Raw genomic sequence first — 57,671 nt, 5'->3', positions numbered from 1 at the left:
GGGCACTTTCTGCAACGAACGGTCGAAAGGCATGACGAGGCCGCCCAGCCCCAGCAGGTTCCAGTCGAAGGCGGCGGTCAGGCCGTCGCCGAGCCAGCGTTCCTGCGCATCGCCCAGCATCGTATCCGGCGCCTCGCGCGTGTCGACGCAATTGCCGTCGCCCGGCTTCTCGCACAGGCGGATGCTGCGATAGCTGCGCTTGTCGAGGACATGAAGGCGCATCAGCCGGCCGAAATCGAGCCGCCGATACGTCTGCGGTGCGCCGTGATAGGGGAATTGGCGCATCCGCACGGGACTATGTTCGTACCATGCCTGCATCGCCGCGGCCCGGCGCAGCAGGAAGATTTCAGGCGGCGTGCTGCTCGCATCCAGTTCGCCCGACCAATCGTTTTCGACCTCGTGATCGTCGAACGACGACACGAACGCCGCGGCGGCATGCGCGGCCCTCAGATCGGGATCGATCTTGTAGAGCGCGTAACGCCGCCGATAATCGTCGAGGCTGTAGATTTCGTCGCTGTCATGGTGGCGGACGACGGGCGCCTTGGTGGCCGCCGCCGCGCTGGCGGGCTTCCCCTCGTAGATATAATCGCCGTAATGATAGACGGCGTCGAGATCGGCTTCGCGGCTGATGTGGCGCCACGCGGTAAAGAGCCCGCGTTCGTAATGCTGGCAGCCCGCGACCGCGATGCGCAGCCGATCGAGTGCTGCGCCGGCGGCGGGCGCGGTGCGCACCGTGCCGGTGTCGCTGCGAATCCCGTCGACGACGAAGCGATACCAATAGCGGCGATGGCTGCTGAGGCCCGCGACCTCGACATGAACCGAATGCGCCAGTTCGGGCCGGGCGAGCGCCTTGCCCGCGCGCACGATTCTGCGGAAGGCGTCGTCCTCGGCCACTTCCCAGTCGACCTGGACCGCGGTGGCAGCCATGCCGCCGTGGGGTTCGAGCGGCTTTGGCGCGAGGCGCGTCCAGATCACGAAGCCGTCGGGCGCGGGATCGCCCGAGGCGACCCCCAGCGCAAAGGGATCATCGAGGAATTTGGGTGCGGCCAGCGCCGGCGTGCGCGCCAGCGCGGCGAACAGCGCCGCGTGCCCCCCGGCGCGAAGGAGAGTACGGCGGTCGAACGCAAATCGGGTCATCCTGCGGTCCTCGCTCTGGTCATGAATGGGGTGCTCGCACGGGCCGGTCTGCGACGTAGCGCGACAGGGCCGCGTCCACCCCCTGGCTCCAGACGAGATCCAGCGCTTCCGCAAAGGCCGCGACGACATCGCGATTGTCCGCGAGATCGCCGTAGATCGCGCGCATGCCGATCCACCGGGCGGGGTTCTGCTTCGCCTCGCGCGCCGTGGCCGTCAGCGCCTCCCAGTTCGGGTCGTTCGGGGCGATCGTCTGCCCGTGCTCATCGACGCCGTAGCAATAGCGGCACCACAATGCGCTGGCGAGGATCAGCCCCCCCGGCATGACGCCGCTGGCGATGTTGTCGCGGATCGAGGGGATGATAAACTTCGGTTGCCGGTTCGATCCGTCGAAGCACAGGCGCTGTGCGGTGTCGGCGATCTCGGGGTTGGCAAAGCGATCGAGGATCAGCCGCTTGTATTCGTCCAGATCCTGACCCGGAACGGGCGGCACGAACGGCAGGATTTCGTCGGTTTCGATCCTGTCGAGGAATGCGGCGATCGTTTCGTCGGCCATCACCTCATGAACATCGCCGATGCCCTTGATCGCGCCTGGGTAGGCGATGATCGCGTGGCCGCCATTGAGGATACGGATCTTCATCGTTTCAAAAGCGTGGACGTGGGCTGTAAAGGTAACGCCCACCTTCTCGAGCGCCGGGCGTCCCGAGGCGAACTTGTCCTCCAACGCCCATTGGCGGAACGGTTCGCACGTTACGGGCACCGGATCGTCGAGGCCGAACCCGGTCGCTATTGTGCGTTCACGCTGGCCCGTCGCTGGCGCGATCCGATCGACCATGCTGTTCGGGAAGGTTGCGTTGGCATCGATCCACTCGGCAAGATCGGGATCCGACAGGCGGGCAAGCCCGATGGTCGCCGCCCGTGCCGCATCGCCGTTGTCGGGCAGGTTGTCGCACGACAGCACCGTGAAGGGGGCAACCTCCGCATCACGGCGGTTCCTCAATGCGGCAATGATCGCGCCGAAAGCCGTCGCCGGACGATCCGGGGCGGCGCCATCGGCAGCGATCTCGGGTACCGACGGATCGAACCGGCCGGTGGCGGGATCGATGAAATAGCCGCCCTCGGTGACGGTCATCGAAACGATGCGGATTTCGGGCCGCGACATCGCGGCAATTAGCGGCCCGTTCGACGGATCGACGGCGATGAAATCGATCATCGCGCCGACCCGCCGGGCGCGTTTCCCCTCGGGATCGAGTTCGATCACTGTCGACAGGCAATCCTGTGCCTTCAGCGCATCGCGCATCGTTGCGTCGGCCGGGCGGACGCCCGCGCCCAGGATCGCCCAATCGTGGCCTTCGCCGCGGGCGAACAGATCGTCGAGATAAACCGCCATATGCGCGCGATGGAAATTGCCGAGACCGATATGGACGATTCCCGGTGTCAATCGGCTGCGATCATATGGGGGCTGGGCGACGCTCATCTCATGCCATCCAATTGCCGCCGTCGACGCCGTAGGTCTGGGCCACGATGTAATCCGCCTCGGCGCTGGCGAGGAAGATCGCCATGCCGGTCAAATCCGCGGCCCGGGCCATGCGGCCGAGCGGCACCGACGCGCCGACGATGCGCTTCTTCTCGCCCAGCGGACGGTTCTCGAGCCTTGCGAAATGCGCGTCCACGCCTTCCCAATGCGCGCCATCGACAACCCCCGGCGCGATCGCATTTACATTGATGCCATAGCGGATGAGATCCAGCCCTGTGGATTGGGTCATGCTGATCACCGCCGCCTTGGTCGCGCAATAGACGCCGACCAGAGGCTCCCCGCGGCGGCCGGCCTGGCTTGCCATGTTGATGATCTTGCCGCCCCGGCCACGCGCGATCATGTGGCGCGCTGCCGCTTGCAGGCAAAAGAAGGTGCCGCCGGCGTTCACGGCGAAGGCCCGGTCATACTCCGCCCGCGTGACCTCGGCGGTTGGCGCTGCCGTGAAGAGCGCGGCGTTGTTGATCACGATGTCGAGATGCCCGAGCTTGCCGATCGCCTCGGCGAAGCCCGCATCAATCTCGTCCTGTCGGCTCACATCCATCCGGATCGCGAGAGCACCGGGGCCAAGCGCCGCCGCGGCGTTGCGCACGCCGTCGCCGTCGACGTCCGCGAGCGCCACGGTCGCGCCCTCCACGATATAGGCACGGGCGAATTCCAGGCCGAGGCCGCGTGCTGCTCCGGTGATCAGAGCGGTCTTGCCCTCAAGCCTCATGTGACGAACCTTTCCTCCCTTCAGCGGGGGATCAGATTGCCGGGTAGACCGACAATTCGATCGGTGCCTCGGGGTTGATGACGTTGTCGAAATCGACGACCGCACCTTGCTCGATCAACGTCTGCCGCAGATGCTCGAAGTTCATGTCGGACATGCTGTACCCGTGTTGGACGCTCAGCGCGGCGGCCGTTCCGGCGCCCTGGCCCATTGCCATGCAGGTCGCCATGACTCGAACCGAGCCGAATCCAGGGCCGTCCGCGCTGAGACAGCGCCCCGCCGTGACGAGGTTGACGCTGCCTTGCGGTACGAGACAGCGGAAGGGGACGTTATACTCCTGCCGCGGAATGACGAGGCCGTTCTGGTCGTTGCTGTCGCTGGCGTGGATGTCGATGACGTGCGCGCCTTTCGCGATCGTGTCGGGAAACGCCTTCGGAAAGAGGATGTCGTCTCTTTGCAGCTCGTAGAGGCCGACGATATGGTACGATTCGCGCACTCCGGTCTGGATGCCCGATTTCGCCAGCCAGCAATCCCGAAATTCCGGAAATTCGCGGCGCAATATCTCGATGATGAGGTGCAGGTTTTCGCGCAGGCTGCATTCGGTCCGGGTGAACCACGCCGGATCGCTCGCATCGGTCGCCTCGCGGAGCACGTTGATGCTCACCATCCCGTCCTGGAAGAATTTGTTGATCCACGGCCCGCCAAAAATCGGAATCTCGCCTTGTTCGTTGAGGTCGAGCAGGCGGCTGCGGATCACGTCGGATACCGGCAGCATCCCATCGACTGCATCGCGGAAAAGATGGCCGAGCGCGTCGGTATCGACGCCACCCAACTGGAACCACAGCGTTGCCGGTTGCAGGACATCGCCCTTCGTCGTGGGGAAACCCGCCGCCCGCACGAGATCTGCATCGCCGGTGCAATCGACGAATATCTCCGCTGCGTAGGCCACGCGGCCCGCCTTGTTCTGCACGATGACATGGCTCACGCGATCGCCCTCCATCACGCAGTCCGAAAACCAGCTATGGTAGAGAAGCGTCACCCCGCTTTCGAGCAGAAGGCGCTGCGCGGCGAGTTTCATGATTTCGTCGTTGACGGGAAAGTTGCCGCTTTCGAGCGTAATGTCGGCACCGCCAAGCTCGGCCGCTTTCTGCAGGAGTTCGAACGGGATTCCGCCGATATGCTGCTTGCCGAAATGACGGAATTCGCTGATCGGCGTTACCAGCGCGCTCGTCGACATGCCGCCGAGAAAGCCATAGCGCTCGATCAGCAACGTCTTCGCGCCGTTGCGCGCCGCGGCCGCCGCCGCGATCAGGCCCGCCGGCCCGCCACCACAGACGATGACGTCGTAACTGCCGACGACGGACACCTCGCTGCTGGGTAGATGGATCGACGCATTCTGTTTGAACATCGCGGACAGGCTTCTTTTTATGAGCGGAGTTGGGAGGTGAGGAGAAACGATGAATTGCCGTGGCCTGACCTACCTCAACCGGCGACGCAAACCGGCTGGCGGTGCCCGGACGGGCGCCAATGGCAGACAGTGCGCGGCGACGGCATGATCGAACCTTGCTCCCTCCATGCGGCTATCTGCCAATCACGGCCAAGTTAGATAGCGTTAATGTGACTTTGCCATACGCACTCGCGACAGTCAATGAAATTGATAATATATTGATATATAATGTATATTTCTACAATAACCGACATTGTAGATCTTAGGTATATCGTCTACAGATTCGGAAATGAGAATAACGATAATGTGAGTTTGGCGCATACCGTGTCGGGCGCTAGACTCCAACCTCGAAATTGGAGGCGCGGGCATGGCGGGTGTGACCAAGGGGCGGCGTCAGCCCACTCTTCAGGATCTGGCGAAAGCGGTCGGGCTGACGGCCAATACGGTGTCGCGCGCGCTCAACGACAAATCGGGTGTCAGCGCGCCCACCCGTGCGTTGATCAAGGCCGAGGCAGAGCGGCTGGGCTACGTCCCGAACGTCCACGCCCGCTCGCTCGTGCTCGGCTCGCGCAAGACGATCGGGGTGATTGTCAGCAACATTTCCAACCCGTTCTTCTCCGATCTGGTCAGCGAGGTCGAATTGCAGGCGCAACACGCAGGCTACACCGTGCTGCTGCTGCTTTCCTACGAATCGGCGGAGCGGGAGCGCGACGCCATCGACCGAGCGTTGCGATCCGGGCTGGATGGCCTGATTGCGGCGCCCGTACAGGAGCGCTCGACTGCGTGGACGCCGGTGATCAAGGCGGGCATTCCGCTGGTCCTCGTCAGCCGCGAACTGCCCGAACTGGGTGTCGATTTCTATTCCACCGACAATGAGGCGGGCATCCAGCTCACCACCGGTGCCGTTCTGGCGCGCGGGGCAAAGGATGTCGTGCTGCTCGATGAGGACATGCCCTTTTCCACCATCCGGCTTCGCACCGAGGGGTTCCGGCGGTCGCTCGAGCGGCACGGGCTGGTGTTCGACCCGCGCAACAACCTCGCGCTCATCCCGCCGGCGCGCTCGTTTCGCGTTTCCCAGTCATGGCATGCCGATGACGCCTATCGCGTCGCCGGCGACCTGCTCGACCGCGGCCGGCGCCCCGATGCCTTCGTCGTCGGGGACGATTATTATGCGCTCGGCCTGTACCGCGCGCTGCGCGAACGCGGCATAAGAATCCCCGACGACGTGCTGGTGATGGGATGGGGCAACCGCCCGTTCACCCGCTTCATGGAACCGCCGCTTTCCACGTTGCTCCTGCCCTTCGAGGAGGTCGCACGACGTGCCACGCGCCGACTCCTCGACCGGATTCAGGGCGTTGCGGACAACCGGATCGTGACCGACCATATCGTCCCCGAACTCGTCATCCGCGCGTCGAGCACGCGCTGACCCTCAGAGTCTGATTCGACATTCGGTGCCGGCCCGCTCCCCCACCCGGCCACCCAACAGGGTATTCCATGGGTGGCCGGGTGGGGGAGCGGGCCGGCACCGAACTATCCGAAAATCCGCCTTCGGCGGAATTTCGGATCAGACACTCAGGCGATCGCGGCCGCGCGCGCCCTGCTCCGCCCGATCACCACGATCAGGATCACCGCCGACAGCGGGTGCAGGATCGCCAGCCCGGCGAAAAGCGCGATATAGTCGAACTGCGCGAGGATCGACCCCGCCAGCAGGTTGAGCACCAGCGACGTACTGGCGCCGACCGCGCCGAGTATTCCCACCGCGGACGCGTTGACCTTGATCGGAAACAGGCCGGCGAGGAGGACATTGTAGCCCACGAACCAGATCTGGCAGATCGAGACGACGACGGTGATGATCGTGATCGCGATGAACACGCTCGAGGTCATGGTGATGAGCGCACCCAGCGGCATCAGCGCGGCGCTGAAGGCGAAAATGCGAAGCTGGACGCGGATCGGGTCGTGGCCGCGCTCGGTATAGCGATCGACGACGCGGCCGAACACCATGCACAGCACCACGGCGACGATGAACGGGATGCCGCCGACCGCCCCCAACTCGGCGAGCGACAGCCCGGCGCGCTCCTGCAAATAGCCGGGGATCCAGAAAAGATAGAAATACCACACCGGATCGCTGATCATGCGGACCGCGACGATCGACCAGAATCGCTTGTCCTTCAGAAGCGTGCCGACGGCGGCCGGCTCCTCGTCGACGGCTTCGGCTTCGGGCAGGGCGGTGTCGGACAAGGGCGATGCGGCACCCGCCACCGCGGCGGCGGGCGGGGTGCGTTTGGCGTCCGCGAACCACCACACAATCGCGATGGCGATCCCGATCAGCCCGGGAATCACGAACGCGGCCCGCCAACTAAAACTCGTCGCGAGCAGGGCGATCAACGGCGGCGCGAGGATGGCGCCGATATTGCCGGCGGGTGTCGCGATGCTGATCGCCAGCGCCCGGCGCTCGACCGGCACCCAGTTCAAAATCGCGCGCTGGACGACAGGGAATGCCCCAGGTTCCGCAGCCCCCATCAACACTCGGGACGCGACCAAATGCCCGAAGGTGTGGGACAGGCCCGACGCGATGTTCGCAACCGACCAGCCGATCGCGAACAATGTCATGCACACTCGCGTCCCGATCCGATCGATCAGCCGCCCACTCACGATGTACATAACGATGTACGGCAGCATGAACGCGAAGGTCAGCAGCGAATAGGCCTCGTCATCGAACGCCAGCTCCACCTTCATGATCGGCTTGAGAATGGATACTGTCTGGCGATCGAAATAGTTGAGCACCAGCAACGCCATCAACAACCCGATGATGAGCCAGGCCTTGCGCGGCATCTTCGCGGCCGGCGCGGCGCCGGTGTCTGCTGGCGGAGCTTGCGTCATCTGACTGATCCAATCGGTTGAGGTTGGCGTACCGGAGCGTCGAACTTCTGCACGGCGCCGTTTTCCACGAATCGATCGATCCGGGAAGCGCGTCGCCCCCCGACGGGGCGCCGCCGCCGGGGATTTGCCACGGGGCCGCTTGCGCCGGTCGTACGACCGTCATCGCGCTGTCTTGCGAGCGCGATAGGCGAGCGCGAGCGCACCAGGCCGGACGGCGATATCGTGAGCCCTTGCGGCCGCGGCCGGACCGGGCGCGCCGCAGCATCCACATCACGCGTGCCAAAGGTCAAGCGCCCAATCCTCCCATGTAACATTATCGTTATCGTAAATTGCGATAGCGAGTCTGTCTATAGAGGCGTGAAAGCCGTAAATTTTCACATAAATGCAATATTTATCAATATATTATGTGCATATTGACGAATATATCGATATATGGCAGACATACATTAACGATATCTATTACGCCTTGAACACGGCGTGACGCGATAAGGGGCTGAGGGCGGATATCGTCGCAGCCAGGGCGTTGTTCGTGAACAGAATCGATAAAATTATACAATAATCACAATAAATTACTGGGAGGCCATAATGGGATTGAAGGCAAACTTGTTCCTCGCGACGTCGACTGCTTCGATATTGATGGCGGCCGCCACGCCCGCACTTGCCCAACAGGCGCCATCGCCATCAGGCGAAGAGAGCGCGCAGGCGGGCCCGGGAGACGCGATTGTCGTCACCGGCTCCCGCATCGCCCGGCCCGAACTCCAATCGCCCATGCCGGTCAGTGTCACGAACATGGAGCAGGCGGTCGAACTCGGCCGGATCAGCGCCATCGAGGCACTCGAACTGGATCCGGCGCTCGGCACCAGCCAGAACCTCAGCAGTAGCGTCAGGGGATGGGATGCCGGCATCTCGGCGGTCAATCTGCGCGATCTCGGCACCAATCGCAGCCTGACGCTGATCGACGGGCAGCGGCGCGTGTCGGGTTCGGCCCGCTCCTCGGCGGTCGACATCGGCATGATCCCGGTGAGCATGATCGATCGGATCGAGGTGGTGACCGGCGGCGCGGCCGCCATTTACGGCGCGGACGCGGTGACGGGCGCGGTCAACGTCATCACCAAGCGCAATATCGAGGGCCTCCACATTTCCGGGATGAGCGGCATTTCGGAGCAGGGCGACGCCGCGAAATATCTGGTGTCGGTGGCCACCGGCGGCAAATTTGCCGACGGCCGGGGCACCTTCTCGATCGGCGGCGCCTATTCGCAATCCAATCCGTTGATCTACACCGATCGCTTCGATTGGCGAGATTGGCCGACCTATCGGGCCAATCCGGCAAATACCGGCATCGGCGACGGGATTCCCGATCGCGTCTATTCGCCGCATACCCGCCAGATCTATTACGATTACGTCCCGACCTATTGGCTGGGCGGCAAGCGCTACATCGTCGAGAACGGCAATGTTCGCGAAGGCAAGTGCGGCATTGAATATAGCCCGGGGCAGTACGCCGTCTGTGATGGCGGGGATGGCCGGAACCTGAGCGATAATGATCAGTTCCAGGGCGGCCTGAAGTCGTTGGCCCTGATGGGGCGGGTCGATTATCAGGTTACCGACGCCATCGAGTTCGGCACGTATTTTTCCTATGCGCGCCAGAAATATGACGGAACCTACCATTATTGGCGCGACGATAGCCGCACGACCTATTTTTCCAGCGCGGTGCCTGGGGGGCGTGGCGCCAGCGCGATGCTGGACAATCCCTATCTGCCCGATTCGGTTCGCCAGGTGATGCTCGATAACAACCTGACGTCGCTGTATATCGACCGCGCCTACGGCATCTTCCCCATCATCGAAGAAGATCATGACCGGGAGAGTTATACCATCGGCTCGTCGCTTGGCGGGAAGCTGGGCTCCAGGTTCAAATGGGAAGCGTTCTGGCAATATGGCCGCGTGACCGACAATGTCACCGAAGGGAACGTCCCGTGGAAGTCGCATTGGATCGCCGCGCGCGACGCCATCGCCGATCCCGTCACCGGCGAGCCCATCTGCCGCGATGCGGCGGCGCGGGCGCAGGGCTGTGTGCCGTTCGATATCTTCAGCACGACGCCCGTGAACGAGGCGCAGATCAAATGGGCGCTGGCTGATCGGAACGAGCGGCGGGTCAACACGCAGCAGATATTCGGCGCGAATATCAACGGCCCTCTGTTCACACTTCCCTATGGCGATGTCTCGGTCGCCGTGGGTGCCGAGCACCGCAAGGAAACGTTGAAGACCAGGGACGATCCGCTCGCGCTGATCGGTGAACTGGTTTACGGCGGCGGCCCGGCTACGCATCCCGACCTCGATGAATCGTTCACCGTGAGCGAAGCCTATGGCGAGCTTGTCGTTCCGCTTCTCAGCGATCTGCCGTTCGCCCGGCGGCTCGAGGTCGAGGGCGCGTATCGCTATTCGGACTACAGCACCGTCGGCAGCACGCATGCCTGGAAGGCGGGGGCGATGTGGTCGCCGGTCGGCGGGATCAGCTTCCGCGGCGTCCGTTCACGCAGCGTGCGCACGCCCAATTTCGGCGAGCTTTACGAAGCGAAGGTCGAGCGGCTGACCGGCGCCTATACCGATGCCTGCTCGCTGGCGCTGTATTACGCCTCCGAAACGCGGGCGGCGAACTGCAAGGCGCTGGGGATCGACACACCGTTCGAAACGCCCCGGATGGGGCCGGTCGTCGTTACCGGCGGCAACCCCGATCTGAAACCGGAGACCTCGAACAGCCTGACGCTCGGCGTCATCCTGCAGCCGAGCTTCGTGCCGGGTCTCGATGTGACGGTGGATTATTGGGATATCGACATCAAGAATGTCATCACCCAATTCTCTTATGATACGCTCATCCGGCTTTGCGTCGACGCGCCGACGATCGATAATCCCTATTGCGCGCGCGTCACCCGGGATCCGGTCACCGGTCATGCGACGCGGGTCGAATCGAACCAGCTCAACGCCGCCCGGCTCTACGCGCGCGGCATCGATATCGGGCTGGCCTATCATCGCCCGCTGGGCCCCGGCACCCTCAACCTGTCGTTCAAGGGCAGCTACCTGCTCGACAAGGTGACGGAAACCACGCCGGGAATCCCGGAAGGCGACATCAAATATGATGGTGCCTGGGGAAATCCACGGTTCCGGGGCAATTTGCTGACATCATACAAGATCGACAATTTCAACGTCGCGCTCAACACGCGCTTCATCAGTGCGGCAACCTACGAACTGAACACCGATTCGGATGAGGCATTCCCGCATCAGCATATTCCGGCCAAGGTCTATAACGATCTGACGCTGCAATATAGGATTGCGGACAAATATCAGCTCGGCGTCGGTGTGAACAACATCTCCAATACGATGCCGAAGTACCTGCCGGGTATTTTCCGCGATACAACGGTCTACGGCGTTGTCGGCCGCTACTTCTTCACGACGATCAAGATGGATTTCTGATCGAGCCTGGAATCGCAAGCGAGGGGGCGATCACCCTCGCTTGCCGTCCAAACGAGGGGAGCAGAAATCATGGTCCGATCCATCATCGTCATCGCGGGGGTGCTGGCGCTTGCTGTCCCCGCCGCCTCGCAAACCCCGCCGCGTAGCGCGAAGGCCGAGGTGGTCCGCGGTGTCGAGGCGCGCGCGAAGCTGTCGCAGGTCATCAACGACGAACTGTTCAGCTTTGCCGAGATCGGCTTTCAGGAACATGAGACCGAACAATATCTGACTGCCTTGCTTGAGAAGGAAGGCTTCACGGTCGAGCGCAACATAGCGGGACTGCCCACCGGCTGGGCCGCGCGGTGGGCGAACGGCACCGGCGGTCCGGTGATCGCACTGGGCAGCGACATCGACGGCATCCCCAAGGCAAGCCAGACGCCCGGCATCCCGTGGCGCCAACCGATGGTCGATGGTGCGCCGGGCCATGGCGAGGGACACAATAGCGGGCAGGCGATGAACATCGTCGCGGCGCTGGCGGTGAAGGACTGGATGGTCCGCACCCGCACGGCAGGGACGCTGGTGATCTGGCCCGGCGTCGCCGAGGAATTGCTGGGCGGCAAGGCCCGTTTCGTCCGGGCCGGCGTGTTCAAGGATGTCGACGCGGCAATCTTCAGCCATGTCAGCAGCCAACTCGCGACTGCCTGGGGCCAACCCAACGGCACCGGCATGGTCAGCGTCGAATATACGTTCGAGGGCGAAAGCGCGCACGCGGCGGCCGCGCCGTGGCGAGGGCGATCGGCGCTCGACGGGGCGATCGCGATGGCCAATGGATGGGAGATGCGGCGCGAGCATCTGCGCCCCGAGCAGCGCTCACACTATGTCATCAGCGAAGGCGGCGACCAGCCCAATGTGGTGCCCTCCGAAGCGAAAATCTGGTTCTATCTGCGCGAGATGGATTTCACCGCGATCGAAAAGATGCTGACGTCCGCCGACACGGTTGCCGACGGTGCGGCGAAGATGACGAGCACGACGGTCAGCCGACGGATTCTGGGCGCGGCAGCGACGCAGAATTTCAACCGGCCGATGGCTGAGGCCGCCCAGGCCAATATCGTTGCGGTCGGTCTGCCCAAGTGGGACGCCGACGATCAGGCATTCGCGCGCGCGGTGCAGGAAAATGTTGGGGCGACGGTGAAGACCGGACTGCCAACGAAACTGGCAGCGTTCGGCCCACCGCCCAAGGAACCGAAATCGGCCGGATCGGACGATATCGGCGACGTGAGCTGGACCGTGCCCACGATCACCCTCCGCTATCCGGCCAATATCCCGGGGCTCCCCGGGCATAATTGGGCAAACGCCATCGCGATGGCGACGCCGATCGCACACAAGGGCGTGCAGGCGGGCGCCAAGGTGATGGCGATGACGGTCGTCGACCTGCTGACCAAGCCGAAGTTGCTCGCGGAGGCGAAGCGCTATTTCCGCGAGGTGCAGACGAAGGATCAGCATTATGTTTCGATGCTGGCGAAGGACGATACGCCGCCGACATGGCTGAATGCCGAGACCATGGCACGGTACAAGCCCGAGCTCGCGAAGCATTATTACGATCCGCAGCAATACGGGTCGTATCTGGAGCAACTCGGGGTCCAATGGCCGACACTGACGGGCGGGCCGGCGAAATAACGCCGCAATGCCACCCGCTCGCAGGTACCGCGCCCCAACGCCGCCTGCGCCCCGGGTCGTTCATACCCCATCCGCGACAGCCCCTCACCTCTCGAACGCGGCCGGGGCCGATCGAAGCGGATCAGCGAAGGACATAGCGCGGATGCCGAAGACACCCCTGTTCACCCGCCGCCGCCTGCTCACGCACGCCGCGCAAGCCGCATCGGTGGCCGCCGCGGCGACGCTGATGCCCCCCAATGTGCAGAAGCTGATGGCGCAATCGCCCCGGCGCCCCGGCACGCTGAAGGACATCAGGCATGTCGTCCTGCTGATGCAGGAGAATCGGTCGTTCGATCATTATTTCGGGATGTTGTCCGGCGTGCGCGGTTTCGGTGATCCCGATGCACAGATACTGTCCACCGGCAGGAATGTCTTTCATCAGCCCGATGCCGCGAACCCGGACGGCTATCTGCTGCCGTTCCACCTCGACACCTTCTCGACCAATGCCCAGAAACTGCCTTCGACCAGCCATGCGTGGGACGTCCAGCATCAGGCGTGGAACGGCGGCAGGATGGATCAGTGGCTGCCGGCGCACCGCGCCGCCGATGGGACGAATGGCCCCTATACGATGGGCTATTTCAAGCGCGAGGATATCCCGTTCCACTATGCGCTGGCTGAGGCGTTCACGATCTGCGACGCCTATCATTGCTCGGTGATGGGACCGACCTGGCCGAACCGGTTCTATTATATGAGCGGCATGCTCGATCCGGAGGCGGCGAACGGCGGGCCGGTGATCGAGAATATCATGCCGCCCGGCGGATTTCGCTGGAAAACCTACCCCGAACGATTGCAGGACGCCGGCATCGACTGGCGCCTCTATCAATATGGCGACATGGGGAAACGCCCCAACAACATATTCAAATATGTCGCACAGTTCCGGAACGCCGCGACCGGTTCGCAACTGGCGATGCGCGGGTTGCCGGATACCGACGAGGACCGCTTCGCCCATGACGTGCGTCACGATCGCCTGCCCACCGTTTCGTGGCTGATGCCTTCCGCCGTGGGGTGCGAGCATCCCGATTACATGCCCGCCGCCGGTGCCGATTTCATCGCGCGCCGGCTCAACGAACTCGCCGCCAACCCGGATGTCTGGGCCAAGACGGTTTTCATCCTCAACTATGACGAGAATGACGGCCTGTTCGATCATGTCGCGCCGCCCGTGCCCCCGGCCGGAACGCCGCATGAATTTGTGGGCGGCCTGCCGATCGGCGGCGGTTTTCGCGTGCCGTGCATCATCGTATCACCCTGGACGGTCGGTGGCTGGGTATCGAGCCAGCCGTTCGACCACACGTCGATCCTGCAATTTCTGGAACGGATCACCGGTGTGCGCGAACCCAATATCAGCGACTGGCGCCGCGAGACCTTCGGTGATCTCACATCGGTTTTCCGCTTCGATCATGCTGTAAGCAGGCCGCCGGTCTTGCCGGGGACAGACGAGATGCTGGCGCTCGCCCGGAATAACGCGGCGATCCTGCCCGACCCCCTCATTCCGGAATCGAATCAACGGGCTCCCGTGCAGGAACGGGGCGCGCGCAAGCGCATTCAATAAACGTTTCAACGGGAAGCCGGCAGGCGCGCTGCGCTCCGAGACGAGGAAGACGACATGAGCGAAAATCCGCCGGGTTCGGACGCCCCTCTTTCACCCGAGCGCCGCCTGCTCCTCGGCGGCCTCGCCGCTACCGCCGGCGCGGCGCTGACTCCTGCGACCGTGAGCGCGGCACCCGCGCGCACGCGCGACAGGCGTACCGTCGATGATGCGACATTGCGCGCCCACATCGACACCGTGGTCGTGATCTATGCGGAGAACCGCAGCTTCAACAATCTGTTCGGCGATTTTCCCGGGGTCGAGCAACCGCTCTCCAGCGTTTCTCCCGAGCGTGCGCTCCAGCGCGACCGCGATGGCAGCGTGCTCGAACGGCTGCCGCCGATCTGGGAAGGGCTGGTGCCGCACCGGCAGGTCGTCGAGCATCGCGACTATCTGATCGACGAGAAGGGGATCGCGCCGCTGGCCAACGCGCCGTTCGCGCTCAGCACGCCGGAAGGCGATCCACTGCCGCACGGCATCATCACTCGTGATCTGATCCACGCTTTCTACAACAACCAGTTGCAGATCAACGGCGGGCGCAACGACGGCTTCGTCGCCTGGGGTGACAGCGGCGCGCTGGTGATGGGGCATTATGGCGACAATGCCGCCAACCTGCGGTTGTGGCAGATCGCCCGTGACTTCACCTTGTGCGACAATTTCTTCATGGGCGCATTCGGTGGCTCGTATCTCAACCACCAATATCTGATCGCCGCACGGCCGCCGTTCTATCCGAACGCGGACACGAGCCCAGCCAAGGGACGCATCACAGTGCTCGAAGGTGACGATCCGCATGGCATCCGCCCAAAACAGACCGCGCAATCGCCGGCCAGCGCACTCGATGGGCCGGTGCGGCTGGTGCCCAATTCGATCACCCCGGATTTCTGGGCGGTCAACACCATGATGCCGCCTTATGCGCCGACCTACGATCTCGATCCTAAAAGACCGGGTTATGCCGACTGGTCGGACTCACGCACGCTGGTGCCGCAGCATCACGCGACGATCGGCGACATGCTGTCGCAGCGCGGGGTGGACTGGGCGTGGTATGCCGGCGGCTGGGACGCGGCGCTGGCTGGCCATGCCAACGATGCCCAATTTCCCTCGCGGCCCAATTTCCAGCCGCACCACCAGCCGTTCAACTATTTTGCCCAATTCGCCCCGGGCACATCAGCGCGCGAACGGCATCTGCGCGACGGCGGCCTGGGAGAAACCGCGCGGACCAACAAGTTTATCGCCGATGTCGAGGCAGGCAAACTGCCCCCGGTTACGTTTTACAAGCCGCAGGGCAACCTCAACATGCACGCCGGCTATTCGGACGTCGATGCCGGCGACCGCCACATCGCCGGCGTGGTCGACGCGCTGAAGAAGAGCCCGCAATGGGGCAAAATGCTGGTGATCGTCACTTTTGACGAGAATGGCGGCTGGTGGGATCATGTCGCGCCGCCTCCAGGCGACCGCTGGGGCCCTGGCACACGCATTCCCGCGATTATCGTCTCTCCGCACGCACGTCACGGCGAGGTCGACCACACGATCTACGACACCGGTTCGATCGCGCGTTTCATCACGCGGCGCTTCGGGCTGAAGAAGCTACCGGGACTGGTCGAACGCGAGCGGGCGATGATCGCGGCCGGCGGCCCATCGCCCGGCGACCTTACAGACGCGCTCGCTTTCAACGGATAATCATCAACGTCCGGGCCCATAGCTGTCTTCACGGCGCTGATCGCGCCATACGGCTGGCGGCGCTTTCCGCATTCACAACTCGCAAACCAAGACACTGCCGGAGAGGGGCGCCTTCTGGAGTTGCCCCAGGCTGAGCCGCACCGCGGCTGAAGTCACAATGAGGCTTTTTCCGTCCGTGGCGAAGCGGAGACCCGAGGGCCGGGGAACCGGAAGCGAGATACGATCAAGGATCTCTCCATGGGGCGTCAGTTCGATGAGTTCCCATCCGTCCCACATCGCTGTCCAGAGATTTCCTGTCGGGGACATCGCGAGCCCCGCCGGACGCGAGCCATCCGAAGGGAATTGGTGCAGCACGTCGAAATCGCCGAATTGCCCGCGATCTTCGTCATAATGATAGACGCGCAACTGCCGCATCGCCGAATCGATGATGTACACATGGCTGCCATCGCCGGACCAGACGACGCCGTTGGGCAGGCCGAGGCCCGAAAGCTCGGCGGCGACCGAACCATCGGGGTTGATATTCAACAGGCGACCGTGGGCGCCATCCAGCGACGGATCGGTATAGCCGAGCCAGAGGCGCCCGCGGCGATCGATCGCACCGTCGTTGAAGCGATAGCCGAAATGTACCCCTTCGACATTGATCCGACTGCCGAGAACATTGGTTGCCGGATCGAAAATGGCGATCGAGTCGGAGAAAGCCGCCACCAACCTCCCGTCCAAATTGGGCACGAGCGCACCGATCACATCGGGCATCGGGAAGGATTCCGTGCTGCCATCGCTTGCGAGCCGCAGGATCGCGGGGGCCAGGATATCGATCCAGTAGAGCGTCCCGGCATCGCCGACCCACAGCGGTGAATCGCCGATCAGATTGGCCTGACGACTGACCGGCCTGATCACCGCGCTGCGGCCCTTGGCCCCGGGTTCGTTCGGCGCAATGGCGAACGGATAGCCGCCGGCGGCGCGCGACGTGTTCCTGGCGGCCTCGAGCACATGCGGCGCAAATGCGTGGAGTTGCTCGTCCGAGAGCAAGTGCATCGGCCCCGTCACCACGATCGCGGCGACAGGCTCGCTTCGCTCATCAAAGACCGGTGCCGCCACCGATCGCTGTCCCGTCGCGGCATCCATGCTGCCAAGCGCATAATAACGTGCCTTGGTCAGCGCCTCCTCGGGATCGGGCTCCCACAGGCCGTCATGCAGGAAAGCGGTAACCGCCCGCCCCGGGGCCGAATTGCGCAGCGGCTCCATCGAGCCGACATCGAGCACCCGCACGCGGTCACCCGGATGCGCAGCCTCGACGCAGATCATGCGATCCCCGTTGCGCGTCATCAAACGCGCGGTGAACCCTGTCGCCTGAACCAGACGCTCGAGTTCGGGGGCAGCGGCGCCGCGAATATCGAACTGGTTCCACACCGAATGCGCAAGCTCGAGGAACACCGGCCCCAGCCGTAACCGCTGGGGGACGGAATCGGCTTGCAGGAATTCCTCTTCGACCAGCGCCGAAACCAAGCGGTGTACCGTCGGCTTTTTCAAATCGAGGCGAGTCACCAATTCGGCGACCGTAATATCCCCACCCGCTTGCCCGACGGCGCGCAGGACCGCCAAGCTCCGGCGAACCGCATTCGCCCCGGCTGTCTGCTTTTCGTCCGACGTACGCATCGAGGTCACTTAATCCAACGTCCGCAGCAATGCCATCGCGCAGGTTGAGTTCGCATGGGGTAGCACCACCGTCGCCCAGCCTCCCTCGGCTCAGGCCGTGGCTCAAGGTCGGGCTGGTGCGCGCCTAACCCGCGTCCGTATGGCGGATCGAATCGGCCATGCGCTCGGCGATCATGATAACGGGGATGTTCAAATTGGCGCGCGGGATCGTGGGCATGACCGACGCATCGACGACGCGTAGCCCGGACACACCGTGTACGCGCCCATCCTCCGGGCTTGTTACCGCGTACCGGTCGACCGTGCGCCCCATGCGGCATGTCCCGCAAGGGTGCCATTGGCCGAACACCCCCGCGCGGACAAACGCTTCGATCGCAGCACGGTCGCGAACCAGATCGCCGAGGGTTTGACGCCCGCCGACGAAGGTTCTGACGAAGGGCGACCGGAGAGCGGGAATCGCGTCGAGCAGCAGTGCGATCGGTGCCGTCATCAGATAATTGGCCAGGTTCCGCTGCCCCAGCAGCTTCGCCCAGCCGCTATAGCTCGAGGGCGAGGGTGTCACGACGTGATCCGACATCTCGGGCGAGCCCGCGATCGTCGCCATCGTTAACGTCGATGCGACGAGACGTTCAAGGTCGCGAGGATCGGAGAACCAGTTGAAATTCGCGATCGGCCCTGTCGATACGTCGGGGCTCTCGATATCGACGAAACCGCGCGAGTAGGGCTTGTTGATCCAGTACAGCAACGTCCCGATCTGGTCGCCAAGGGGGTGCCAGGCCGATTTGGCCGCAACCATGAGAAACATATCGGCGGGGTCGCAGCCCTCTGCCAGCGACGAATACCGCATCCCGATATGGCTATGCCGCCTGGTCTTGTTACCGAGCCGCGCGTGAGGCTTGATGAACGCCGACAAGGAAATCCCCGGATGTTCCTGCAAATTCTGCCCAACGCCGGGCAGGTCCGCCAAAATATCGATCCCCAGTCCATGCAGCCGGGGCGCAGCACCGATGCCGGCACGCATCAGGATCGCCGGCGACTGCAAGGCGCCCGCACACAATATTATTTCGCGCGCTCTGATCTCGGTCGCGCTGTCGCCTTTGCCGATCGTCACGCCAAGCACGGAGCGGTCCCCGCGGATCAGCCCCGATATTTCGGTGTTCGGCATGATCCTCAAATTGGGGCGACGGCGAACCTCTGCCGTCAGATATCCCCGCGCGGTCGAGACGCGATGGCAACCGTCGTTCGACAGCGTAAGCGGAAACACCCCGTCCTCGAACGACCCGTTCTGATCGTCGATTGCCCGAAAGCCCTGTGCCAGCAAGGCGCGCTCGGCGGCCAGCGTGAATTCCGGCCATTGCGCACGCGGAATTCGATAAATCGGGATCGGCCCGTCCGATCCGTGCAGCGGCCCGACGAAATCCAGATCGCGCTCCAGTTTGCGGAAATACGGGAGAACCCCCTCCCAATCCCAGCCGGTCGCACCGCTTTCTGACCATTCGTCATAATCGTCGGGCGTCCCGCGATTGGCAGCCTGTCCATTGATGCTCGATCCCCCCCCGACAATCCGGGGTTGATCGTACCGTTTGGGCTGCGGCCACGACGAGGAATCGTTGCCGCTGAGCGGTAGCGTCCGCCCCCGGATCGTCGCCCAATGGTTCGCCGGATCGAACGCGACAATACCGGGGTACATGTCGAGGAAATCGGCAGGCTCCTGCCCCGGCGCCAGATCGCGCCCTGCTTCGATCAGCAGGATTTTCAGTCGGGGATTTTCCGACAAGCGGCTTGCAAGCACGCTGCCCGCGCTCCCCGCACCGACAATGATATAATCGATATCGGTCATCATCCGATCCAGAACCCGCCGTTTACGTCGAGCGTCGCGCCGGTGAGGTAACCGGCGTCTTCGGATGCCAGAAAGGCGACAGCGCGTCCGATTTCAGAAGGCTCGGCGAGCCGGCCAAGCGGTATCTCCTGCACCACCGCCGCCCGCACGTCTGGTGGCAGGTGCGTCCGGATAAGGTCGGTCTCGACCACGCCGGGGGCAATCGCATTCACGGTGACCCCGGTTTTGGCCATCTGCCGCGCCAGCGTACGCGCGAACCCGAGCATGCCGCCTTTGGTCGTGCCGTAATGAATACCGCCGTTCATCGCCCCTCGATGCGCGACGACGGAGGAGACGCAGACGATCCGGCCATAGGATTGCGCGATCATCCCCGGAAGCACCGCCTTGGAGAACAGGAAGGCGCTCTTGAGGTTGACCGCTATCAGCCGGTCCCAATCCTCCTCCTCCAGATCGAGGATCGATACCGCCTGGTCCATGCCAGCATTGTTGATCAGGATGTCGACCTTGCCGAAGGCCGCGAGCGCCTTGCCGACGACCGCCGCGACATCCGCGGATGACGAGGCATCACCCGGTGTCGCGATCGCGCCGTTTCCGATTTCCGCCGCCTTGCGCACAGCACGCGCGGCGTCGATATCGTTGACAACGACGTTGGCACCTCGCGCGCCAAATTCGCTCGCGATCGCACCGCCGATGCCATTACCGCCACCGGTGACGATCACCGTCCGACCCTGAAAATTCTGATTCAACTGAACTGACATGATGGTAGCTATCCTCATCTGGACGCGGCTGGTGACAGGCGGCGACGGTTGACCGGTCAGGTATCGCGCGGCGCGGTAGGTTTCGATCGCCGCCGGGCGATCACCGCCATCAGGATCAACGCGGCGATCGGGTGCAGAAGCGCCAGACCAGCGAAAATGGCGACATAATCGAACTGCTGGAGGATGGAGCCGGCCAGCAGGTTGAGCACCAGCGCGGTACTGGCCCCCACGGCACCGAGAATTCCCAGGGCGGACCCGTTGATCTTGACCGGGAACAGCCCCGCAAGGAGCACATTGAAGCCGACGAACCAGCTCTGACACACCGAAATGACGACGCAGATGATGACAATTGCCAGCGCCGGGCTCGCGGTCATCGTGATCAGCGCCCCCAGTGGCATCAGCGCGGCCGTGGCACAAAAGAAGCGTAGCTGGACGGTGACGGGATCATGGCCGCGTATGGCGAAGCGATCCACCGCACGCCCCATCGCGACACAGGCGATGAGCGCGCAGATATAGGGAAGTCCGCCGACGAGCCCCAGTTCGCCGAGCGAGAGGCCGACGCGCTCCTGCAGATAGCCTGGAATCCAGAACAGATAAAAGAACCATACCGGATCGCTGACCATGCGCGCGGCGACGATCGCCCAGAAATTCCGATCTCTGAAAAGGGTCGAGAGTGGCTCGGGCACGTCGTCGACGACCTGCTGTTGCGTGGCTGGTCCCTTGGTGTCGACGCACCACCAGACGATCGCGATGATGACTCCAATCACCCCGGGGATCACGAAGGCGGCACGCCAGCCGAGACTGGTCGCCAGCAACGCGACGAGCGGCGGCGCGAGGATCGCCCCCAGGCTGCCCGCGGGCGTGACGATGCTCAGCGCGAAGGCCCGGTGATCGAGCGGCACCCAATTCAGGATCGCCCGCTGAATGACGGGAAATGCACCCGGCTCTGCAACGCCAAGGAATGCCCGCGCCGTCGCGAGATGCGCGAAGCTGCGCGACAAACCCGACGCGATATTTGCCAGCGACCAACCGGTCGCGAACACGGTCATGCTGATCCGCGTCCCGAACCGATCAATCAACCGGCCGCTCACCGCATACATGATGATGTACGGCAGCATGAATGCGAAGGTCAGGAACGAATAGGCCGCGTCATCGAAGGCCAGCTCCAGCTTGAGCACCGGCTTCAGGATGGACAGCGTCTGCCGCTCGAAATAGTTGAGCACGCCGAGCGCGAGCAACAGCCCCAGCACGACCCAGACCTTGCGGGGGATACGCCCGATCGGCGCCGCACCGGTATCGGCTTCTGGCGAATTGGTCATCGCTCAGGACCCCGCCGGTCTGGTCGCGCGCGTGATATAGTCGCCGAAATCCTGTACCGCGCGATCAGCGATTTCAGCATCCTCGTGCACCGTGCCCGAACTGATGCCGATGGCGCCGACGACGGCACCATCGACGACCACGGGAACACCACCACCCAGGATGGCCACGTCGCCGCCCTTCAGGCTGTTGAGGCCGAAACCGCGTTCGCCGGGCGTGGCGATCTCAGCCAGTCTTTGGGTGGCAACGTGAAGCCCGGCGGCGGTCCGCGCCTTGGCGATCGCGAACGCTGCCGTATAGGGCTTCGCGCCATCCATCCGATGAAAGGCGAGCAACGCGCCGGCGGGGTCGACCACCGCGACATTCTGCGGAACGCCAAGTGCCTTCGCTGCGCCGATAGCAAACCCGACGAGCTGGGCAGCATCCTCCGCATCCAGTGTGGGGACCGCCCTCACGCGACAACCGATCCGGCCACCCTCGCGGCAACGCTCCCCCCCTCCATCCACCAAATGGTCATCGCGCGGCCTCCACTGCGTCATGGCCGAACGAGGAATGCAGCGCCATTCGGACGGCTGCATCATGCACAACCTCGCTTTCAGCGCGACGGGGCGTACCACCATGGCCCGCGCCCGATGGCGGCAGAATGCATCCGTCGCCGCGGATCGCCACGTCGACGCCCACGTCGTCGCGCAGCGGATTGAGCAGATCGTTCCGTTCGAACAGCGTCAATTTGGGGAGGCCGGCACAACAGTGCAGCGCCGTCGCAACGCCGATGCTCGTTCCCACGCCGTGCAACGCAACGTCCACGCCGGTACGTTCGGCGACAGCATTTATGTGCTGCATCCCCGTCACCCCCAAAGCGCGCGTGACATTGGGCTGGAGAATGCTGACCCCAAGGCTGGCCAGCCGCTCGAAGGCCGGGAGGGTGAAATCATTCTCGCCACCGGCAATCGGAAACGGCGCACGTTCACAAAGAATGCGCATCGCCTCGAAGGCTTCAGGGGCCACCGGCTCTTCGAGCCAGGCGATATCGTAAGGCGCGATCCGATCGACGAGCGCGAGCGCGCCGTCGAGATCATAAGCGCAGTTCGCGTCGAGCATCAGCGACGTGCCCGGCGGCATTGCCTCGCGGATCGCGCGGACGTGCTGCGCATCGATCTCGGCACCGCGCCCGATCTTGAGCTTCACCGCCGTATAGCCCTGATCGAGGAAGGCCAGCGCCTTCGCCGCGCTCTGCGCGGGCGCGGCAAGAAACGGAACGGGGCTCGCATAGACCGGCACCGGCGTGACCGCGCCGCCGAGCATGGTCGCAAGCGGCTGCCCGGCACGTTTCGAGATCAGATCCCACAGCGCAATATCGACCCCGGCAAGCGCCTCCATCGCCGCCCCCCGGCCGTTCCCCAGCGCGACGAAGAAGCGATAAAATTCATCCAGCGCCTCTTCGGGCGACGCAATGTCGGCGCCGGCGAGCGCCGGCGCGACGACATCTTCAATGATGCAGCGGCTAGGGCCAGGACTGGGAAGGCCGAAACATTCGCCAACCCCCTGCACGCCATCGCGATCGGTGACGACAACCAGCGTCGCGGCCTGGCCGGTGCGTTTGATGCGTTGAAAATGGCTGGCCGGTGACAGCAATTCGCGAGGCACGCGACCCTCTCCATAAATCTTGGCGAAGGGGAAGCGCATCTCGACCGCGGCAACCGAAGCAATCCTGAGCATCAGGCGCGCCCTCCCCGCGTCATCGACAGGCGCTGTGGACACCTCCGTGCACCGACGCGCCCGCGCCTCTTCTGTGTCCATTCCGAAAAGCTGATTGACACCAGATACCTCTTGGCCATAATGTGGATCACAGTCCATACCGTGGATCACGGTAATGCCCGGGCGACGATACGGTGTCAATGGGGAGCCGAGAAAAAGCCGCCTGGATAGGGAATACGCGCTTCAAGCGGCATTCGTCCGCCAGGCGGGTTGGTCGTCATCGAAGCACGATGTGGACCATCAAGGTGATACGAGTGGGAGGGATATGATGAAGACAAAGGCGAAACTGCTGATCGCGGCATCGAGCGCATGCGTGCTGCTGGCGCTCGGGGCGCCCGGCCATGCGCAGGATCTGCCATCGGCGCAGGTTGGCGCCGCCCATCAGCGCGGGACGGTCGCCGGCCAGGTCATCGATCAGGCGTCAGGGGTATATCTGCGCGATGCGATGGTCGAAATCGAAGGCCCCGATGGGCAGAGGCGGACGACCACGACGGGTGATGCGGGGGCGTTTCGTTTCCAGGACGTCGCGGTTGGCACGGCCCGGATAACCGTCAGTTTCGTCGGCTATCTTTCCCGCACGCAGGACGTGGCGATCCAGTCCAACGGTACGGTCAGGCTCGATTTCGACCTGCAGCAAAGCGGCCGCGACGGCGAGGCGTCGAGCGGCGGCATCGTCGTCAGCGGTATCCGCGAGGCCGGCGCCCGCGAACTCATGTCGCAGCGTAACGAGTTGCAGATCGCCGATATGCTTTCCACCGAAGCCTATGGCGACATTGCGGGCGGCAATCCGGCCGAATTCCTGAAATACATGCCCGGCATCGACGTCGATGGTTCCAACGGCACCTCGGTATACGCCTATCTGCGCGGCCTGCCGGCCGAATTCACCCGCACGCAGTTAAACGGCATGGATGTCGTTTCGGCCAATGGTGCGGCGCCAACCGGCTATGCGAGCGCCGCCGCGGCCGCGCGCATCTTCAATTACGAAACGATCTCGATGTCGGCGATCGATGCCGTCACGACCTACAAGACTACCGGCGCCGATCAGAACGCCGACGCGCCCGCCGGCATTATCGACCTGCGGACCAAGCGTGCCTACGATCGCAAAGAGGCCCTGCTGATCCTCTCTGTCGAAGGCTTCACCCATGAAAATATGTGGGACCGGTATAAGCATGTTGGCCCAGATTCCGGCGGTTGGGGCGGCCGGCGCTTCCTACCCAACGCGTCGCTCTTCTACTCGAAAAGCTTCCTCAACCAGCGCCTCGGGGTGATGTTCTCGCTCGGCTATAACGATCAATATATCGAGCGCGAGCAGATCAGCATGGACCGGCAATATACGCAATCGGCCAACGCGCCCTATCCGATGGAATTCTATCGGATGCAGGCCCAGACCGGTGCCCGGCGCACCACCCGTCGCACCGGATCGCTCGTGCTCGATTTCAAAGCCAGTGACAATCTGAGCCTCTCGTTGCTCGGCCTCGGTTATCGCGGCAACATCCATCTGCACAATCAGGTGACGATGGTGACCGCCGACACCACAGCGGGGGCATATGGCCTGCTGAACCTCCAGGGGCAGCCCGCCACCGCGCAGGATGCGCTTTCCGGTTTCCAGACCCAAACCCCGGCAACCGTGCAGTCGATCAGTTCCGCGTCCAACGAACAATATAAGTTCAACAACGGCAACATCGTCGCCGCGAATTTCGACTGGTCGGCGGGCAATTGGAACGTCGATGGCTATTTTGCGTATTCGGACAGCCATTCCTACTACAATTCGCCGAAGGGCGGGCACGTCCAGTCCGGTCAGGCGATCACCTCCAACGGCACGTTCCAAGCCGTCAAGCACAGTGCCGATCTCGCTTATACCGATTGGGCCATCACCCAGGTGAGCGGCCCCGATTGGTCCGATCCCGCATCCTACACGCTCGCCGGCACCCCCGCGATCACGCTGACCAATGGTGTCTACGCCAAGATCTCGGCCCGCTCGGGCGCGCTCAATGCGCGCTACGACACCGAACTGGGCTCGGTGCCGGTCAGTTTCCGGACCGGGTTCAAAATCACCGATACGATGTATGAGTTCGGCAACAATGCCGTGAACAATTATACTTACACCGGACCGCTCACCAACGCTCAATTCCTCGAGCAGGTAATCAATCCCTACACTAGCGGCATCACCAACAAGAGCAATTTCAGCATCACGTCGCTGTCCGGCTCATCCTATATCCCGTCGATGGATCTGGCGAAGCTGCTGGATATGTATCGTCAGAATCCCGACCAGTGGAAAAGTGCGACCACCGCGGCCAACCATGCCACCGCAAACTATACCGGCACCACCAAGGTCGATGAAAGCATCAAGGCGATCTACGGCATGGTGACGGCAACGGTCACCCCGAAGCTACAGTTGCGCGCCGGCCTGCGCGGCGAATGGACCGACAACACGGCGTTCCTTCACGATCGGCTCCCGGCCGCGCAAGTCCGGGCGCACACCCCCGCGGGGGCCACGGCGCCGTGCGCCGTCTCGGCATCGACCGGGATCGCCACCACGATCCCCTGTGTCGATTACCAATTCTCGGGTGGCATCTCGAAGGCAAAGGGCGGCTATTTTACGCTCTTCCCCAGCGCATCGGCCAAACTCACCTTCGGCGAGAGCAACGACCTCCAGGCCGGGTACAGCCGCACGATCCTGCGCCCCGGCATCGATGCCGCGGGCAGCGCGCCGATCGAGAATCTCGCCGGCAGTTCGGTAGGAGGGCCGCTTCTTATCGTCCCCAACCCGAGCCTGACTCCGGCGATCTCGGACAACGCTTCGCTTCGGCTCTCACGCTATTTCAAGGGCGTGGGCATGTTCAACGTCGGCGTCTATTACAACCGCATCGAAGGCCTGGCGGTCAGAAAGGAATATGATTCGAGCGAGGCGGCCAATATTCCCGCGCTCGCGCCTTATGCCGCCGACCCGGTCTATGCCGGTTATGCCTTTGCCACCTATGCCCAGCAGAATGTGACGACCATCAAGGGGATCGAGGCCTCGCTCCAGCACAGTTTCACATGGCTGCCGTCGCCGCTCGACGGGTTTTCGGTACGTGGTGCCTTCATGCACAACGAGCCGAACCAACCGATCCCGCGGGTCGGCAAGAATATCGGATCGGCCGGCCTGATGTACGAAAAAGGCCCGGTTCGGCTTTATATGAACCTGGTGTGGAACGACGACAAATACCGGTCCGACACGCCGACCTGGTTCGAAGCACGCACCGATATGACCATCTCCGGGCGGTTCAAGATCACCCGGCATTGGGAGACCTATTTCACCGTCAACAACGTGTTGGGATCCCCCTATAACGTCATGATCCCGGGGAGCGCATACCCGTCCACCGCCGCCGCCGGCTTCGGCGATTACAGCGCGATCTATGTCCAGAACGGGCGCACGGGGACGGTCGGCATCCGGGCGCGCTTCTAGCGCGGAGGCAGGCGACGCGACGCGCCTTGGGAATGCCCATGGCGCGTCGCGCACGCATCACGCGCGGCCATGTGCTTACCGACACGACGCGGTACACCATCACGAGGAATCTCCGATGACCAGCCATCTGTTCAACCGCCGCGCGTTCCTGATCGCGGGAGGAGCAAGCGGCTTGCTGGCAGGCCTCGCCCATGCACCCGCATCGGCCAAGCCGCGGTTTCTCGCTTATCCCTTTTCGCTCGGCGTTGCTTCAGGCGATCCCGTACCGGATGGTTTTGTCATCTGGACGCGCCTCGCACCCAAACCGCTGGAGCCGCATGGCGGCATGATCGCAGAGATCGTCACGGTCGGCTGGGAAGTGGCGGAGGACGACGCGTTCCGAAAAATCGTGCTGGCCGGGCAGGCGCCTGCGCGGCCCGAACTGGCGCATTCGGTCCATGTCGAGATATCGGGGCTGCGAAGCCACCGACGCTATTGGTATCGGTTCGTGGTCGACGGCATCCCCAGCGACATCGGCACTGTCCGCACCGCACCCGCCCGCGCGGATATGGTCGACAACCTGCGCATCGCGGTGGCGGGTTGCCAGAACTATCAGGCCGGGCTCTTCACCGCGTGGCGCCACATTAGCCGCGAACCGGATCTCGATTTCGTCTATCATTACGGCGATTACATTTACGAGGGGAAAGCAGCCACCACGCCCGCCCCCGGGCGGCCACCTGTCGTCCGTCGTCATCGGCATGACGAGGTCTACAGCCTCGACGATTACCGGCAACGCTATGCGCTCTACAAAATCGATCCGGACCTGAAGGCCGCACACGCCGCCGCGGCATTCCTGTCATCCTATGACGATCACGAAGTCGACGACAATTGGGCGGGCGAATGGGACAAGGATCGCACGCCGCCCGATGTCTTCAAGCTGCGCCGCGCCGCCGCGATGCAAGCCTGGTATGAACATATGCCCGTCCGCGCCGGCCAGCTTCCGCACGATGGTACGCAACGGATGTACCGTCGGCTCGATTATGGCCGGCTGATGCGGATCAATATTCTCGACAAGCGAACCTATCGCAGCATCCGGTTGTGCGAGAAGGAAGGCGACGGCAACTGCGTAGAAACCCGAGACCATCCCGATACGATGCTCGGCGACGCACAGGAGCGCTGGCTTGGTGACGGCCTGATCAGCGGCGCAACCTGGAACGTGCTGGCGCTCGGCGGCATCGTCATGCCGTTCGATCGTTCCGCGCAAAAGGTGCCGTCCAAGGGCTATGACAATTGGACGGGCTATCCCGACGCTCGCGAGCGGCTCGTGGGAATGATCACTGATCGCAAGCTGACCAACGTCGTCATTACCGGAGGCGACAGCCACATGTTTTTCATAGGCCACGTGCCATCTCGGCGCGGCGACCTCGAAAGCCCCCCGATCGCCGCCGAGCTTCATGCGACGTCGATCAGTTCGAACAGCAGCAACGGCCTGCCGATCGGCCCCGATCCGCGTGCTGCAACCAATCCCCATATCGCGGTGATTCATGACCAGCGCGGCTATCTGTTGTGCGACGTCGGCGCCAAATCCTGGGACGCCAGCTTGCGGGTGGTCGACCAGGCGCTCACGCCGGGCGGCGAGATCGCTACGCTGGCCCGTTATACCGTCCAGCCCGACCGCCCCACCGTTGCGAAACTCTGATTACTGAACTGATGCGGTGGATGCCTCCCGATCTTCCACCGGTTCGACGGACACGCAAGGTTAGTCGACCATGCGCTGTTCGGCCTGTTCGGGCGTGAGATACCGTATTCGTCATAGCTGTTGATCGTCAGCCGCGTGCCGCTCGGGTTCGCAATCGAAACGATTGAGCCATGATGATCGGTCTGCAAGGATCTCCGGTCGGTGAGGCGTGCGAACCGCTGTGGCCGAGCGAGCCGATAAAGCTTCGATTTCAGGGAAAATCGTCAATTCTGGTGGACTTCTGCGGCCCCCTATGGAGGGGGCTCTGGCGGAAGACGCGGAGGCCGTCGAACTAAAGCACCAAGGCCTTCAGATCTGACGCGCCGATCGGCCGATACGCGCGATCGTACCTCGTTGCGTACCCCAGAAATGGAGGCTCGCTCCAAGCGACGATTTCCGCGAGTTTCCACCGATCGCGTCGGTCACACCCGCCGCTTCTTCCCCTCGAACCCGTGCTTGACGCGATCGATCCAGTCGGTGATCTCGCGCTCGCTCCAGCGCGCCGCGAACGGCGACAGCTTATAGGGCGGCGGAAACTCGCCCTGCTTGATGAGCCGGTAGATCATGGTCTTGCCCAGACCGGCGCGTCGCTTGACCTCGTCGATCCGAATGAACCGGTCGCAAGTCTCGGGAGCGAGGCTCATGTCGCCTCCTTGCGGTTCGCAGCCCGCCAGCGAACGAAGGCGCGGTCGCTTTCGAGAAAGGCGTCCAGCATCGCCGGCACGAGCTCGGCCGTCTGCTCGTCGCGACCATAGGTCGCTGCGTAGAACGCGCTGTACTCCTTCAGCGCCTGACTGAGATCGGGCAGCATCGTGATCGTCAGCTTGATCGGCGTCCGATCGGGAAGTCGCTGCAATTTGATGTCGGGCACGCTTGCCTCCTATTCCTGCCATGGGGCCAGAACGAGATCGCGGTGGACGACCAGGCGCACGCGCGCGCCCGGCCGAACCGTGATCGTCGGCTGGATCTTGAGATCCCGCGCGACAAGCTGATCGCCCGCGCGCGCGGCGTTCAGTTGCGTCGACTCCCGGATCGCCCGCACAAGGTCGCTTTCGCCGGTGACCGCGAGGCCTGACCCGACGCCCAGCACGCTCGACACAGCCGCGCCCTTGAGGAGCGTCCAGGTGTGGAAATCGACCTTGTCGGCCAATCCGGCGTAGCCCGAGGGATCGGTCGCGGGCACGTCGTCGATCCGGATCGACCTGCCATCCGGCATGATGATGCGCTGCCAGACCACCAGCGCGCGGCGTTGGCCGAACGCGACCACATTGTCGTAGGTCCCGATCAAGCGCGCGCCCTGTGGGATCAGCTCGATGCGGCCGGTGGCGGAATCGAACACGCGCTCGGTAACCTGCGCCGTTACCAGGCCGGGCAGGTCCGAGCGAAGACCGGTCAGCAGGCTTGCCGCAATCACGCTCCCCGCAGAGAGGGTATAAGGCGACGGTCGGACGGTCAGACGGTGTGGATCGACCGGTAACGCTGCGTCGCGCGCCTCCGCAACCTTCGCACCAGCATCGCCGCGGATATTGCTTCCGGCCTCCGGCGTCCTTTGATCCGCATCGGCTGTTGCGGATCCCAGCGCGCTCTGCGCCTGTGGTGTCGGGTCGACCGCCGATCGTTTGCCCGTCAAAACCAGCAGACCGGACTCCCGCGCGGCCTTGGCCTGTGCCGCTCGCGCTTCGCGTTCGGCGTCGACCGCGGACGACTGAGTCGCCTCGACCGGATCGGTCTCGGTCGCCATCTGGCGCTGGTGATTGAGGATCGGTCCGCCGAGATCGCCAGGGAGCGCAGGGCCCAGTTTCGGCGCATCGCCATAGCTTGTAGGCAGAGCGCTCAGGGTGTCGGTGGGGGCATGCGCCGCCACGGGAGCGTCATCGGGCTGGCTGGCGACATGGAACGTCGCCGGCTTCAGCGCGACCCATGCCGTTGCCACGACGCTGACCGAGGCAAAAGCGGCGAGCGCGATGACAGTGCCGCGCTTGAAGCGGATCGCACGCGCCGGCGTGCCGCGCAGCACGAGGCTCTCGGGGGCGACCTTAGGCGGCGGGGAGACGGCGTCCGCGTCCTGATCGCTTTCCATGACGCTCACCGCGTCCCGCGTCGTGCGCCCGCACTCGCGGAGCGAATGATACGGACGACGTCCGGATGCTTTGTACCTAGCCGCAATTCGGCCGCCTCGAAAAGCCGATCGACGACATAATAGTGCCCGCGCACGCGGTAATTGACGAGCTGGGCGGTGCCCTTCTTGTCGATCAGAAACAGCGGCGGCGCTTCCCCGACGGCGAGCGTCGCCGGAAATTCGATGAAGGTCTGCCGACCGTCGTCGAACGCACGCAGCGGTCGCCAGGTCGGCCGATCGCCATCAATCTCATAGCCGAAATGAAGATGCTCGATCGCGAGCCCAGTCGCGACTGGTGCAGCGGCTTGCGCTGTCTCCTGTTCTCGCTTGACCGCGATCAGCGCGTCCGCCGGATAGGTCCAGGACAGTGCCGCCATCGCCGCCCCCGCCCTGCTCGACAGCGCCAGATGGTAGGTCCGCCGGTCGGTGGTGATGACGAGGTTGGTCGCGAGCCCCGCGCTGAACGGTTTCACCAGGACGTGCGCGCGCTTCGCGGCGCCGGTGCCGCTGCTGGTGTCGCCGATCACCCATCGCACGGTATCGCCGCTCGCGACCGACCCGAGCTGCTCGCCGGGCTCCAGCGCGATATCGGTCACCCGGCCCGGGGCAGTGTAGACGCGGTAGATCGAACCGTCGCCGAAGGGGTAGATCTGCGCGGCATTCACGAAACCCGATCGCGTCGGCTCGACCGTCGCCGCCTTGTTGGCGTCGGCAACGCGGTCGTCTGGCGTGCCGCGATGCGCGCTCGCCCCATGATGCTGCCTGGGCGGCGCGGCATTGGCCGCGAGTGACAGGACGATCGCCGACAGGGCCGGCAAGATGGCGACACGCTTCATGGCTCAATCTCCGCAGGGGGTTGGGGAACTGGTGACGCCGCAGGCGACGACGCGCGCGACAGGGCGCCGGGCGGCGATGCTGCCGGCCTCGGCGCTCGATCGGACACGATCGGCGGTGCCGTGTCCGGCACGGCGGGCTCGATCTCGCGGCTCCAGTCGATCGCATCGACATAAATGCCGAGCGGGTTCTTGCGCAGCGTCTCGACCGAGCCGGGCGGCTTGGTCTTGATCGTGAGGATCCCGGTCCAGTGCGACACGCCCGTGCGGTGACCGCGCTCGTAGGCGGTCTCGGTCCATTTCACCTGGAACGAGCGGTCGGACGCGCGCACGACGCTGGTGACCTGAACCGACACCGTCCTGTCGCCGATCCGGGCAAAGGGCTCAGCGCTGCGCGCATAGTCGCCGAGAAAGGTGGCGCCGCGCGGGGTCGCGACGCCATAGGCCGACAGCCAGTCCTTGCGCATCAGGACGGGGTCGAGCGACACCGAGCGCACCTGCTCGATGAACCTGGCCAAATGCCACGCGATCTGCGGGTCAGTCGGCTGGTAGGTCACCTCCGCTTTGGTGACCGCGCGGGCCTCGCCGAGCCGGTCGACGGCGACCACATAGGGTACGACGCGGCTTTGCAGCGATTGCCAGATCAGCGCGCCCGACAGGGCGGTCGATATCGCCAGGGTGCCGAAGGCGATCAGCCGCCAGTTGCGCGCCTGGACGCGCGCCGAGCCGATCCGCTCGTCCCATAATTGCCCGGCGCGCTGGTACGGCGTCTCGGGGTCGACGGTGCGTCCGTAGCGCTGGACGCCGCGCTTGAAGGTCATCCTCAGTCTTCCTTTTCCTTGATGTCGGGGGTGGCGGCGGCGCCGCCGCGATCACCCTCGCGAAGCGTGTTCGCGGCGACCTGGCGGTGATGGCGGTGATCCTGTCGGCGTTGCAGCGATCGCGCCCAGCCCGGCGCGCCGTCGCCGCCGGACGCCGACGTCGCACCGCTCGAGGACGCACCATTGACGCCGGCCCAGGCGGCGTCGCGGCCCGATCGGGCGGCGTCGCCGAGGCCGAAGACGTTCGAGGCTTTCTGGCGCAGCGCGCCGGTCGCGGCCTGCTTCATGCCGCCCACGCCGGCGCTGACACTCTTGCTGCCCGCGGCTTGCTGGCCGAGCTGATACGACGCCTGCGCCGCCGACCCCATAGCGGTGCCGGCGCGGACCGCGCCGATCGCCGCGCCGCCCAAGGCACGCGCGCCGGCGATCGCGCCGCCACCGGCCAGGGCGGTGATGCCGACGGCGCCCATCGTGGTGCCGAGCGCGGCGCCGGCGCCGAGCTGCGGCGCGCCCGCGACCAGACCCGAGGCGATGCCGGGGCCGAAGATGCCCAGACCGAACAGGGTGAGCGACGCGAGCATGAGGCTGAGCGCGCGGGCGATGTCGGGGTCGCCCTGCGCGGCCGAGGCAAAGTCGGCGAAGAAGGTCGAGCTGATCCCGATGATCACCGCGAGCATCATCACCTTGATGCCCGAGCTGACGACATTGCCGAGCACGCGCTCGGCCAGAAAGCTGGTCCGGTTCCAAAGCGCGAACGGCACCAGCACGAACCCGGCGAGGGTCGTGAGCTTGAACTCCAGGAGCGTGACGAACACCTGCACCGCGAGCACGAAGAAGGTGATGATCGTCAGCGCCCAGGCCACGAACAACACCGCGATGGTGACGAAGTTGGTGAAAAAGGCTACGGGCCCGGTCAGATCGGCGATCTGCTCGAGCAGCGGCCAGGCGGCCGCGAAGCCCGTTCCCGCGAGACGACCCGGCTGGAGCAACTGGTCGGCCGTCATCCCGCCGCCCCCAGCGGTCAGACCGGCCGCGGCGAATGAGCGGAAGACGATGTCGGCGAGCGTCGAGAAGCGGCTGATGATGAAGGCGAACGCGCCGACATAGAGGATTTTCTTGACGAAGCGGCCGACGACATCCTGTTCGCCGCCCAGCGCCCAGAACAGCCCGGCCAGCGTGATGTCGATGCCGATCAGCGTCGACGTCAGGAAGCCGACATCGCCGCCGAGCAGCCCGAAGCCGCTGTCGATGTAGCGGATGAACGCCGACAGGAACCGGTCGATGACGTTGAGATCGTCCATTGCCATCCTGACTTTCTGGGAGAGAGAGATGCCGCGGGGCCCGATAAGGGAGCGGGACCGGACCCCGCGGCGGCGGCGGCGATGACCACGCCGCCGCCCGCGCACCGGTTCGGACCTATTGGCCAGGGGGCATTGGCGTGTAGGCCGAACCGGAACCGAGAAATCTTGCGGTCGCTGCGCGCGCGGTGGCTTCCATCTGCACGCGCCGCGCCTGCTCGAGCGCGTCGGCGCGGTATTGCGCCGCCATCATGCTCTGGATCTGAAGCTGCTGCTTGGCGGTGAGCGCGAGCAGCTGATTGGTCGCCTGCCCGACCGCCAGCGCGCCGTCGGCGGCCTGGCTGCGCGCGACGAGCGCGTTGAGTGCCTCCGCGTCGGTCGCCACATTCTCGGCGATCTGCGACTGCACCGTCATCGTCCGGCCGATCGCGGCGACCGAGGCGTCCAGCCGGCCCCGCGCCGCCGCGACCTGCTCGTTGCCGGTCAGGCTCGGGGCGAAGGTTGTCGGGAAGAACCGGCGATATTGCGCGTCGGTGGTCGCGACGCGGAACTGGATGCCCTGCGCCTCGCTCATGAGCGCATCGATCTGCTGGAGCTGGTGCGTCAGCGCCTGGACTTCGGGGAAGCGGATCGCCTGCAGGTTCTTCGCCTGGTTGAGCAGCATCCTCGCCTGGTTCTGGAGCGCCTGGATCTGATTGTTGACCTGCTGGAGCGCCCGCGCGGCGGAGAGCACGTTCTGCGCATAATTGGTCGGATCGAAGACGGTGAACTGGGCGTGCGCCGGCGACGTCCACCATGCCATGCCCAGCGCGCCGACGGCTGCGAGACCTAGTGTCGTGGCGGTCAGATATCGTCCGATCGACGATCGGGCGGAGCGGATTCGACGAGTCATGACGTACCTCCTTTGTTGCTGGGCGACGGGTCGGGCGGGATGAAATCGGCGAGCACGTCGGCGGCCCAGTCGAGCCCGGCCCGCTCAAGAAACCGGGCGGCGAAACCGCTCGCCCCGTGTTCGCCCAGCAGGCGATCGATCGCCTGCTGGGCGGCGGGATCGGACGCGCCGCAAAAGGCGAGCGCGACCGGCCCCAGCCCGAGCTCGAACAGGCGATTGCCGCGGGCCGATTGCAGATAATAATGCCGCTTGGGCGTCGCGCGGCTGATCAGCTCGATCTGCCGGTCGTTGAGACCGAACCGCTCATACGCGGCGCGCGATTGCGGCTCGATCGCGCGGTCGTTGGCGAGCAGGATGCGCTGCGGGCAGCTTTCGATGATCGCCGGGGCGATACTGCTCTCGGTGATATCGGCCAGACTCTGCGTCGCGAAGACGACCGCGACATTCTTCTTGCGCAGCGTCTTGAGCCATTCGCGAATACGCGCGGCAAACAGCGGATCGTCGAGGAGGCTCCACGCCTCGTCGAGCAGCAACAAGGTCGGCCTGCCGTCGAAGCGCTGCTCGATCCGGTGGAAGAGATAGGTCAGGATCGGCGCGACGACGCCCTTGCGCTGCATCAGCGCTTCGGTCTCGAAACACTGGACGTCGGCCTGGCTCAGTTGCTCGTCAGCGGCATCGAGCAGGCCACCGTATTCGCCCTCCAGCGTATAGGGCGCGATCGCGGCGCGCAGTGCATTGGACTGGAGCAGCATGCTCAACCCGGTAAGGGTACGCTCCTCGACCGGCGCGGTCGCCAGATTGTTGAGCGCCGACCAGATCGTGTCCTTGATCTCGGGCGTGACCACGACCTTCTCGTGCGCGAGCAACGCTGCGATCCAGTCGGCCGCCCAGCCGCGTTCCGCCGCGTCGTCGATCAGGCGCAGCGGCTGGAAGCTGAGCCCGTCGTCATCGCCATATTCGGGTTGGGGCCCGAGCGAATGGTTGCTGCCGCCCATCGCCAGCACGGCGGCGCGCGCGGAAAAGCCCATGTCGAACACGATGACCTGAGCGCCGGCATAGCGGCGGAACTGGAGCGCGATGAGCGACAGCAGCACCGACTTGCCCGCGCCCGTCGGGCCAACGACGAGCATGTGCCCGACATCGCCGACATGGGTCGACAGGCGAAACGGGGTCGATCCCGCGGTCTGCGCGTAGAGGAGCGGCGGACCGTCCAGATGCGCGTTGCCGACGGGTCCCGCCCAGACCGCCGACAAGGGCATCAGATGCGCGAGATTGAGGGTGTGGACGAGCGGCTGGCGGACATTGGCATAGACCTGCCCCGGCAGCGACGACAGCCAGGCCTCGACCGCGTTGATGCTTTCGCGCTTCGCGGTGAAGCCGAGGCCGTTGACGATGCGCTCGACCGCACGAACCTTGGCGTCGGCGGCGGCACGATCGGCGTCGGCCACGGTGATGGTGGTGGTCAGATAGCCGAAGGCGACGTGATCGCCGCCCAGTTCCTGTAGCGCCAGATCGGCGTCGGCCGCCTTGTTGTCGGCGTCGCTGTCGAGCAATTGCGTGGGCTGATTGTAGATGACCTCGCGCAGCAGGGCGGCAACCGACTTGCGCTTGTTGAACCATTGCCGCCGCAGCCTGGTCAGCACCCTGGTCGCGTCGGTCTTGTCGAGTGCGATGAAGCGCGTGACCCAGCGATAGCCGAAGTCCTGATGGTTGAGCGCATCGAGCAGGCCGGGACGGCTCATATTGGGGAAGCCGAGCACGGTAAGCGTCCGCAGATGCAGCTTGCCCAGCCGCGGCTCGAGCCCGCCCACCAGCGCCGTGTCGGCGACGACGCCGTCGAGATACATCGGCGTCTCGGGTACGCCGACCGGGTGGCGCCGGCTCGAGACGGTGTCGTGCAGATAGGTCAGCGTCTCGCCGTCATCGAGCGCGCGGATGTCTGGCATGAAGCCGGCGAAGAGATCGAGGACGCGGTCGGTCTCGGCGGCGAAACCGGCAAGCGCGGCGCGCCAGTCGCGCCGTTTGGCATCGTCGGGACGATCGACTAGCGAGCGCCCCGCGGCATCGCTCCGGTCGGCGGGCGGCAGCCAGGTCAGCGTCAGATGAAAGCGGCTCTCGAAATGCCTTCCATCGGCCTCGAAGCCGGCGCGGCGCTCCTGGTCGACCAGCCACGATGCGGGGTCGGGAAAGGCGCTCGCCGGATAGCCGATCGCCTCGCGGCGCTCCGCCTCGAAGAACAGCGCCCAGCCGCTGCCGAATCGGCGCAGCACGTTGTTGGCGCGCGCGCACGCCGACACCAGTTCGGCCTCGGTCGCGCTGTCGAGGTCGGGCCCGCGAAACTGCAGCGTGCGCTGGAAACTGCCGTCCTTGTTGAGGACGATGCCCGGCGCGACCAGCGCCGCCCAGGGCAGATGGTCGGCCAGCCGATCGGCGCGCTGCCGATATTCGGCGAGGTTCAGCATGCCAGATATGCCTTCTGCCGGAGGTGACGGAGCAGGACCGGCGCGAAGTCGGGATCGCGGCGCGCCGCGAACACCGCGACGCTGTGACCGATCGCCCAGACCGCCAGCCCGATCAGCCATTGCTGAAGCCCGAGCCCGATCGCGGCGGCGACGGTGCCGTTGACGATGGCGATGATCCGCGGCGCGCCGCCGAGCAGGATAGGCGAGCCCAGGCTGGCATGGATCGGCGCTTCGAAGCCGTCGATATGCCCGTAGGCGCGCGGCTCGCGGGAAGTGGAGGGAGCGGAGGTCATGCAATCAGCGCTCCCCCGCCGAAGCTGAAGAAGGACAGGAAGAAGGAGGAGGCGGCAAAGGCGATCGACAGCCCGAAGATGATCTGGATGAGCTTGCGGAAGCCGCCGGCGGTCTCGCCGAAGGCGAGCGTCAGGCCGGTCGTGATGATGATGATCACCGCCACGATCTTGGCGACCGGGCCCTGGACCGATTCGAGCACCTGCTGAAGCGGTTCCTCCCAGGGCATGCCCGAGCCCGCCGCCAATGCACGCGTCGGCATGGTCAGCGACAGGCCAAGAGCCAGGGCCGCAAGAGCGGAAGGGGTCGGACGGCAAATATGAGGCAGGCGCATGATCAGTCTCCGAGCGAGGTGAGGATGGGAGCGGGGACCAAGTCGACGACCGCGAAGCCGCCGTCAGCGTCGAGCCCGGTTACCCGGGCGACGGTGTCGACGCGGCGGCCGGCGCCGCGGCCGGCGATGAAGACGACCATGTCGATCGCGTCGGCGATCAGCTGCCGCGGGACGGTGACGACGGCTTCCTGAACGAGTTGCTCGAGCCTATGCAGCGCGGCGACCGCGCCATTGGCATGGACGGTCGCGATCCCGCCGGGATGGCCGGTATTCCAGGCCTTGAGCATGTCGAGCGCTTCGCGCCCGCGGACTTCGCCGACGATGATGCGGTCGGGCCGCAGGCGCAGCGTCGAGCGCACCAGATCGGCCATGGTGACCGCGCCGGCGCGCGTGCGCAGCGCGACCGTATCGGCCGCAGGCGACTGCAGCTCGCGCGTATCCTCAATCAGGATCACGCGCTCATCGAGATGCGCCATCTCGGCGAGCAGCGCGTTGGCAAGCGTCGTCTTGCCCGAGCTGGTGCCGCCGGCGACGAGGATATTGCGCCGCTCGACCACCGCGAGCGACAGCAGCCGCGCCATGTCGGCGGTCATGATGCCATCGCTCACATAATCCATGAGCGTGTAGAGCCGTGTCGCGGGCTTGCGGATCGAGAAGCACGGCGCGCGCGAGACGGGCGGCAGCACGCCTTCGAAGCGTTCGCCTGCCCCCTCGCCATGCGCCGGCAGCTCGGCCGAGATGATCGGCGAGGCGGCATGCACCTCCATCCGCGCGTGGCTCGCGACCAGGCGAATGATGCGCTCGATCTGCACGGGGTCGAAGCGGACGAGCGTGTCGCTGCGGCCCTCGCCCAACGTATCGAGTCTCAGCGCGCCATCGGGATTGACCATCACCTCGACGACCAGCGGGTCGGCGAGCGCCTTGGCGATCGTCGGCCCCATCGCGGTGCGCAACATCGCCCTGCGGCGATCGGCGGAGATCGGATCGCTCGCGGTCATGACGAGGCCCCCTCGCCTGTCGGCGGCCCGAGCGTGCGTGCCCCCGAGGCGAGCTGGCGGCCGACCTGCGAGACGAACGCCTCGAAGCGCTCGCGTCCGATCGCGCGCGCGGCGCTGTCGGCGTCGGGCAAGGGCGCGGTGACGGTCAGCTGGTAGCGGACAAAGAGCGACAGGCTCTCGAGCACGACCTCGATGTCGCGGCGGATCCGATCCTGCTCGCGCGACATGCGGTCGAGCCGGACCTTGAGCAGATCGTCGATCTTCTTCGATCCGCGACGCTCGAGCCAGTCGGCGAGCGCGGCGTTGACGAGCCGGCTCTTGTTGCCCCCGGGCGCCGTGGCGAGCGCCTCGAGCGCGTCGCTGATCGACCGGTCGATATAGAGGTTCTGCCGGACCTTCATCGCCTCAGATCCCCGGCAGCAGGTCACGCCCGCTGCTCTCGTTGAGACCGTATCCGCGCGCGAGCGATCCCAGCCCGCGCGCCTGATCCATGGCGCGCTGGTCGACAGCGGGATCGCCCTCGTCGTCGCCCGGCGCGGCCGGCTGCGACGGATTGGGATCGACGATCTCGACGCGTCGCTCCTCGGCGAGCGCAGGATGGCGCTCCTGCTGACGGCCGCCATCCTCGTCCTCGCGGGCCATGTCGGCTTGCTGGGCGAGTCGGGCATCGCGGTGCCGGACGACGCTGCCCCAGTCGTCCGACCGGGCCTTGGGCGTGTCGGCGTAGCGACCGTCGCTCAGCGTCGGTGCGGGCACCTTGCGCGCGATGAAATTGCCATCCTCGAAATAGCGCAGCTTGGTCGCGCGGATCGGCGCGAGCCCCGAGATCAGCACCAGCTCGTCGGTTGCCGGCAATTGCATGACCTCGCCCGGCGTCAACAGCGCGCGCGCGGTTTCCTGCCGGCTGACCATGACGTGCGCGAGCCAGGGCGCGAGCCGGTGCCCGGCATAATTGCGCATCGCGCGCTGCTCGGTCGCGGTGCCGAGCGCGTCGGAGATGCGCTTGGCGGTGCGCTCGTCGTTGGTCGCGAACGCGACGCGGACGTGACAATTGTCGAGGATCGAATTGTGCTCGCCGTACGCCTTCTCGATCTGGTTGAGGCTCTGCGCGATCAGGAAGGCGCGGATGCCGTAGCCCGCCATGAAGGCGAGGCTCGTCTCGAAGAAATCGAGACGCCCGAGCGCGGGGAATTCGTCGAGCATCATCAACAGCTGGTGGCGCCGCGCCGCGCTGCCGGGGGCGTCGAGATGTTCGGTCAGCCGGCGGCCGACCTGGTTGAGGACCAGACGGATCAGCGGCTTGGTGCGGCTGATGTCCGACGGGGGAATGACGAGATAGAGCGACAAGGGCCGGCCGCCCTCGATGAGATCGGCGATCCGCCAGTCGCAGCGCGACGTGACCTCGGCGACGGTCGGGTCCCGGTAGAGCCCGAGGAACGACATCGCGGTCGACAGAACACCCGAACGTTCGTTCTCGCTCTTGTTGAGCAGTTCGCGCGCGGCCGAGGCGACGACCGGATGGACGAGAGGGTTGTCGCGATCGCCGAGATGGTTGGTCTCCATCATCCGCCGCAGCGTCGTGACGAAACTGCGCTGCGGATCGGACAGGAAGGTCGCGACCCGCGACAGCGTCTTCTCTTCCTCGGCGTAGAGAATATGCAGGATCGCGCCGACGAGCAGCGAATGGCTGGTCTTCTCCCAATGGTTGCGGCGTTCGAGCGCGCCTTCGGGGTCGACCAGGATATCGGCGATGTTCTGGACGTCGCGCACCTCGTTGGCGCCGCGCCGAACCTCGAGCAGCGGATTGTAGTGCGCCGAGCGCGGATCGGTTGGGTTGAACAGCAGGCAGTACGAGAAGCGCGACCGCCATCCCGCGGTCAGCGTCCAGTTCTCGCCCTTGATGTCGTGAATGACGGCCGAGCCAGTCCAGGACAGCAGGGTCGGCACGACCAGGCCGACACCCTTGCCCGAGCGGGTCGGCGCGAACGCCATCACGTGTTCGGGACCGGCATGGCGCAGATAGCGGCCGCCCAAACGCCCCAGCAGCACGCCGGCATCGGCGTGGAGCCCGGCCTGCGCGATCTCGCGCTCGGTGGCCCACCGCGCCGAGCCGTAGGTCGTGACGTTGCGCGACTGGCGCGCGCGCCATAGCGAGCCGAAAATCGCCGCCCCGCACCCGACGAACCCGCTCGCCGCGGCGAGCGCGCCCGCTTTGTCGAAGACGTGTTCGGCATAGGCGCCGAAATGATACCACCAGGCGAACAGCGCCCAGGGACGATAGAGCGGCAGTCCGCCGACTACGACCCAGGGAGACCCCAGCTCGGGCTGATAGGCGAGCATGGCGGCGGCCCATTGGGTCGCAGCCCATACGCCCGCGAACACGATCGCGAAGACGACAAGGATCTGACCGATGAGCAATTTGGTGGGCGTCATGATGGCGTGCTCCCCGCCGGGCACGTCCATCGTCCCGGCGCCCGCAAAATCGCCGCCCGCCGTCCAAATTCGAATGGTGCTGTTGGGTGAAAATGCGCCGACTTTCGCTCGCTTTGTCGATCCGACGATCGACAACGCTCGTCTTGGCAAATCTTCAAATCGTTCCTATAATCGATCTGTAGTAATTTCATTCCTGAGAGCGATGATGGCGACAACGCAGACACGGCAATCCAGTAACGAGAATCGGGTCCTGACCGCAGCGGTGTCCCAGGTCGCGGCGTGCTGGGGACTGACAAACGAACAGCTCGGCGCCGTCCTCGGCGTATCACCGGCGACAGCCTCCCGGCTCAAATCGGGCGGGTTCGAGCTCGACCGGTCGAGCAAGGCGTTCGAACTGGCCCAGTATCTGGTCCGACTCTTCCGCAGCCTCGACGCGCTGATGGGAAGCGACGACGTCGCCTCCAGTTCGTGGCTGCGCAGCCCCAATCTCGATCTCGACGGGCGTCCGATCGACCTGATCCGCTCAATCCGGGGACTCGGCGCCGTCACGAATTACGTCGATGACTTCCGCGCGCAGGTCTGACCCCGTCCCGACACCTGCCAACTTTCGCCGCTACGCCGGCACGATCTGGCGGCTGGTCGAGGCACAACACCGCATCTCGACCAATCGCCTCGCGGCCAGCGCGGAAGACCAAGCAATTCTCGAGCAACTGGTCGACGAGGTGAAACCCGCCGTGCCAGTCGCGGCACGCGGCCTTCACTATCTGCTCGCAACGCCATTTCGCTACGGTTACGCAAAGGCCTCCCGGTTCCGGCGCGCCAGCGAACGGCCCGGCATCTTCTATGCCTCGGAGCATGTTTCGACGGCGGTCGCGGAAACCGCTTACTGGCGGCTGCTATTCTTCTCGCGCTCGCCGGGATTCGTGCCGCCGACGACAGTGGTCGAACATTCCGCATTTACGATCGCGATTACCGTTGAGCGCGCTTTGGACCTGACGGCGCGCCCCTTCGACGCGTACGCGGCCGCCTGGACGAACCCCGATGACTACACCTCGTGTCAGAGTTTCGCCGATGCGGCGCGCGGTATCGACGCCCAGTTGATACGATACGCCTCGGTTCGCGATCCCGATCACCGCGCAAACATCGCGCTGCTCGACCCGGCCTGTTTTGCCGCGACCATGCCGCGATCCGAACAGACGTGGCATTTTCGCTACGAAGGTGGCCGCCTGACGGCATTCGCGGCCTTCCCATCGAGCGAACGCTATACCTTCAATTTTCAACAATTCGGCTTGCCGCTGCCCTGATCAGCTCGTCAAACCTGCGGCCTCGCGCAGCTGCTCGACCCGCTCGCGCGAAACCTGCTCGACGATATCGCGAAGACGACGAACCGACGCCAGGATCGCGTCGAGATCATCAGCGCCGACCTCGTAGGATGAGGAGTAGCGGGCTTCGACATAAGCACGCTTCAGCAGTTCGAAACGGCGACGATCGAGGCGCAAATCGCGCGGCCACGCCTCGATCAGGCGCGACTCGCTATCCTCAGCGAGAGAACGAAGAAACTTGATGTTATGGGATCGCGGAAAGTAGAGCGTTCGGATCAACAAGAAGCAAACGTATGCCCGCTCTGATGCTTGATGTAGCGTAAATGCGGCATCCTTCCACTTCCCCTTATCAATACAGAATTCTGCGATTTCGATCGCGTCATCAACTCTTTCGATCCAATCGGAGAAATAGTTGTTCGCCATTTCGTAAGCATCGACTGGTGTGAGCGGCATCGGTGTAGCGAGTGGATGACACGGCAGGTCATAGAGCACGATGCCATCACGTGCGATGTCGACCCAGAAATACTCTCCACGGCCAAGCGCCTGATTCACTTCGTCGAGCGAATGCACGACGATGTTGACCGGACGGTCGATCGAGGCATCACGAAGAATCTTATCCTCGGCGACATACCAGTAATGCTCGATGTCCGTCAGATCGCGATGGCTGACGATAACGAGCAGGTCGAAATCCGATTGATATCCGTTCTCCGGCTCGTCCACCCAATCGCTCCGGGCATAGCTGCCGAACAGGATGATCTTGTAAATCTTGCCGTTCTTGCGCGACGCTGATGTCGCGCGTGAGATTGCCTTAGCAAACTCGGCGTGAAGCACCTCCTGGACGCGAGCCAGTTCGTCGCGTTGAATTTCCGGCAAATGGTCGATGTCATTCTTCATCGGTCTGGATTCTCCCCGCTCGCCTCTGAGTTGGCAAGGAGAAATGGCCCGATTTTCGGCTTGGCTTCTCTGGCGAAACCCTCCGGAATAGATCGCGGCAGCTCTATAAGAAGGTTCGGCGGCCGGACTGCTGATGTGTACGTGGGCTTTCGGTCACATGATGCCAGCCCGGGTTATAAAGCATGTTCTCACCGCTTGGTGTCGTCAGACGCCTGTCGCGACCGCTTCGCGCGCCGATCCCTGTCGTTGGAGAACGTTCTTCAATCGGCGGAAAGCTGACACCAGTTTGCTAACTTTGGTACGGCCGCAATGTTGGACTGTCCGGAACGGCGGCTTCCGAAACGTGAGGGACGATAAGCTGCCGTTCCCGCTGATCGATGCCAGCGCCAGCAACGCGCCCGGTTAAGTCATTCCCCAAGGGGCGTGGGAACGTCAGCTCCTGCCAAAACCGGCCGCCCAGGTTTCGTAAAATTGTCGGGTTGCAGAACGTCCAATTGGTGACATTCAATTTCTGAAGGCATGCTCTCGGAACCATTCATGCAGGGGGGAGGAATTGCGCGTTGCGCGCTCACGGGTGGGACCGAAACCACTGAGCGACCGTCAATTCCCAAGTGGGGGGAAGAGGCCGTGAACCGACAGCCGTAGGGCGCCCCTCGTCCGCCCGTGAAGTTTAAAATCGGTCGTGAGATGTGAATGGCTGGCGACCGCGCGGGCAGGCGCAGTCGGCGGGCTATGTCACTCCGCAAGGCCGGGGTCGATAGCGCGATACGGCGATCGCACCGTAAAAGATGGTGAGCAGCGCGAGATTGCTCAACGCACTTCGCTGCTCGACCAGCGTTGCGCCCATCTGATTGACACCAACCATCAGTTGGATTCCCGGCGTCGTCGGCAGGAGGCGCGCCAGCAATGCTAGCCAGTGCGGCGTCGCTTCGCTTGGCCAGGACAGACCGGACAGGAAGAAGATCGGGACCGAGGTGACGATCCACAACTGGAGCGGGCGTTCACGCGTGCGGAAAAAGCTGGCGAGGGCCAGTGCGCCGGCGACCGTTGCGGATAGGAACAGCGCTGCGGACACGACCAGCGTCAGTGGATCGGCGGCGGCGCGCGGATAATCCTGAAACCAGAAAACGAAACCGGTGAAATAGGCGATGTCCGCGAAGCCGATGACAAAAAAGGCGAGCGCGATGCCGAGCAGGGTGCGCGGCGCGAAACTGGGTGGCCCCTGGCGCTCACGCATCGTTGCGGCAAGCATGGTGAGCCCCATCAGCAAGGTCTGCTGGATGATGAGAAAGGCAACGCCGGGAAAGATCGTGCTGCCATAGCCCTCGCGCGTGTTGAACAAGGGGCGCGGGATCATCGCCAGCGGGGCAGCGGCCGGCGCGCCGCTGGCCATCGCCTGCGCAACCGCGGCATCGCGCCCGATCGCCCCCAGCGCCGCACCGATACCGGCAAGCGCGGTCGAACTGCGCAGCAGATAGGCGCCGTTGCCATAGAGCGCGACGGTCCCCTGATCGCCGGACAGGATGCGCTGTTCAAAGCCCTGCGGAATCACCACGATCGCGCTGACCCGCCGTTCCTCCAGCCAGCGCAGCGCGACGACGGGGGACGGCAGCCGCGCGACCACTTCGGCCTGTTGTAACGCGCCGATCCGCGCCTCCAGCGATCGGCTGGTGGCGCTATGATCCAGATCGACCACCGCCACCGGCATCCGCACGGGCACCTCGCCCGAATAAGCGGTGGGGTAGAAGAAGGAATACAGCAGGCACGAGCCGATCAGCAGCACCAGTACCGAGCTATCGGCAAAGATCGCGCGGAAAGTGGCGAAAAAGGCGCGGCCGATCATCGCCGCCCCCAGCTCTGCGGTCGGCGTGACGCCGCCAGGTAAAGCGGCAGCCCGATGCCTGTACCCACGATCAGAAAGGCGAGCAGGACAAGCAGTTGGCCGGCCGATTGCATCGCGGGCGCCCCCATGCTCCATTGTTCGGACAGCAGCTTGGCAAAGGCGGAATAGGGCAGGATCGCGCTCCAGATCCGGGCGAGGCTGGAGGCGGATTCGATCGGAAAGATCGCGCCCGCAAAGGCGAAGGAAGCGCCCGCGTAAAGCCCGGCGATCGATAACGTCCTGCCCATCGACAAGGTGAGCCCGACGATCAGCAAGGTCACGCCGATATAAGCGAGGTACATCGCGACATAGCCGCCGAACAGCAGCGTCACGCTGCCGGCGACGGGCCAGCCGCGCAGCCCGGCGAGATAGCCGGTCGCCAGCAATCCCCAGCCGGTGAAGACGGCTAGATAGGGCGTCAATTTGCCCGCCACCGCTGCGATCGCGCCTCGTCGATCCTCACCGCCGATCCATGCGCCGATCGTGCCGTCGCGCAATTCGCGGCCCAGTGCGCTCGTGACGGCGACCATGAAGATCAGGTGCAGCAGCGCGGGGTGGATCAGCGCCACGAGTTGCAGCTCGTAGCTGCCCTGTGGATTGAACAGGATGGTGCTCTGCGCGGCAACCGGTGGCCGGCGCACCTGGCCGGGCCCGGCCAGCGCGGCAGTCTGCTCGGCGGCGAGCGTTGCGGTATAGGCTTGCACGACCGCGCCGATCTCGCGCAGGGCCGCCCCCGACGCGGTCGAATAGCTGGCGTTGTAAAAGCTGGTGACGCTGCCCGTCGTCCCGCGCAGCACCGCGCGTTCGGTATCCGCCGGGATCAGTACGACCGCATAGGCGCGGTTGGAGCGCACGAGCCGTTCAGCCGCCCGCATGTCCGGGACTTGCGCCACGACGCGCAGCCCCGGTGCCGCATCGAGCCGGCGGGTCAATTCGCGCGCGATGGCCGTGCCGTCCTGATCGACCACCGCGATCGGCAGGTCGCGCATCACACCTGCGGAAAACTGGATGGCCACCAACGCCATCAACAGCAACGGGATCCAGGTCAGCAGCGCGCGATCCCAGAAACTGGCGGCAAGGAAACACCCTTCCCGGCGCAGTGCGCTGCCGAAGGCCCTCCCCACCTTGCTATGCCGGCCAGTCGAACAGCACGGTCATCCCCGGCCGCAGCGTCGCGATGGGCGCGACGGGCACAACGCGAACCTCAAAGCTCTTGATATCGAAACCGCTCGATTGCCGCGTCGCCCGCCAGGTCGCAAAGTCACCTGCCGGCGCCGTATAGATCACGCGGAAGCGGGCTCGCCGATTACCGAGCGCGGGGATCGTGCCGTCCAATTCCTTGCCGCGCGCGAGACCGTGGAGCTGATCCTCGCGCACGTTCAACGTCACCCATGGGTGCGCGGTATCGGTGAGCGTGAACACCGGGAAACCCTGCGGCACCAGTTCGCCGGGCTGGGCAAGCCGCTTGCCGATTTCGCCATCCGCCGGCGCAATGACGCGGGTTTCGTCGGCGGCTGCTTGCACCTCCGCCACCGCGCCGCGCGCCTGCTGCACCTGGCCGCTCGCCGCCCTTTTGTCCTGCAACCGCGCGCCGGCAAGCGCGAGATCATATTGCGCGCGCGCCGCCTTGGCCTGTTCGGCGGAGGCCACGGCATTGGTGCGCGCCTCGTCCGCCTTCTGACCCGCAAGCACACCCTGTTCATAGAGCCGCTGGGTCCGCGCATAGGTGGTCTGGGCAAGCTCGGCGGCGGCCTGTGCACGGCGCCACTGTGCCTCCGCCGCACGGATATCCTCCGGCCGCGCACCCTCGTCTGCCTTGTTTTCCACCGCCTGTGCCGCCGCGAGCGCGCCGCCCGCCTGTTCGGACTTGGCGGCCACTTCGGGGCTGGCGATCGTGTAGAGCAACTGCCCCGCCTTCACCGGCTGGCCCTCCTCGACATGGAAGGCGGCGATCCGGCCGGTTACCTTGCTGCTGATCCGAAGTGTACGCGCATCGACCATGCCTTGAAGCTGATCGGGCACGGGGCGATAGCTGAGCCACAGGCCAAGCGCGAGCAGTGCCGCAACGACGAGCACTGCGATGATCGCCATTGGCGGGCGGCGCGTGGTGGGCGCGGGCGGGGGCGGGTCAGCGGAGTCTTGCGCGTCCGATGGTGCCGGTGCGTCAGTAGGCAGCGGCGCGTCTTCGCGCGTGGTGTCAGTCATGGGATCACCTTGTCGGCGCGTGCGAGATAGTCCGGCATCTGGTCGATCTGTCCGCTCAGGCTGAGCAACTGGGCGAGCGCCTGAACATAGTCATTTGCCGCCTGCGCGCGCTGAATGCGGGCCCGGCCGCGTCCGAGCTGCGCGTCGATCACGTCGAGCGACGTCGCCTGCTGCTCGCGATAGGACAAGGTCTGGAGGCGCACATTCTCGTCCGCAGCGACCTGCGCGCTGTCAAGCAGCAGGAAACGCTTACGCGCCGCCTCCACGTCGTTCCACGCCTTGGTCACGCCAATATCGAGTTGGGTGCGCGCCTCGCGCAGCCCGGCATCGGCCTGCGCCACCGTCGCGCGCGCGGCCTCCACCTGCTGCTGCCGGCCCGCACCGGAGATGAGCTTGTATTTCAAGCCGATGCCAATCGACCAGTCGGGGTCGGTGAGCAGTGAATTGCGGCGGTCGAAATTATATTGCCCGAAGCCGTAGAGGGTCGGCCGGAGCTTCGATTGCTGGATATTCACCCCGGCGGCCGCCTGATCCTCCAGCGCCTGCATTCGGGCGATCTGGGGGTGCATCTCGGCGGCGGCCTTGAATGTGGCGAGCGGCGCCAGCGGGCGCGAATCGACGCCGAGCGGGCTGATCGGGCGCACCCCCGCCGGCGCTCGCAGCAATCCTGCGAGCGCGGCATTGGCGGTGGCAAGGTCAGCGATCGCCTGTTCATAGGCGCGCGCCGCATCGTCGCGGGCGACCTCTGCCTGCAAGCGTTGCGCGCGGCTGATGAAGCGCGCCTGTTCGAGCTTAACCGCATCGGCGACATGGCGGTCTAGGCCTTCGAGCACATCGCGGCGAATGCCAAGCGCGCGCTCGGCAAGCTGTTGCCCATAATAGGCATGGACAAGCTGGACGAGCGCATTGTCGATTGCGATGTCCCGATCCGCTTTCGCCTGCGCGACCTGGGCGCGGGCACCGGCCTGCGTGCCGCTGATCTGCCCGCCAGCGTAGAGCGGCATCGTGGCCGTGATGATCGGCCGCGTGCTGGTGCGTTCCTGGCGGAACTTCAGCGGATCGCGGATGCCGAAGGATTCGGCGACGGGCGCCAGCGAGCCGAGCGGCAGATAGAGCGTTTTCTGATATTGCAGCAGTTGCGCCTCGACATCGACATCGGGGCGGCCGAGCGTCCGCGTCGCCCCCTCCTGTGCCTCCTTGCCGCGCAGATTTGCAGCAGAAGCCTCGATTGCGTCGGAGCGATGGAGCAACCGCTCTTGCGCAGCACCATAATCAAGCGGGAGCGGCAGCGCGTCCTGCGCGGACGCTGGCGAGGCAAAAGCCACAGTGCAGAGCATCGACCATGGCAAAACGCGCATCGACAGTATCTCCAGCTACGCCAGCCGGATTGATGCCGATTTTTGTCCGTGTAAAGAGTGATTTCGCATGTAGCACGCTCCGCATGACTGATATGAAATTGAAGGATTGGTGCATCTGGTGCACGCTGAGGGCATTACCCGGGTTCAGTCCGTTCTTTCTCTTTTGGAAAATGGGTTGAGGTGAAGTTCGACCTGGGCGAGAGGCGCATTTCCGAATGAATATTGAAAGATAGGCATCAGCTTCTCACGTTTTTCTGCCGCTGGCTACTGGACAGCAATCAACCAGTTTTGCTTGTTTCGGGGATGGCATCGGCAAATTGTCGCACGTCCGCTCCTGGCGAAAGCCGCCGTTCTTCGTGCACTCGTGAATGGCGGGTAAGTCCCATTGCCGACGCCAGGACCGGCATGAATGAGCGGCAGATTTCAGGAAGGCTGCACGAGTTTCCCAACGACCGCTCTGTTGGCGATCATCCTCATGTGTCGTCACTACTCGCACAACGTCACAAAATGACCCAAGCCTATACTGGGCCAGTGCCTATGCTGTCGGTAAGGCCGCCAGATCGGTAGCAGCATCGGTGAGCCCATCTAGCATGAGGATTGCATCTTCGATCAACGCGGTCACGATTGTCTGGGCTGGTTTACCATAGAGCTTCAAGCGCTTCAGGGCCTTTGTATAGCCTGATCCACGTCCATGCGCCGCACCGGTCGAGCGCAGGGACTGGATTGCCCGGAGCGTTGCGAGATCGCGTGCAGCATGGAGATAGCCGCGTCCGTCGAGAAAGCGCTGGAGCTTTCCGAGGCTGCGTTCACACGCCTCGGCCTCGCCTAACTGAGCATCGAGTGCGCCATCGTTGAGGCTGTCGACAAGAATCTTGGCAAGGCCCAGCAACTGGGCATCGAGTTCGGCGGGATTGTCGCTGGTCGGCACATGCAGCTTTGTCAAAAGATGCTCGTCTCCGGTCGCAAGCGGCCTGAACAGCGGCCAGCCATGCACATCGAGCCAGCGATTGCAGAAGCGTCGATAGGCGAATTTGAAACGATGCTCGGGCTGCTCACCATCGGCAAACTGCGCGTCGAAGCTTCGCGTCCGCGCAGTCACACTCAAACTGCCATCGGGTAGAACATTATGCGCGCGCCAATGGAGCTGTTCGGTATAGGGCAGGTCGCGTCCCAGATCGCCCAGGAATACGACCACGCGTTCCCGATGATCATCGTCCATGCGCAGTATCCAATGCGGGTCGCAGCGCACGACGCCATCGCTCACCTCGTAGCGGCCTGGATTGTGGAAATAGCGGTCGAGCACGTCCCGCCGGAAATAGACCGGTGTCAGATAGTCCGGTGCCTCGGGATTGGCGCCGAACAGATTCGCCAGCGCTTTCGGATCGGCCGAATGTTCGACCGGACAACCGAGATCGTCCTCGTGGATGATAAACGAAGTGCAGCGATCATCTTTCTCATTTCGATCGTCTGCGTGAGATCTTGGGGGTGGAGCGAGCAGCCGCTTGCCGCAGAGCCGCGAAAGAGGCTCCCGCATATCGTCGAGCGATCCAAAGCTCCAGCAGCGGTCATGCTCGCGAACGTCAGCATAGCGCTCAGCTTCCGGCAGCGGATTGGAAGCCTCTCCTTTGAGCGTCGCAACGTGGTCGAAATAGATGGCGAGATAAATCTGGCGCGCCGAAAGATATTGGAGCAACGGCCCTTTGCGGATGCGCACCTCATGTGCATCGATCTTGGCGACCACCTCGATCTCGCCGCTAGCACCATGCTGGATGAGCGCGCCATCTTCGCCCGGATAGAGGTTGAGATAAAGACGAATATCCTCAGCCAACTCGACGAAAAATAGCCCTTCCCCACACTCACGCACGATCACGATGGGTTCGACGCCTTCGTCTTGAAACCGCTCATATTCGACGCGCGCATCTGGGCCCGACGTATAGGTCACGATCGATGGACGCATGTTGTGCCAGTGGAGATCCCACGTGATATCGCCCAGCGCCTTGCCAACCTGATCGGGCGCTAGAAGGCCACTGAACCACGCTTCGTCGCCATCACAGCGATAGAGCCTCACCCAGGACTGCTCGAACAAGAAATCGATCGCCGAGCGACGGGTAGTTTGCGCAAAATATGCGAGTTGGTCTGTAGATAGGGACATGTTCGCCTAACATGAATGTACGACGACTTTTGACAAGGTGATTTAACGCTGAGGATGGCAGCTTTGTTGGCGGCTCCAGACAGAATGTAAGCTTCGATCGAAGCGGCTGTTCTCGACCAATAGTCGCCGTTCCGACGCGGTGTCGCGAACGTCCGTTCACGCCGAATCCGATTATTCAACGTCTGGACGCGGAATGGCCGACTGCTCGCGTGGCGGTTTGGGACAGACGCCGAATACCCGTCAGGAACTGGCGTCGTCCGATATCGGTGCGATCATCTTTCCATCGAACACCAGCAGTTGGCATTCGATTCCATCCAGGAACCCCTTCACTTTCGATAGATCCTCACTAGTGGCGATCAGAATCTGAGAGCGCCCATTCGCTATCCTGAACGCCTCCGACAGCAGCCCAGCGACACTAGCCTCTGCCGCCTCCTGCTGTCGGGGTTCGTCGAAAACCACAAGCCCCGGATGATTAGTCTTGCTGCCATGGGAAACGTCCAGCAGCCCGAGCTGATAGGCCCACTTGAGTCGAACGCTATCGCTGGCGGAAAGCTCGAACCCGATCTCGAAGCCCTCCTTCTCCGGCCGGTAGCTGTCGTGCGACACAGTGAGATCCTTCGCCGGGAAAGTACCGAACCCATACCTGACGAGCTGGGAGCGGATCGACGTCTCCAGCTTTGACAGCTTGCCGACGTCCTCGTCGCTCAGCCTCGCTTCCGGAAGGTCGGCGCGTTCGGCCAGCATATCCCGCCAGGCTCGTGCCTGCTCGTTCAACGCATCAAGCTGCTGCTCGAACCGCCCCATAGTGTCGCCGATGCGAACCAGTTCTTGTTCGAGACGAAGTCGTTCTTCGATGAACGCCGCAGACGCGGCATGTGACGGAGCGATCAGATCGGACTTTAGCGCGCGGAGACGTGCCGACTTACTTCTGACTTCTTCGCCCGTCGATACCAGTTCCAGATCTAGTTCGCGGATCATGGCGACCGAGCGATCGGTGAGCCGCTTGAACACCTTCCTCTGGGCGCTGAGGTATTCAATGTTGCCCTCAATAGACATCACCGACTCCAACGTCCCCTGTGGCAGAAGCGACTGATCGATCGCCTGCTCACACGTCGGACAGTGGTTGGGGTCGAGCTCGCGTGAAAGCGTGGAGCCGAAATTCTGGAGCTTTAGCGCGTCCTTGTTCTTCTGAAGGTCCTCCTCGAGCTGGGCAATCCGCTGTGCGGTCGATGCCTGCTGGACGAGTTCGGCCTGTCGATCCCGGAAAATCGTCGACCGTTCCGTGTTCAACGACATGATCTCAGCGCTGAGTGCCTCGGCCTCCGCCGCCGCGCCTTCGACGACACCTTCCACCTCGGGGATGGATTCCTTCTCGAGCCTCTCAAGCTGCTCTGCCAGAGCCGCGATGCGCGTCTGCAAGCGCAGCCATTCGCCGTTCTTCTGGTATTCCAGATAGGCGTTTTCGACATCGCTTCCCAACGCGGTCGGCGCCATCGGCAGGCGTGCGGTTCTGAAGCCCGATGCCGTGGCAAGCGCAACGATTGCATCCACAGATTTGGCCCAATCGGTCCTTGCCGCGCCCATGCGCAGTTCGAGGTCCTGTCGCCTAAGCTCCATGTCGTGGGTATCGAAATCCATCAGGAACTCGACGCTTCGCCGGTGGACTTCTCGTATCCTGAACTGAGTCGGTATCGCGCCGGGTATCGCGGTCCAACCCACCTTCTGCTCGACGAAGAACAGTGGGAACAGGGTTTCGACGTAGAGCGGGCAGTCGCCGCCATCGAACCTCTTCACCGTCGGCAGGTTCCAGCTCATGAACTCAGCCAGGAGCCGGTGGAAGCCAGCCTCCCGCTGAGCGCCGCCAGCATCCATCACGAAGCAATCGCGGCGGGCATAGTCGCCGGGGCCTTCGGTTAGCTCCGGGCCACCAATGACACTTATCAGCCGCCGGTCACCTTCGGCGATTACGTTGCGCCGCACCGTCATTATCTGACCACTGGCGTTCTCAATTTCTACGGCGACGTATGACTCGAGAATTTTATGCTCGACCCCGTTGGCCGGATTCTGGACGTATTCCCGCATCGCGTAGGAGAGAGGGATCTCCCGCCTCGGGCTGAGCATTTGCTCAAGACCTAAAGCATAGAGAAACGCGTGGAGGACGGTCGATTTGCCGGACGTGTTCGGCGCGTGGAGAACGGTCAGTCCGCCGTCGAGCCTGACGTCAGTTCCGTATAGACCGCCAGTCGTTTCAGCGCGCAACCTGATATGCCTAATGCGGAGCATCAGAACGCTTCCATCTTCATTATCCGCTCCACCACCTGCTCCGTCGTCAGCTTGCCGACGTCATCGAGAAACGAAGCTTCATCCTCGAGCAGCTTCTCCTTCCGGATCGCCGCCACCGCCTTCTTGCCTTCGTCGGACAGCGCTAGGGCCTTGCCGTCTCGAACGTGCACCAGCCCGGTGGCGGCGGCGAACGCCGCTGCCCGGTTTACCCAAGGCTCGATGCGGACCGAAAGGTCAACCGGCCCCCTACGCCTCGCAAGGACCTCACGCATCTGCTGTCGCGATTCAGCCGTGCGGCTCAAATGGGCGAGGAAATGAACCTTCTGCAGACTGCAACGCTGCCCGCGTGATGACGCGAGAACGAGCAGCAGCAGCGAGATGCCCCAACCAAGGCGCAGGTCGCCTGGGATCGGCTCGGGACGCTGTGTCACCGAGAACTCGCCGGTCAGCTTCGACCGGATGCGATTGGCCTCTTCCATATCAGTCGAGCTTCAACGGGCAGCGCATGAGCCAATCGCTCACGGCCCCGAGCGCGATCGTGTCGGCCGTGCCGGGATCGAGGTTTGGAACTGCAGCCAGTATCGCGGTCTTCAGCGAGTCAATCTCGGCGTCCAAGGGGTCACCGACAAGCCTGCGCGATCCGAGCCGCAGTCGCCTCAACCTTTCCGAGATCAGGCGCACAACGTTCTCATAGGCGTCCGGTGCCATGGAACGCAGCGCGTCCTTCGCATTCTCCGATTGAACAAACACGCGGAGCAGATCATCGACGACGTCCTCCAACTCGCCGGAGTCCGACACACGCTTCACCATTTTAGTGCGAAGATTGTCAGCGAGCCTCTGATCCCCGTCGGATACTGTCGCAACGTCTTCGTCGGTGGGCTCCGGCACTATTGGGCGGATGCGCTTCCGCAGAAGCATCCTGTGATTCCAGGTTTCGGCGTCGAAGGTCTCCCGATCTTGAATGATGATCTGGAAGTCACCATCGACATACGGCAGATTCTTCGCCCTGACCTCAGCCGCCTTCTTCGCCGCGTGCTCGACTACCGCTTTGCTGTCGTGCAGCGGCACGGCTAGTATCCAGCGCTTGATTTTCTGGCCCGTCAGGATTGCGGCCGCACCGCCGTTCGGATCGCAGAATTTCTTGATGTCGGTCGTGATCTTCGACTTCTGCTTGTCCGCACGGACCGCAACGTCGACCGGCTCCTGGACGGCGTAGCACTGATACACGAGCTGCTCGTGCAGGCAGATGAAGTCGAGTCCGCAATCACCGAGATGCTTTGCAGGCACCTTCTGAACGTTGTGCGCGCCGTGTTCCGCCTGAAGGAGGTGAAGGACATGGCCTTCCCACTCGTCGCCGCCCCATATGTCGGATTCGCCAGCCAAACCCCTAGTAGTCCCCGCCCCATGAAAATGCGTGGTCCAGCAGGCGCTGTTCGACGATCCAGAATACTCGGTTATCCAATGAAGCCTTCCCCCGAACACAGATTTAACTCAGCATATTAGATACGCAACCGCCGATTGTCGGCTCCTAACATTTGTGGTGGCCACCTGATATCATTGCGGGATTTGAAGATACCCGCCACCGATGAACCACGGGTTGGCAGCCAGCGTCTGAAACATGACGTGTTGCCAGCAATTTAGCCGAGAGGCGTATCGCGCCTGCTCTTCGGCGAGATAGGCCTGCACGCCGGCTGCTCCCTTGGTTGCCGCGATCCTGGTGAGATGATCGCGCAAGGGAATGAGATCATCATTCGCGTTCGAGGTGTAGCTCACGCCGAGTTTGACGACATCGAAGTGCTGTTTTGCACGGAGCCGCGCGACCTGCGGCCAGTGCGCCGGCGCATTGACGTGATACACGAGAACGGGCGGCCCAGCGACATCGAGCTGGGCGAATATCCACTGCTGCTGTGTGTAGTCGTCATAATATGGGTGGAGGGTCTGCTCTTCCGCGCAGGTCGGGAAGCGCGCCCGCTTGGCGTTGTTGCAGAAGTCGCAAGCCGGAACGAGGTTGAAGGGGCAGACTGACAGATTGGGATAGCGCGCCTTTGGGAGATGGTGGTCGAGCACTGTGACCGTGCCGATGCCGCAAAGCGGGCATTTGCCATTGGGCGCGGCGTTACGAAGCGCGCTGTAGATCACGCGCGCCGCGCCGTTCGTAGCGCTCATCTGTTTTGAATAGAGCGCTTCGAGCTCAGGCCGGGTGACGGCGCCGACATTCGGCGCGCGCACAACCTGATGCAGGCTTTGAACACGGGCGAGTTGGTCGTAACTGGCGGCGTCCGCAACGAGCTGTGCCGTGATCGCTTGCAGACGAAGCCGCAGGGCCGGATCGGCAACGCCGCCGATACAGGTTGCCAGCACATCGGCCGCCGACTGCGGCGGCATCGGGAGCGTGCGCATCCTATTCGTCGCCCTCGGGCGGGGGCTGGTCGGGTAGGACGAGACTGAGTGCCCGCGCGAGCGCCCGGCCCTCGGCTCCGAGCTGGCCGTCGAACAGCGCCAAGATCTGCTCGTAGGTGCGGCCCTCGGCTCGATCGGCGATCAGCTTATGAAATCCGGTCTGCGTCACCTCCAGCCCGAACACCTCGCGGGTCAGCGTGCCGGCATTTTCGCCGAAGGTTTCGTGCTCGGGGCGATCGGCGCGAGCTTCGCGGCCGACGCGGCTCAGCTTCCAGGCACAGGATTTCGGGACCTCTTGCAGCACGACCGGCGAATGCGTGGCGATGATCGCGACGCCATTGCGGTTGATCAGCAAGTCCGACAACGCGCGTACGAACGCCGACAGCAATGGCGGGTGAAGATGGCTCTCGGGCTCATCAATCAAGACGAGCGATTTCTCTTCGACCAGCTCAACTAGGCGGGTCATCGAAAGGAGCACAACGGCATGGCCCGAGCTCATCCGCCGAAACAGGCTGCGTGCCAGCTGTTCGAGATCTGGCCCCTGATAATCGGCGAGCGCAGAGACGTTCGCCTCGGCAAACAGAGGATCGGCTTCCAGCGTCCGCAGGGCGTTTTCCCAGCGGCGTCGCCGGACGCCTTCGCGGCAGGCGAGCATGCTCTTGGCAAATTCGTACGCCAGTTCGTGGCCGTCCTTAACGCGCGGACCGCGCGGCATCGCGACCGGCAAGCCGGTCTGCGGGGCTTCGTGCGTGACCAGTCCGACATAAGCGTAACGCTTTTCGCCACTGCTGGCGCCGCCCAGCGGGCCGGTGGAATCGAAAGCGCTGAACGACACCGTGACCAAACCTGCGAAGCCGGGATCGGCGTCCAGGTCTTCGATCCCCCAGGGATTGGCGGCGCGGTTGCGCAGCTGCCCGACGGACTGTTGCGGATCGTCCGCCGGCATTCCCAGGAATGCGCGAGCCAGGAAGTCGAAGCAGCGGGTCTTGCCGACGCCGTTGCGGCCGATCAGCACATGGATGTTGGTCGCCGGCAGCGAGTTCGGCGTCACCGCAAAGCTAAGGACGGGCGGCGGCGTTAGCGCCTGAGGATCGGGCGGAAAAAGATAGTCGAAGCTGTAGGGCGACAGCGCGACCTGGCCGTGGGCAAGGCGATTGAAGCGCTCGCGAACCCGCGACATTTCGATATCGCGCAGAAGCGAACTTTGAAGTACGGGCTCGTTGGCGTTGGCGTCGAGGATGGCCGGCGTGAACGCGCAGTCGCGCATTGCGGTCAGAAAGCCGGTGCGCACGTCATCGCCGAGCGAGATCAGCGTCTCGTAATAATTCTCGCCCTGGCCGACCGAGAAATAGGTTGCGTCCAAGGCGTCGAAGACCGGCGGCAAGTCGGTGCTGCCTTGGTCCTCAGTCATGCCTTGGCGCGCGATTTTCACGCTTCCCAATTCGACAATCGAGCCGTCGGGCAGGATCGCGCGCATCGCGTAGAGCGTGTACCATTTGAACCAGTCGTTCCAATTGTCCTTGATCAACTGGAAGGTCGGTATGCCCTGGTAAGCAGGTTGCTGAGTTCCGACAAAGAATTTCACGGTGTTCGATCATCCCCCAACAGACGCCGCGTTTCTATACTGTTTCGCCCGCGCCCGAAACGATTGGTTGTCTCAGAGGTTCTCCGTGGCGGACTCGAGCCATCCGGTCGGCGGGCGGACCATCGCAAAGGGTTTGCGACTATCGGATATTGAAGGCTAGCCGATCGCGCAGATGCCAGGTCTCGCGAAAAGCCGACATTTGGCGATGCGACGGGAATGACGGCTTTGTCCCAGGCCACGTCACTTCGATGCGTCGACCGTTCGATGAATGGAGGACCGCTTTTGACGAGTTCGTCAGGGCTTGGAAACGGTAGCAATGCTGGCGGACCCGGAATCCAACACCGACGCATTCGAATGTCAGCTAGGATCAGGACCTATTAAATCTCTTGCCGGGAAGGCGATTGGTTGATTCAATGGCGGCGTGAGGAGGCGTTGCCATGAATGATCTGATCTGGCTTTCGGATGCGCAGATGCGGCGGATCGAGCCAT

At 64.0% G+C, this 57,671-nt stretch carries 45 protein-coding genes (1 of these 45 running past the window's edge); 9 read left to right on the top strand and 36 right to left on the bottom strand.

Annotation, left to right across the window (positions count from 1 at the left end; genetic code table 11):
* The 4 genes in view from NFE57_RS15410 to NFE57_RS15395 are tightly spaced (at most 31 nt apart) and all read right to left on the bottom strand, a layout consistent with a single transcriptional unit that may run on beyond the window.
* Nucleotides 1–1,137, bottom strand: partial view of an alkaline phosphatase D family protein gene (locus NFE57_RS15410; RefSeq protein WP_252136483.1) — the 5' portion only. It extends 423 nt beyond the left edge of the window; only the first 1,137 of its 1,560 coding nucleotides appear in the window; the start codon lies at nt 1,135–1,137; the stop codon falls past the left edge of the window.
* A gap of 19 nt (nt 1,138–1,156) precedes the next feature.
* On the bottom strand, nt 1,157–2,611 hold the full coding sequence (locus NFE57_RS15405) for a mannitol dehydrogenase family protein (RefSeq protein WP_252136482.1): 1,455 nt from the start codon (nt 2,609–2,611) through the stop codon (nt 1,157–1,159).
* Between the two features lies 1 nt (nt 2,612).
* Entirely contained in the window at nt 2,613–3,383 is a 771-nt protein-coding gene (locus NFE57_RS15400) for an L-iditol 2-dehydrogenase (protein ID WP_252136481.1), read from the bottom strand.
* A gap of 31 nt (nt 3,384–3,414) precedes the next feature.
* Nucleotides 3,415–4,788, bottom strand: coding sequence for an FAD-dependent oxidoreductase (locus NFE57_RS15395; protein ID WP_252136480.1), 1,374 nt, complete (start codon nt 4,786–4,788; stop codon nt 3,415–3,417).
* 406 nt (nt 4,789–5,194) lie between these two features.
* On the opposite strand from NFE57_RS15395, the gene NFE57_RS15390 reads away from it, so the two are divergent.
* Nucleotides 5,195–6,253: a LacI family DNA-binding transcriptional regulator gene (locus NFE57_RS15390; RefSeq protein WP_252136479.1), complete on the top strand. Its 1,059-nt coding sequence runs from the start codon at nt 5,195–5,197 to the stop codon at nt 6,251–6,253.
* Nucleotides 6,254–6,399: 146 nt separating this feature from the next.
* Here NFE57_RS15390 and NFE57_RS15385 read toward each other — a convergent pair whose 3' ends face one another.
* Together NFE57_RS15385 and NFE57_RS15380 are read right to left on the bottom strand one after the other, a co-directional pair.
* Nucleotides 6,400–7,707 (bottom strand): MFS transporter, encoded by a 1,308-nt coding sequence (locus NFE57_RS15385; protein WP_252136478.1) that lies wholly within the window; start codon nt 7,705–7,707, stop codon nt 6,400–6,402.
* A 569-nt stretch (nt 7,708–8,276) separates the two neighbouring features.
* On the bottom strand, nt 8,277–8,498 hold the full coding sequence (locus NFE57_RS15380; protein ID WP_252136477.1) for a hypothetical protein: 222 nt from the start codon (nt 8,496–8,498) through the stop codon (nt 8,277–8,279).
* Between NFE57_RS15380 and NFE57_RS15375 the strand changes: the two genes are divergently transcribed.
* The 4 genes from NFE57_RS15375 (at nt 8,497) to acpA (ending at nt 16,129) form a co-directional block, all read left to right on the top strand.
* On the top strand, nt 8,497–11,172 hold the full coding sequence (locus NFE57_RS15375; protein WP_252136476.1) for a TonB-dependent receptor domain-containing protein: 2,676 nt from the start codon (nt 8,497–8,499) through the stop codon (nt 11,170–11,172). The genes NFE57_RS15380 and NFE57_RS15375 overlap by 2 nt on opposite strands.
* A gap of 69 nt (nt 11,173–11,241) precedes the next feature.
* Nucleotides 11,242–12,828, top strand: coding sequence for an amidohydrolase (locus tag NFE57_RS15370; protein WP_252136475.1), 1,587 nt, complete (start codon nt 11,242–11,244; stop codon nt 12,826–12,828).
* Nucleotides 12,829–12,970: 142 nt separating this feature from the next.
* The gene (locus NFE57_RS15365) at nt 12,971–14,416 is read left to right on the top strand and encodes an alkaline phosphatase family protein (RefSeq protein ID WP_252136474.1); all 1,446 of its coding nucleotides are present in this window, start codon (nt 12,971–12,973) and stop codon (nt 14,414–14,416) included.
* A 54-nt stretch (nt 14,417–14,470) separates the two neighbouring features.
* Nucleotides 14,471–16,129: an acid phosphatase gene (gene acpA / locus NFE57_RS15360; protein ID WP_252136473.1), complete on the top strand. Its 1,659-nt coding sequence runs from the start codon at nt 14,471–14,473 to the stop codon at nt 16,127–16,129.
* Nucleotides 16,130–16,201: 72 nt separating this feature from the next.
* Here acpA and NFE57_RS15355 read toward each other — a convergent pair whose 3' ends face one another.
* From NFE57_RS15355 to NFE57_RS15330, 6 genes are all read right to left on the bottom strand, one after another.
* Nucleotides 16,202–17,785: an SMP-30/gluconolactonase/LRE family protein gene (locus NFE57_RS15355; protein ID WP_252136472.1), complete on the bottom strand. Its 1,584-nt coding sequence runs from the start codon at nt 17,783–17,785 to the stop codon at nt 16,202–16,204.
* A 124-nt stretch (nt 17,786–17,909) separates the two neighbouring features.
* Nucleotides 17,910–19,622 (bottom strand): GMC family oxidoreductase, encoded by a 1,713-nt coding sequence (locus tag NFE57_RS15350; protein ID WP_252136471.1) that lies wholly within the window; start codon nt 19,620–19,622, stop codon nt 17,910–17,912.
* On the bottom strand, nt 19,622–20,380 hold the full coding sequence (locus NFE57_RS15345; RefSeq protein WP_252136470.1) for an SDR family NAD(P)-dependent oxidoreductase: 759 nt from the start codon (nt 20,378–20,380) through the stop codon (nt 19,622–19,624). Before NFE57_RS15345 ends, NFE57_RS15350 begins: the two co-directional genes overlap by 1 nt.
* 56 nt (nt 20,381–20,436) lie before the next feature.
* Nucleotides 20,437–21,699, bottom strand: coding sequence for an MFS transporter (locus NFE57_RS15340; RefSeq protein WP_252136469.1), 1,263 nt, complete (start codon nt 21,697–21,699; stop codon nt 20,437–20,439).
* A gap of 3 nt (nt 21,700–21,702) precedes the next feature.
* The gene (locus NFE57_RS15335) at nt 21,703–22,278 is read right to left on the bottom strand and encodes a GlcG/HbpS family heme-binding protein (RefSeq protein ID WP_252136468.1); all 576 of its coding nucleotides are present in this window, start codon (nt 22,276–22,278) and stop codon (nt 21,703–21,705) included.
* Nucleotides 22,211–23,416, bottom strand: a complete 1,206-nt coding sequence (locus NFE57_RS15330; protein ID WP_252136467.1) for a mandelate racemase/muconate lactonizing enzyme family protein — start codon at nt 23,414–23,416, stop codon at nt 22,211–22,213. Before NFE57_RS15330 ends, NFE57_RS15335 begins: the two co-directional genes overlap by 68 nt.
* A 304-nt stretch (nt 23,417–23,720) precedes the next feature.
* On the opposite strand from NFE57_RS15330, the gene NFE57_RS15325 reads away from it, so the two are divergent.
* Both NFE57_RS15325 and NFE57_RS15320 read left to right on the top strand, forming a co-directional pair.
* Nucleotides 23,721–26,903, top strand: a complete 3,183-nt coding sequence (locus NFE57_RS15325) for a TonB-dependent receptor (RefSeq protein WP_252136466.1) — start codon at nt 23,721–23,723, stop codon at nt 26,901–26,903.
* A gap of 115 nt (nt 26,904–27,018) precedes the next feature.
* Nucleotides 27,019–28,581, top strand: a complete 1,563-nt coding sequence (locus NFE57_RS15320; RefSeq protein ID WP_252136465.1) for an alkaline phosphatase D family protein — start codon at nt 27,019–27,021, stop codon at nt 28,579–28,581.
* 461 nt (nt 28,582–29,042) lie between these two features.
* Here NFE57_RS15320 and NFE57_RS15315 read toward each other — a convergent pair whose 3' ends face one another.
* The 13 genes from NFE57_RS15315 to NFE57_RS15255 all read right to left on the bottom strand — a co-directional run bounded on the left by NFE57_RS15315 (nt 29,043) and on the right by NFE57_RS15255 (nt 41,101).
* On the bottom strand, nt 29,043–29,264 hold the full coding sequence (locus NFE57_RS15315; protein WP_252136464.1) for a helix-turn-helix transcriptional regulator: 222 nt from the start codon (nt 29,262–29,264) through the stop codon (nt 29,043–29,045).
* Nucleotides 29,261–29,491, bottom strand: a complete 231-nt coding sequence (locus NFE57_RS15310; RefSeq protein ID WP_252136463.1) for a DUF2274 domain-containing protein — start codon at nt 29,489–29,491, stop codon at nt 29,261–29,263. The genes NFE57_RS15315 and NFE57_RS15310 overlap by 4 nt, the downstream gene beginning before the upstream one ends.
* Nucleotides 29,492–29,500: 9 nt before the next feature.
* Nucleotides 29,501–30,700 (bottom strand): TraB/TrbI/VirB10 family type IV secretion system protein, encoded by a 1,200-nt coding sequence (locus tag NFE57_RS15305; RefSeq protein WP_252136462.1) that lies wholly within the window; start codon nt 30,698–30,700, stop codon nt 29,501–29,503.
* Between the two features lie 5 nt (nt 30,701–30,705).
* Nucleotides 30,706–31,575 carry a P-type conjugative transfer protein TrbG gene (gene trbG / locus NFE57_RS15300; RefSeq protein WP_252136461.1) on the bottom strand — a complete coding sequence of 290 codons (870 nt, stop codon included), beginning with the start codon at nt 31,573–31,575 and terminating at the stop codon, nt 30,706–30,708.
* A complete protein-coding gene (gene trbF, locus NFE57_RS15295) occupies nt 31,572–32,393 on the bottom strand; it encodes a conjugal transfer protein TrbF (protein ID WP_252136460.1) in 822 nt (273 codons plus the stop codon). The genes trbG and trbF overlap by 4 nt, the downstream gene beginning before the upstream one ends.
* Before the next feature lie 2 nt (nt 32,394–32,395).
* Nucleotides 32,396–33,694: a P-type conjugative transfer protein TrbL gene (trbL, locus tag NFE57_RS15290; protein ID WP_252136487.1), complete on the bottom strand. Its 1,299-nt coding sequence runs from the start codon at nt 33,692–33,694 to the stop codon at nt 32,396–32,398.
* 115 nt (nt 33,695–33,809) lie between these two features.
* Nucleotides 33,810–34,583: a P-type conjugative transfer protein TrbJ gene (gene trbJ / locus NFE57_RS15285; protein WP_252136459.1), complete on the bottom strand. Its 774-nt coding sequence runs from the start codon at nt 34,581–34,583 to the stop codon at nt 33,810–33,812.
* A complete protein-coding gene (trbE, locus tag NFE57_RS15280) occupies nt 34,580–37,045 on the bottom strand; it encodes a conjugal transfer protein TrbE (RefSeq protein ID WP_252136458.1) in 2,466 nt (821 codons plus the stop codon). The genes trbJ and trbE overlap by 4 nt, the downstream gene beginning before the upstream one ends.
* On the bottom strand, nt 37,039–37,338 hold the full coding sequence (locus NFE57_RS15275) for a VirB3 family type IV secretion system protein (protein WP_252136457.1): 300 nt from the start codon (nt 37,336–37,338) through the stop codon (nt 37,039–37,041). The genes trbE and NFE57_RS15275 overlap by 7 nt, the downstream gene beginning before the upstream one ends.
* Nucleotides 37,335–37,670 carry a TrbC/VirB2 family type IV secretion system protein gene (locus NFE57_RS15270; RefSeq protein WP_286207867.1) on the bottom strand — a complete coding sequence of 112 codons (336 nt, stop codon included), beginning with the start codon at nt 37,668–37,670 and terminating at the stop codon, nt 37,335–37,337. Before NFE57_RS15270 ends, NFE57_RS15275 begins: the two co-directional genes overlap by 4 nt.
* Before the next feature lie 2 nt (nt 37,671–37,672).
* Nucleotides 37,673–38,668 carry a P-type conjugative transfer ATPase TrbB gene (gene trbB / locus NFE57_RS15265; RefSeq protein WP_252136456.1) on the bottom strand — a complete coding sequence of 332 codons (996 nt, stop codon included), beginning with the start codon at nt 38,666–38,668 and terminating at the stop codon, nt 37,673–37,675.
* The gene (locus NFE57_RS15260; protein ID WP_252136455.1) at nt 38,665–39,069 is read right to left on the bottom strand and encodes a CopG family transcriptional regulator; all 405 of its coding nucleotides are present in this window, start codon (nt 39,067–39,069) and stop codon (nt 38,665–38,667) included. The genes trbB and NFE57_RS15260 overlap by 4 nt, the downstream gene beginning before the upstream one ends.
* A gap of 4 nt (nt 39,070–39,073) precedes the next feature.
* Nucleotides 39,074–41,101 carry a conjugal transfer protein TraG gene (locus tag NFE57_RS15255; protein ID WP_252136454.1) on the bottom strand — a complete coding sequence of 676 codons (2,028 nt, stop codon included), beginning with the start codon at nt 41,099–41,101 and terminating at the stop codon, nt 39,074–39,076.
* Here NFE57_RS15255 and NFE57_RS15250 point away from each other — a divergent pair.
* A complete protein-coding gene (locus NFE57_RS15250; RefSeq protein WP_252136453.1) occupies nt 41,079–41,684 on the top strand; it encodes an MbcA/ParS/Xre antitoxin family protein in 606 nt (201 codons plus the stop codon). The genes NFE57_RS15255 and NFE57_RS15250 overlap by 23 nt on opposite strands.
* Nucleotides 41,662–42,405, top strand: a complete 744-nt coding sequence (locus tag NFE57_RS15245; protein WP_252136452.1) for an RES family NAD+ phosphorylase — start codon at nt 41,662–41,664, stop codon at nt 42,403–42,405. The genes NFE57_RS15250 and NFE57_RS15245 overlap by 23 nt, the downstream gene beginning before the upstream one ends.
* Here the strand turns inward: NFE57_RS15245 and NFE57_RS15240 are convergent, their stop codons facing one another.
* From NFE57_RS15240 to NFE57_RS16805, 11 genes are all read right to left on the bottom strand, one after another.
* Nucleotides 42,406–43,317 (bottom strand): nucleotidyltransferase and HEPN domain-containing protein, encoded by a 912-nt coding sequence (locus tag NFE57_RS15240; protein WP_252136451.1) that lies wholly within the window; start codon nt 43,315–43,317, stop codon nt 42,406–42,408.
* A 730-nt stretch (nt 43,318–44,047) separates the two neighbouring features.
* Nucleotides 44,048–45,160 (bottom strand): ABC transporter permease, encoded by a 1,113-nt coding sequence (locus NFE57_RS15235; RefSeq protein WP_252136450.1) that lies wholly within the window; start codon nt 45,158–45,160, stop codon nt 44,048–44,050.
* On the bottom strand, nt 45,157–46,323 hold the full coding sequence (locus NFE57_RS15230) for an ABC transporter permease (protein ID WP_252136449.1): 1,167 nt from the start codon (nt 46,321–46,323) through the stop codon (nt 45,157–45,159). The genes NFE57_RS15235 and NFE57_RS15230 overlap by 4 nt, the downstream gene beginning before the upstream one ends.
* A gap of 4 nt (nt 46,324–46,327) precedes the next feature.
* Complete coding sequence (locus tag NFE57_RS15225) at nt 46,328–47,290, bottom strand: HlyD family secretion protein (protein ID WP_252136448.1); 963 nt, start codon at nt 47,288–47,290, stop codon at nt 46,328–46,330.
* Between the two features lie 110 nt (nt 47,291–47,400).
* On the bottom strand, nt 47,401–48,762 hold the full coding sequence (locus NFE57_RS15220) for a TolC family protein (RefSeq protein WP_252136447.1): 1,362 nt from the start codon (nt 48,760–48,762) through the stop codon (nt 47,401–47,403).
* 535 nt (nt 48,763–49,297) lie between these two features.
* The gene (locus tag NFE57_RS15215; RefSeq protein WP_252136446.1) at nt 49,298–50,830 is read right to left on the bottom strand and encodes a hypothetical protein; all 1,533 of its coding nucleotides are present in this window, start codon (nt 50,828–50,830) and stop codon (nt 49,298–49,300) included.
* A gap of 324 nt (nt 50,831–51,154) precedes the next feature.
* Nucleotides 51,155–53,197, bottom strand: a complete 2,043-nt coding sequence (locus tag NFE57_RS15210; RefSeq protein WP_252136445.1) for an AAA family ATPase — start codon at nt 53,195–53,197, stop codon at nt 51,155–51,157.
* Nucleotides 53,197–53,676, bottom strand: a complete 480-nt coding sequence (locus NFE57_RS15205) for a hypothetical protein (protein ID WP_252136444.1) — start codon at nt 53,674–53,676, stop codon at nt 53,197–53,199. Before NFE57_RS15205 ends, NFE57_RS15210 begins: the two co-directional genes overlap by 1 nt.
* Nucleotide 53,677: 1 nt before the next feature.
* On the bottom strand, nt 53,678–54,580 hold the full coding sequence (locus tag NFE57_RS15200) for a hypothetical protein (RefSeq protein ID WP_252136443.1): 903 nt from the start codon (nt 54,578–54,580) through the stop codon (nt 53,678–53,680).
* A 171-nt stretch (nt 54,581–54,751) separates the two neighbouring features.
* A complete protein-coding gene (locus NFE57_RS15195; protein ID WP_252136442.1) occupies nt 54,752–55,597 on the bottom strand; it encodes an HNH endonuclease in 846 nt (281 codons plus the stop codon).
* Between the two features lies 1 nt (nt 55,598).
* Nucleotides 55,599–57,182 (bottom strand): AAA family ATPase, encoded by a 1,584-nt coding sequence (locus tag NFE57_RS16805; RefSeq protein ID WP_252136441.1) that lies wholly within the window; start codon nt 57,180–57,182, stop codon nt 55,599–55,601.
* Nucleotides 57,183–57,671 lie beyond the last annotated feature (489 nt).

Source organism: Hephaestia sp. MAHUQ-44 (genome assembly GCF_023806085.1).
GTDB lineage: Bacteria > Pseudomonadota > Alphaproteobacteria > Sphingomonadales > Sphingomonadaceae > Sphingomonas.
The sequence above is the reverse complement of the archived record's forward strand: the minus strand, read 5'-3'. Positions and strand labels throughout refer to the sequence as shown.

What these genes read in the sequence shown, in the direction of transcription:
- NFE57_RS15405 (WP_252136482.1), bottom strand. Translation starts at nt 2,611, where the DNA reads ATGAGCGTCGCCCAGCCCCCATATGATCGCAGCCGATTGACACCGGGA.
- NFE57_RS15400 (WP_252136481.1), bottom strand. Translation starts at nt 3,383, where the DNA reads ATGAGGCTTGAGGGCAAGACCGCTCTGATCACCGGAGCAGCACGCGGC.
- NFE57_RS15395 (WP_252136480.1), bottom strand. Translation starts at nt 4,788, where the DNA reads ATGTTCAAACAGAATGCGTCGATCCATCTACCCAGCAGCGAGGTGTCC.
- NFE57_RS15390 (WP_252136479.1), top strand. Translation starts at nt 5,195, where the DNA reads ATGGCGGGTGTGACCAAGGGGCGGCGTCAGCCCACTCTTCAGGATCTG.
- NFE57_RS15385 (WP_252136478.1), bottom strand. Translation starts at nt 7,707, where the DNA reads ATGACGCAAGCTCCGCCAGCAGACACCGGCGCCGCGCCGGCCGCGAAG.
- NFE57_RS15375 (WP_252136476.1), top strand. Translation starts at nt 8,497, where the DNA reads ATGGAGCAGGCGGTCGAACTCGGCCGGATCAGCGCCATCGAGGCACTC.
- NFE57_RS15380 (WP_252136477.1), bottom strand. Translation starts at nt 8,498, where the DNA reads ATGTTCGTGACACTGACCGGCATGGGCGATTGGAGTTCGGGCCGGGCG.
- NFE57_RS15370 (WP_252136475.1), top strand. Translation starts at nt 11,242, where the DNA reads ATGGTCCGATCCATCATCGTCATCGCGGGGGTGCTGGCGCTTGCTGTC.
- NFE57_RS15365 (WP_252136474.1), top strand. Translation starts at nt 12,971, where the DNA reads ATGCCGAAGACACCCCTGTTCACCCGCCGCCGCCTGCTCACGCACGCC.
- acpA (WP_252136473.1), top strand. Translation starts at nt 14,471, where the DNA reads ATGAGCGAAAATCCGCCGGGTTCGGACGCCCCTCTTTCACCCGAGCGC.
- NFE57_RS15355 (WP_252136472.1), bottom strand. Translation starts at nt 17,785, where the DNA reads ATGCGTACGTCGGACGAAAAGCAGACAGCCGGGGCGAATGCGGTTCGC.
- NFE57_RS15350 (WP_252136471.1), bottom strand. Translation starts at nt 19,622, where the DNA reads ATGACCGATATCGATTATATCATTGTCGGTGCGGGGAGCGCGGGCAGC.
- NFE57_RS15345 (WP_252136470.1), bottom strand. Translation starts at nt 20,380, where the DNA reads ATGTCAGTTCAGTTGAATCAGAATTTTCAGGGTCGGACGGTGATCGTC.
- NFE57_RS15340 (WP_252136469.1), bottom strand. Translation starts at nt 21,699, where the DNA reads ATGACCAATTCGCCAGAAGCCGATACCGGTGCGGCGCCGATCGGGCGT.
- NFE57_RS15335 (WP_252136468.1), bottom strand. Translation starts at nt 22,278, where the DNA reads ATGATGCAGCCGTCCGAATGGCGCTGCATTCCTCGTTCGGCCATGACG.
- NFE57_RS15330 (WP_252136467.1), bottom strand. Translation starts at nt 23,416, where the DNA reads ATGCTCAGGATTGCTTCGGTTGCCGCGGTCGAGATGCGCTTCCCCTTC.
- NFE57_RS15325 (WP_252136466.1), top strand. Translation starts at nt 23,721, where the DNA reads ATGATGAAGACAAAGGCGAAACTGCTGATCGCGGCATCGAGCGCATGC.
- NFE57_RS15320 (WP_252136465.1), top strand. Translation starts at nt 27,019, where the DNA reads ATGACCAGCCATCTGTTCAACCGCCGCGCGTTCCTGATCGCGGGAGGA.
- NFE57_RS15315 (WP_252136464.1), bottom strand. Translation starts at nt 29,264, where the DNA reads ATGAGCCTCGCTCCCGAGACTTGCGACCGGTTCATTCGGATCGACGAG.
- NFE57_RS15305 (WP_252136462.1), bottom strand. Translation starts at nt 30,700, where the DNA reads ATGGAAAGCGATCAGGACGCGGACGCCGTCTCCCCGCCGCCTAAGGTC.
- trbG (WP_252136461.1), bottom strand. Translation starts at nt 31,575, where the DNA reads ATGAAGCGTGTCGCCATCTTGCCGGCCCTGTCGGCGATCGTCCTGTCA.
- trbF (WP_252136460.1), bottom strand. Translation starts at nt 32,393, where the DNA reads ATGACCTTCAAGCGCGGCGTCCAGCGCTACGGACGCACCGTCGACCCC.
- trbL (WP_252136487.1), bottom strand. Translation starts at nt 33,694, where the DNA reads ATGGACGATCTCAACGTCATCGACCGGTTCCTGTCGGCGTTCATCCGC.
- trbJ (WP_252136459.1), bottom strand. Translation starts at nt 34,583, where the DNA reads ATGACTCGTCGAATCCGCTCCGCCCGATCGTCGATCGGACGATATCTG.
- trbE (WP_252136458.1), bottom strand. Translation starts at nt 37,045, where the DNA reads ATGCTGAACCTCGCCGAATATCGGCAGCGCGCCGATCGGCTGGCCGAC.
- NFE57_RS15275 (WP_252136457.1), bottom strand. Translation starts at nt 37,338, where the DNA reads ATGACCTCCGCTCCCTCCACTTCCCGCGAGCCGCGCGCCTACGGGCAT.
- NFE57_RS15270 (WP_286207867.1), bottom strand. Translation starts at nt 37,670, where the DNA reads ATGCGCCTGCCTCATATTTGCCGTCCGACCCCTTCCGCTCTTGCGGCC.
- trbB (WP_252136456.1), bottom strand. Translation starts at nt 38,668, where the DNA reads ATGACCGCGAGCGATCCGATCTCCGCCGATCGCCGCAGGGCGATGTTG.
- NFE57_RS15260 (WP_252136455.1), bottom strand. Translation starts at nt 39,069, where the DNA reads ATGAAGGTCCGGCAGAACCTCTATATCGACCGGTCGATCAGCGACGCG.
- NFE57_RS15250 (WP_252136453.1), top strand. Translation starts at nt 41,079, where the DNA reads ATGAGCAATTTGGTGGGCGTCATGATGGCGTGCTCCCCGCCGGGCACG.
- NFE57_RS15255 (WP_252136454.1), bottom strand. Translation starts at nt 41,101, where the DNA reads ATGACGCCCACCAAATTGCTCATCGGTCAGATCCTTGTCGTCTTCGCG.
- NFE57_RS15245 (WP_252136452.1), top strand. Translation starts at nt 41,662, where the DNA reads ATGACTTCCGCGCGCAGGTCTGACCCCGTCCCGACACCTGCCAACTTT.
- NFE57_RS15240 (WP_252136451.1), bottom strand. Translation starts at nt 43,317, where the DNA reads ATGAAGAATGACATCGACCATTTGCCGGAAATTCAACGCGACGAACTG.
- NFE57_RS15235 (WP_252136450.1), bottom strand. Translation starts at nt 45,160, where the DNA reads ATGATCGGCCGCGCCTTTTTCGCCACTTTCCGCGCGATCTTTGCCGAT.
- NFE57_RS15225 (WP_252136448.1), bottom strand. Translation starts at nt 47,290, where the DNA reads ATGGCGATCATCGCAGTGCTCGTCGTTGCGGCACTGCTCGCGCTTGGC.
- NFE57_RS15220 (WP_252136447.1), bottom strand. Translation starts at nt 48,762, where the DNA reads ATGCGCGTTTTGCCATGGTCGATGCTCTGCACTGTGGCTTTTGCCTCG.
- NFE57_RS15210 (WP_252136445.1), bottom strand. Translation starts at nt 53,197, where the DNA reads ATGCTCCGCATTAGGCATATCAGGTTGCGCGCTGAAACGACTGGCGGT.
- NFE57_RS15205 (WP_252136444.1), bottom strand. Translation starts at nt 53,676, where the DNA reads ATGGAAGAGGCCAATCGCATCCGGTCGAAGCTGACCGGCGAGTTCTCG.
- NFE57_RS15195 (WP_252136442.1), bottom strand. Translation starts at nt 55,597, where the DNA reads ATGCGCACGCTCCCGATGCCGCCGCAGTCGGCGGCCGATGTGCTGGCA.